Annotated in this window: 41 protein-coding genes and 3 tRNA genes; 14 read left to right on the forward strand and 30 right to left on the reverse strand. The window is 67.2% G+C overall.

The annotated features are described in order from the left end of the window. The 4 genes from DFR39_RS20410 to DFR39_RS17215 all read right to left on the reverse strand — a co-directional run. Positions 1 to 114: GTP-binding protein (locus DFR39_RS20410; protein ID WP_204317187.1), on the reverse strand; the 114-nt coding region annotated here is incomplete at its 3' end. Positions 115 to 158: 44 nt separating this feature from the next. Beyond that, a tRNA-Thr gene (locus DFR39_RS17205) sits at positions 159 to 233 on the reverse strand. A 69-nt stretch (positions 234 to 302) separates the two neighbouring features. Continuing rightward, positions 303 to 376, reverse strand: a tRNA-Gly gene (locus tag DFR39_RS17210). Positions 377 to 431: 55 nt separating this feature from the next. Next, positions 432 to 517 (reverse strand) — tRNA-Tyr (locus DFR39_RS17215). Positions 518 to 967: 450 nt separating this feature from the next. On the opposite strand from DFR39_RS17215, the gene DFR39_RS17220 reads away from it, so the two are divergent. Continuing rightward, complete coding sequence (locus tag DFR39_RS17220) at positions 968 to 3613, forward strand: TonB-dependent receptor (protein ID WP_133605077.1); 2646 nt, start codon at positions 968 to 970, stop codon at positions 3611 to 3613. A 139-nt stretch (positions 3614 to 3752) separates the two neighbouring features. Further along, the gene (locus DFR39_RS17225; RefSeq protein WP_133605078.1) at positions 3753 to 5285 is read left to right on the forward strand and encodes a tryptophan halogenase family protein; all 1533 of its coding nucleotides are present in this window, start codon (positions 3753 to 3755) and stop codon (positions 5283 to 5285) included. Positions 5286 to 5321: 36 nt separating this feature from the next. On the opposite strand, the gene DFR39_RS17230 is transcribed toward DFR39_RS17225, so the two are convergent. From DFR39_RS17230 to trpE, 14 genes are all read right to left on the reverse strand, one after another. Next, positions 5322 to 6395: an acyltransferase family protein gene (locus DFR39_RS17230; protein ID WP_133605079.1), complete on the reverse strand. Its 1074-nt coding sequence runs from the start codon at positions 6393 to 6395 to the stop codon at positions 5322 to 5324. A 54-nt stretch (positions 6396 to 6449) separates the two neighbouring features. Further along, entirely contained in the window at positions 6450 to 7352 is a 903-nt protein-coding gene (locus tag DFR39_RS17235) for a glycoside hydrolase family 16 protein (protein ID WP_162849570.1), read from the reverse strand. Between the two features lie 81 nt (positions 7353 to 7433). Continuing rightward, the gene (locus tag DFR39_RS17240) at positions 7434 to 8759 is read right to left on the reverse strand and encodes an MFS transporter (protein ID WP_133605081.1); all 1326 of its coding nucleotides are present in this window, start codon (positions 8757 to 8759) and stop codon (positions 7434 to 7436) included. A 39-nt stretch (positions 8760 to 8798) separates the two neighbouring features. After that, the gene (nagZ, locus tag DFR39_RS17245; protein ID WP_246030879.1) at positions 8799 to 10298 is read right to left on the reverse strand and encodes a beta-N-acetylhexosaminidase; all 1500 of its coding nucleotides are present in this window, start codon (positions 10296 to 10298) and stop codon (positions 8799 to 8801) included. 11 nt (positions 10299 to 10309) lie between these two features. Further along, positions 10310 to 11320, reverse strand: a complete 1011-nt coding sequence (locus tag DFR39_RS17250) for an SIS domain-containing protein (RefSeq protein WP_133605119.1) — start codon at positions 11318 to 11320, stop codon at positions 10310 to 10312. A 16-nt stretch (positions 11321 to 11336) separates the two neighbouring features. Further along, complete coding sequence (nagA, locus tag DFR39_RS17255; RefSeq protein ID WP_133605082.1) at positions 11337 to 12470, reverse strand: N-acetylglucosamine-6-phosphate deacetylase; 1134 nt, start codon at positions 12468 to 12470, stop codon at positions 11337 to 11339. 21 nt (positions 12471 to 12491) lie between these two features. Continuing rightward, positions 12492 to 13250 (reverse strand): GntR family transcriptional regulator, encoded by a 759-nt coding sequence (locus tag DFR39_RS17260; protein WP_133605083.1) that lies wholly within the window; start codon positions 13248 to 13250, stop codon positions 12492 to 12494. Further along, positions 13250 to 14182, reverse strand: coding sequence for a glucosamine kinase nucleotide-binding domain-containing protein (locus DFR39_RS17265; protein WP_133605084.1), 933 nt, complete (start codon positions 14180 to 14182; stop codon positions 13250 to 13252). Before DFR39_RS17265 ends, DFR39_RS17260 begins: the two co-directional genes overlap by 1 nt. Positions 14183 to 14323: 141 nt before the next feature. Next, the gene (locus DFR39_RS17270; RefSeq protein ID WP_133605085.1) at positions 14324 to 15007 is read right to left on the reverse strand and encodes a uracil-DNA glycosylase; all 684 of its coding nucleotides are present in this window, start codon (positions 15005 to 15007) and stop codon (positions 14324 to 14326) included. Next, positions 15004 to 15795, reverse strand: a complete 792-nt coding sequence (trpC, locus tag DFR39_RS17275) for an indole-3-glycerol phosphate synthase TrpC (protein ID WP_133605086.1) — start codon at positions 15793 to 15795, stop codon at positions 15004 to 15006. The genes DFR39_RS17270 and trpC overlap by 4 nt, the downstream gene beginning before the upstream one ends. A 4-nt stretch (positions 15796 to 15799) precedes the next feature. Then, positions 15800 to 16837, reverse strand: coding sequence for an anthranilate phosphoribosyltransferase (gene trpD, locus DFR39_RS17280; RefSeq protein WP_133605087.1), 1038 nt, complete (start codon positions 16835 to 16837; stop codon positions 15800 to 15802). A gap of 1 nt (position 16838) precedes the next feature. After that, on the reverse strand, positions 16839 to 17876 hold the full coding sequence (ltaE, locus tag DFR39_RS17285; protein WP_133605088.1) for a low-specificity L-threonine aldolase: 1038 nt from the start codon (positions 17874 to 17876) through the stop codon (positions 16839 to 16841). After that, positions 17873 to 18457, reverse strand: coding sequence for an anthranilate synthase component II (locus DFR39_RS17290; protein WP_133605089.1), 585 nt, complete (start codon positions 18455 to 18457; stop codon positions 17873 to 17875). Before DFR39_RS17290 ends, ltaE begins: the two co-directional genes overlap by 4 nt. Beyond that, the gene (gene trpE / locus DFR39_RS17295) at positions 18458 to 19942 is read right to left on the reverse strand and encodes an anthranilate synthase component I (RefSeq protein ID WP_133605090.1); all 1485 of its coding nucleotides are present in this window, start codon (positions 19940 to 19942) and stop codon (positions 18458 to 18460) included. It abuts the gene before it with no gap. Between the two features lie 430 nt (positions 19943 to 20372). Between trpE and DFR39_RS17300 the strand changes: the two genes are divergently transcribed. Beyond that, positions 20373 to 20987 carry a chalcone isomerase family protein gene (locus tag DFR39_RS17300; protein ID WP_133605091.1) on the forward strand — a complete coding sequence of 205 codons (615 nt, stop codon included), beginning with the start codon at positions 20373 to 20375 and terminating at the stop codon, positions 20985 to 20987. Here the strand turns inward: DFR39_RS17300 and gph are convergent. Continuing rightward, on the reverse strand, positions 20966 to 21646 hold the full coding sequence (gene gph / locus DFR39_RS17305) for a phosphoglycolate phosphatase (RefSeq protein ID WP_133605092.1): 681 nt from the start codon (positions 21644 to 21646) through the stop codon (positions 20966 to 20968). The genes DFR39_RS17300 and gph overlap by 22 nt on opposite strands. Before the next feature lie 358 nt (positions 21647 to 22004). On the opposite strand from gph, the gene DFR39_RS17310 reads away from it, so the two are divergent. Next, positions 22005 to 25409 (forward strand): hypothetical protein, encoded by a 3405-nt coding sequence (locus DFR39_RS17310; RefSeq protein ID WP_133605093.1) that lies wholly within the window; start codon positions 22005 to 22007, stop codon positions 25407 to 25409. A gap of 211 nt (positions 25410 to 25620) precedes the next feature. On the opposite strand, the gene DFR39_RS17315 is transcribed toward DFR39_RS17310, so the two are convergent. Beyond that, positions 25621 to 26955 carry a 3-oxoacyl-ACP reductase gene (locus DFR39_RS17315; protein ID WP_133605094.1) on the reverse strand — a complete coding sequence of 445 codons (1335 nt, stop codon included), beginning with the start codon at positions 26953 to 26955 and terminating at the stop codon, positions 25621 to 25623. A 110-nt stretch (positions 26956 to 27065) separates the two neighbouring features. Between DFR39_RS17315 and DFR39_RS17320 the strand changes: the two genes are divergently transcribed. Continuing rightward, the gene (locus DFR39_RS17320; RefSeq protein ID WP_133605095.1) at positions 27066 to 28163 is read left to right on the forward strand and encodes a carbohydrate kinase; all 1098 of its coding nucleotides are present in this window, start codon (positions 27066 to 27068) and stop codon (positions 28161 to 28163) included. 10 nt (positions 28164 to 28173) lie between these two features. Next, positions 28174 to 29079, forward strand: coding sequence for a pseudouridine-5'-phosphate glycosidase (locus DFR39_RS17325; protein WP_133605096.1), 906 nt, complete (start codon positions 28174 to 28176; stop codon positions 29077 to 29079). Between the two features lie 12 nt (positions 29080 to 29091). Here the strand turns inward: DFR39_RS17325 and DFR39_RS20415 are convergent, their stop codons facing one another. The 5 genes from DFR39_RS20415 to DFR39_RS17350 all read right to left on the reverse strand — a co-directional run bounded on the left by DFR39_RS20415 (position 29092) and on the right by DFR39_RS17350 (position 33398). Next, entirely contained in the window at positions 29092 to 30543 is a 1452-nt protein-coding gene (locus tag DFR39_RS20415) for a diguanylate cyclase domain-containing protein (RefSeq protein ID WP_133605097.1), read from the reverse strand. Positions 30544 to 30594: 51 nt separating this feature from the next. Continuing rightward, on the reverse strand, positions 30595 to 31080 hold the full coding sequence (locus DFR39_RS17335) for a low molecular weight protein-tyrosine-phosphatase (protein WP_133605098.1): 486 nt from the start codon (positions 31078 to 31080) through the stop codon (positions 30595 to 30597). Positions 31081 to 31170: 90 nt separating this feature from the next. Further along, positions 31171 to 31854: a ribulose-phosphate 3-epimerase gene (rpe, locus tag DFR39_RS17340; protein ID WP_133605099.1), complete on the reverse strand. Its 684-nt coding sequence runs from the start codon at positions 31852 to 31854 to the stop codon at positions 31171 to 31173. A gap of 79 nt (positions 31855 to 31933) precedes the next feature. After that, positions 31934 to 32704, reverse strand: a complete 771-nt coding sequence (locus DFR39_RS17345; protein WP_133605100.1) for a substrate-binding periplasmic protein — start codon at positions 32702 to 32704, stop codon at positions 31934 to 31936. Positions 32705 to 32756: 52 nt separating this feature from the next. Continuing rightward, complete coding sequence (locus tag DFR39_RS17350; RefSeq protein WP_133605101.1) at positions 32757 to 33398, reverse strand: DNA-3-methyladenine glycosylase I; 642 nt, start codon at positions 33396 to 33398, stop codon at positions 32757 to 32759. Between the two features lie 92 nt (positions 33399 to 33490). Between DFR39_RS17350 and apaG the strand changes: the two genes are divergently transcribed. From apaG to DFR39_RS17370, 4 genes are all read left to right on the forward strand, one after another. After that, the gene (gene apaG, locus DFR39_RS17355; protein WP_133605102.1) at positions 33491 to 33865 is read left to right on the forward strand and encodes a Co2+/Mg2+ efflux protein ApaG; all 375 of its coding nucleotides are present in this window, start codon (positions 33491 to 33493) and stop codon (positions 33863 to 33865) included. After that, a complete protein-coding gene (locus DFR39_RS17360; protein ID WP_133605103.1) occupies positions 33865 to 35928 on the forward strand; it encodes a site-specific recombinase in 2064 nt (687 codons plus the stop codon). Before apaG ends, DFR39_RS17360 begins: the two co-directional genes overlap by 1 nt. A 119-nt stretch (positions 35929 to 36047) precedes the next feature. After that, positions 36048 to 37232 carry a murein transglycosylase A gene (gene mltA / locus DFR39_RS17365; RefSeq protein ID WP_246030880.1) on the forward strand — a complete coding sequence of 395 codons (1185 nt, stop codon included), beginning with the start codon at positions 36048 to 36050 and terminating at the stop codon, positions 37230 to 37232. Between the two features lies 1 nt (position 37233). Beyond that, positions 37234 to 37494, forward strand: coding sequence for a hypothetical protein (locus tag DFR39_RS17370; protein WP_133605105.1), 261 nt, complete (start codon positions 37234 to 37236; stop codon positions 37492 to 37494). A 44-nt stretch (positions 37495 to 37538) separates the two neighbouring features. Here the strand turns inward: DFR39_RS17370 and DFR39_RS19910 are convergent, their stop codons facing one another. Next, on the reverse strand, positions 37539 to 37679 hold the full coding sequence (locus DFR39_RS19910) for a hypothetical protein (RefSeq protein ID WP_162849571.1): 141 nt from the start codon (positions 37677 to 37679) through the stop codon (positions 37539 to 37541). A 94-nt stretch (positions 37680 to 37773) separates the two neighbouring features. Here DFR39_RS19910 and DFR39_RS17375 point away from each other — a divergent pair, with 94 nt between their 5' ends. Beyond that, a complete protein-coding gene (locus tag DFR39_RS17375; RefSeq protein ID WP_133605106.1) occupies positions 37774 to 38016 on the forward strand; it encodes a SlyX family protein in 243 nt (80 codons plus the stop codon). A gap of 38 nt (positions 38017 to 38054) precedes the next feature. Here DFR39_RS17375 and DFR39_RS17380 read toward each other — a convergent pair whose 3' ends face one another. From DFR39_RS17380 to DFR39_RS17395, 4 genes are all read right to left on the reverse strand, one after another. Next, the gene (locus DFR39_RS17380; RefSeq protein WP_133605107.1) at positions 38055 to 39275 is read right to left on the reverse strand and encodes an RNA polymerase sigma factor; all 1221 of its coding nucleotides are present in this window, start codon (positions 39273 to 39275) and stop codon (positions 38055 to 38057) included. Between the two features lie 14 nt (positions 39276 to 39289). After that, positions 39290 to 39652: a YciI family protein gene (locus DFR39_RS17385; protein WP_133605108.1), complete on the reverse strand. Its 363-nt coding sequence runs from the start codon at positions 39650 to 39652 to the stop codon at positions 39290 to 39292. Between the two features lie 315 nt (positions 39653 to 39967). Next, positions 39968 to 40360: a type II toxin-antitoxin system VapC family toxin gene (locus DFR39_RS17390; RefSeq protein WP_133605109.1), complete on the reverse strand. Its 393-nt coding sequence runs from the start codon at positions 40358 to 40360 to the stop codon at positions 39968 to 39970. Continuing rightward, the gene (locus DFR39_RS17395; protein WP_133605110.1) at positions 40357 to 40602 is read right to left on the reverse strand and encodes a FitA-like ribbon-helix-helix domain-containing protein; all 246 of its coding nucleotides are present in this window, start codon (positions 40600 to 40602) and stop codon (positions 40357 to 40359) included. Before DFR39_RS17395 ends, DFR39_RS17390 begins: the two co-directional genes overlap by 4 nt. A gap of 34 nt (positions 40603 to 40636) precedes the next feature. Here DFR39_RS17395 and DFR39_RS17400 point away from each other — a divergent pair, with 34 nt between their 5' ends. The 3 genes from DFR39_RS17400 to DFR39_RS17410 all read left to right on the forward strand — a co-directional run bounded on the left by DFR39_RS17400 (position 40637) and on the right by DFR39_RS17410 (position 41936). Beyond that, on the forward strand, positions 40637 to 40882 hold the full coding sequence (locus DFR39_RS17400; RefSeq protein WP_133605111.1) for a transposase: 246 nt from the start codon (positions 40637 to 40639) through the stop codon (positions 40880 to 40882). 217 nt (positions 40883 to 41099) lie between these two features. Further along, positions 41100 to 41591, forward strand: coding sequence for a GNAT family N-acetyltransferase (locus tag DFR39_RS17405; RefSeq protein WP_162849572.1), 492 nt, complete (start codon positions 41100 to 41102; stop codon positions 41589 to 41591). Between the two features lie 102 nt (positions 41592 to 41693). Then, positions 41694 to 41936, forward strand: a complete 243-nt coding sequence (locus tag DFR39_RS17410) for a hypothetical protein (protein ID WP_133605113.1) — start codon at positions 41694 to 41696, stop codon at positions 41934 to 41936. Positions 41937 to 43082: the final 1146 nt, after the last annotated feature.

Consider the following 43082-nt stretch of genomic DNA (forward strand, 5'->3'; position numbering starts at 1 on the left):
CTTCGACAGCACGGTCGCGATAGCAGCCGTCAGCGTGGTCTTGCCGTGGTCAACGTGACCAATCGTGCCCACGTTCACGTGCGGCTTGGTACGTTCGAACTTGCCTTTTGCCATCTTGCGCTCCTGGAGGCGAACAGATCAGAAGAGAAGGAAATTGGTGGTGCCCATGACGCGGATCGAACGCGTGACCTCTCCCTTACCAAGGGAGTGCTCTACCACTGAGCCACATGGGCATCGACACAGGTTTGATGACAAGCATCAGCAAACCAGTGCCGACAACGACGACACAACTTCCAAGCCTCTGGAGCGGGAGACGGGAATCGAACCCGCGTCATTAGCTTGGAAGGCTAAGGTTCTACCATTGAACTACTCCCGCCCGGGAGCATGGCCTGGACCCTGCCGCTACGAACAAGATCGCATGCTGTTTGCCTTGGTGGAGGAGGCTGGATTCGAACCAGCGTACGCGTTAGCGGGCAGATTTACAGTCTGCTGCCTTTAACCACTCGGCCACCCCTCCGAGGCAAGCCCTAGACTATAGCACAGCAATTTTTCCGTGCAAACGATTTTTCCAAGTTTTTTGCAAAGACCCGCCCCAAGGCCGATGCACACAAGCTAAAGACACCGCAGCACAAGCCCGGCCGACATCGAATACATCCCAGGCGAACACCACCTGCCACCCCAAGACCACTCATGAATACCAGTTGACTACCAAGCTTGCCAACATCACAGCCCGAACACCCCGAAACGCCCGTCTGATGCGGGTCGCGCGCCCGCCACAGCAGGGAAAACACGGCCCCAAAACTGGTAGCAAAGTGGCACTAGCCGCCGTTATAGTGGCATGGCATTGGTTGCATCAAGGTGCATCTTGGGGGCACCAGGCGCATGCCGCTTCCTGATAGGCATGAGCCCCGGTTCCACTTCGTAACAGGCCCTATACGAATCAACAGGCCATATCGAGGAGCAGTTCATGAAGGTCACAAAGACCCCTATCGCGGCCGCCGTGTCGCTGACCCTGCTGAGCGCAGCGTTCGGCGTGCAAGCGCAAGAAGCAAAGAAGGAAGCCGCCCAGCTGGATCAGGTAGTGATCACCGGCATCCGCGCTTCGCTGGAAACGGCGACCAACATCAAGCGCAATGCCAGCGCCGTTGTTGATGCCGTGTCGGCCGAAGATGTGGGCAAGCTGCCCGACTCCGATGTGGGCCAAGCGCTCGGCCGCATTCCCGGCATCTCCGTGGGCCGCGCCTTCGGCCAAGGCGCTGCGGTTTCGATCCGTGGCACCGACCCGCAAATGACCTACACCACGCTGAACGGCCAGACCATTGCGTCGACCGGCTGGTACGACCAGCTCTCGCTGGATCGCTCCTTCAACTACTCGCTCCTGCCTCCCGAATTGATCGGAGGCATGGAGGTCTACAAGTCCTCGCAGGCCAATTTGACCGAAGGCGGCATTGGCGGCACCGTGATTGTCAAGACCCGCAAGCCGCTTGACATGGACACAAGCGCCATCGTCAGTGCCAAGCTTGGCAAGGGCACGGTCAGCACGGATCTGAACAAGACCGTGTCCGGCCTGTTCAACTACAAGGATCCGAGCAAGCGCTTCGGCGTCATGATCGCAGGCGCCCTGGAGGATGGTGACTATCTTCGCCGCGGAACCGAGAGCTTCGTGGGTTGGGGCTCCTCGCTGCAGAACGTTACGTTCCTGCAAAAGCGCGAACGCAAGGCCCTGAATGTCGCCCTGCAGGCTCGCCCCACGGCTAGTCTCGACTTCAACCTGAACTATCTGAAGCTCGATCTCGCCGCAGACAACGGCAACACCAACCACTACATCTTCCAGGCCGGCGGCTCCGATATCTGCACGCAGAAGAACGTGGATGGCACTTGCATCTTCAGCACAGCAACCAAAGACAAAACCAACCCCGCCTTCGTGGAGACCTGGGCACGTTCGGCTTCTATGGCCTCTGAAAGTCTGAACCTGAACGGCTCGTTCAAGGGTGAGGGTTTCAAGGTCGACGGCACGGTCGGCACCACCAAGGCTACCGGCGGCACCAAGGCCACGACCAACTTCGGCTACTTCGGCGGCAAGCTGCCGGTGTGGACCGGCAGTGTGGATCAGACCGGCAAGCAAGTCGTCGTGTCGCCGAGCTCGGCTCAGGATGTGGATGTTTCCATGTTCCCGAGCAAAGTTGCCCCCTCCGGCGCATGGGCAACCAGCCGTAGCCCGAATACCGACAAAGAGACCTACGCTCAAGTGGATCTGAGCAAGGATCTGAATTGGGGCGCGCTCAGTGCGTTCAAGGCCGGTGCACGCACGACAACGCACACCTTCCAGAAGCGGCAAGAGCGCTCGGTCATGGACAAGACGGGGACCGCTGCCAAGTTTGACGACGTGCTCAAGGAAGTCGACACCGCGGGCCTGTACAGCGGTACTCACCCGCAAGGTTCGCTCGGCTGGAACATGCCCAAGCCGAACATTGATGCCATGTTTGCTGGTACCTACCAGAGCGTCGTGGCTTGGATTGAGCAGCGTCCTGGCCGAGCCGACCTGGAAGAGAAGAACAACAGCCTCTACGGCATGTTTGAGTTTGACCAGGACAAGCTGCGCGGCAACTTCGGCCTGCGCTACGTCCACACCAAGGTGAGCAGCTCGGCCTACAAGTTCGACGCCACCCGGGTGACGCAAGCCGAGATCTTTGCCAAGAAGGACGTGGCACAGAATGATGGCTGGAGCCGCACCCTGTCGACGGACAAGGCCAGCTATAGCGACTGGCTGCCCAGCTTTAACGCAGCCTACGAACTGGACCGCAACAGCATCGTTCGCTTTGCTGCCGCCAAGGCCATCACACGTCCGAACTTCGACAACATGTTCTATGGCAGCCAAGGTGGTTTTGGCGATAACGATCCGACCAACCAGAGCATCACCTTTGGCGATCCGGGCCTCAAGCCGATGAAGTCGAACCAATTCGACCTCAGCTATGAGTTCTACTACGGTCGTGGCAACATGGTGTCGATCGGCGCCTTCTACAAGAGCATCAGCAACTTCGTGTCCACGAAGACTCTTGTCAACCAGAAGATTGGCGTGGCTGATCCGGTGGGCGGCGACAACTGGACCGTCAATCGCTACATCAACGCTGGCGGCGGCAAGATCAAGGGCATCGAAGCCCAGATCAACCACAACTTCGGCGGCGGCTTCGGTACGGTGGCCAACTACACCTACTCCGACGCCACGGCACCTGCTGCCAGCTTCCAAGACGAGCTGAATGTGTTCACCGGATCTTCGAAGCACAACGTCAACTTGGTGGGCTATTACGAGACGGATAGCTACTCCGGTCGTCTGGCCTACAACTGGCGCTCGAAGTACATGGTTCGCGAAACCGGCTGGTACGGAAACCGCATGCACGACCCCATTGGCTCCCTGGACCTGAGCTTGGGTTGGAACGTCACCAAAGACATCAAGCTGGGCTTTGAAGCCATCAATCTGCTGAAGTCCGATGACATCCAGTATGGTGCCGCCGGCAGCAAGACCACGGTCAAGCCCGAGCTGAAGAACGGCTATCCGGCCTGGTCTTACAAGGGTGAGATCACCTACCGCTTTGGCGTCACTGCCAAGTTCTAAATGCCCCGTTAGCATCTGGACAGAAGCCCGGCCACGGCCGGGCTTTTTTTCGTCCGAGCAGGGGCGGCCTCAGTGCGGCCGAGGGTTCAGCGCCGTGGGAGCCGCCCCGCCAACCCAGCAATCGACTGGAGCGCCTCCTATGAAAATCAAACGCATCGCCATCGTCGGCGGCGGAACCGCCGGCTGGCTGGCCGCCAACCATCTTGGCCGGGAGCTGCATGGCGACCGCGAAGTTGAAATCACGGTCATCGAATCCGACGAGGTACCCATCATTGGCGTCGGCGAGGGCACGGTGCCCTCCATCAAAACCTCGCTGCGCAAATTCGGCATCTCGGAGCTGGACCTGCTGCTGTCGTGCGAGACGACGCTGAAGACCGGCATCAAGTTCTCTGGCTGGCTGGACGCGCAACGTCACGGTGCCGGACATCACTACTACCACCCGTTCAGCACCCCATTCCCCGAGGGTCTCGATCTGACGCCAAGTTGGCTGCTACAGGGCCGCCGACCGGACTATCAGGATGTGTCGATCGCGGCGCGGCTGTCCGAAGCCGGGCTTTGCCCCAAGCGCATCGAGTCCCCGCCCTACGAGGGCGAAGTCGACTACGCCTACCACGTCAACGCCTATCAGTTCGCCCGCCTGCTGGCGCGCAATGCGCAGGCCCGCTTCGGGATCAGGCACGTGGTCGGGACCATCATCGGGGCGGACCGCGACGAGACGGGGAAGGTCAGCGCTCTGCGGATGAAGACGGGCGAGCGACTCGGCTTCGACTTCTACGTCGATTGCAGCGGCTTCGCTTCAATCCTGACGCAACAGACGTTGCGCGTGCCTTTCGTGGACAAGTCGCACCAGGTGCTAACCGACACCGCCCTGGTGCAGCAGGTGCCGTTCGAGGCCACGGCAGCGATCCCCCCGTACACACTGGCTCAAGCGCACCGCGCCGGCTGGATATGGGACATCCCGGTGCTGCAGCGCCGCGGCACGGGCTTTGTCTACTCAAGCCGCCACATGTCGGAAGACGAGGCGGTCAGAACCTTCGCCGCCTATCTCGGTCGCTCCGAGGCGGACTTCCAGCCGCGCAAAATCCGTATGCAGATCGGTTTCCGCCAGCAATTCTGGGTCAGCAACTGCGTCGCCTTGGGCTTAGCTCAGGGCTTTGTCGAGCCCCTGGAAGCCACGTCGATTCTGCTGACGGACTTCACGGCCGACCTGCTGGCCAAGAACTTCCCGCGCGAACATGGCGACGAAGCCCGGCTCCAGCCGCATTTCAACCGCCTAGCGCAGAATGCCTGGGAGCGGGTCATCGACTTCGTGCAGATGCACTATCACCTGTCAGACCGCGACGACTCGGCCTTCTGGCGCGACTGCCGCTACGGCACTCATCTGTCGGACCTGCTGCAGGAGCGCCTGGACACGTGGCGCCTGCGACCTCCGATTGCCTCGGACTTCGCCAGCCGCTTCGAGATGTTCAATGTGGAGAACTTCCTCTACGTGCTGTATGGCATGAAGTTCCCGACTCGGGGCTTCCCGGTATCGCCCAAGGAACTCGACAGCAGCGCCGCCCAGTTCGTCGGACTACAGGCGTGCACCGACCAGCTTGCCTCGGAACTGCTGCCGCACGGCCACTGGTTGCGGGAACTGCATGCGGCCCTGGCCGCACAAGGCACGCCATGACTCGGCAAGGCGGCCGGGCATTGCCGGCCGCCATCATCAGACCTTGATATAGATCCGTCGCCTATCCAGCTCGCGCACCACCAGCGCCCAGACCAGCACAAAGCACAGCGCGAAAGCCAGGGAGGCCGCGAAGGGATCGACGGCGCGAGCAAGCCAGCCCAGGCCCAGCGTGTAGATCGGCTTGGCCCAGCCCATGCCCTCCAGCACAACGGCCATCACCCAGGCCCCGGCATAGGCCGCGATGGCATTCACGCCAAAGCTGCGGCCCAGAGCCGGCCAGCCGTGACGGTCCACCAGCTGGTGGGCGGCCAGCAGCGCCAGGGCGGCCCAGCCACCGGTCCACAGCACGAAGCTGCTGGTCCAGAGCTGCTTGTTCCAGGGCAGCAAGCCCTGCGCCGCGTAGCCCAATGCAAGGGCTGCCAGGCCCAGCAGGCACAGGCGCCCGGTGTGGCCGCGGCGCAGCCATTCACCGGCACGCAGCCCCAGCAGGCAGCTGGCCCAGGCACCCAGGGTGCTGAGCAGGCCCTCGGGTTCGTGCGCCAGGCCTCGCGCCGCATCCCACTGATAGGCCAGGGGCCCGAGCAAGACGCTGTCCCAGCGGGCGGCCAGGTTGCCGGCCTGGCTCAGATCGCCGCCGGCCAGGAGCAGCCCGCCGTAGCCGACCAGCAAGAGGCTCAGCAAGGCCCATTGCAGGCTGGCGCGCAGATACAGGGCCACCAGACCCGTGAGCGCAAAGCAGATGCCTATGCGCTGCAGCACGCCCATCAGCCGGAAGTGCGGCTTGTCCATCAGCCACCAGGCCAGGGCATGCAGCACCAGGCCCAGCAGCAGTATGCGCAGGGCGCGCTCAAGCACGGTACGGGCCATCGGCGCCTTGGGCGCACCGGCCTCGATACGCCCGCCCATGCTCAGGGCGATGGAGACGCCGACGATGAAAAGAAAGAAGGGAAAGATCAGGTCGGTCGGCGTGCAGCCGTGCCAGGCCGCATGCTGCAGCGGGGCATAGACATGGCCCCAATCGCCGGGGTTGTTGACCAGCAGCATGGCGGCCACCGACAGGCCGCGCAGCGCATCGACCGAGCCCAGACGCTGATTCTTCGGATCACTCATACAACTTGCTCAAGCACGCAGACCCGCGGCACCGCGAGGCCGGCGGGTCAGGGTTCAAAAATCGCAGCGGCTCTCCAGCGCGGGCTGGGCGGCCGGCACCTGATCCAGGCGCGCGGTACCGGCACGGCGCAGGGCTGCCACCTCGGCCATTACCTGCTCGGGCGAGAGCCGGGCATTGCGCGCATGGAAGACCCAATCCACGTCCTGCTCCCAGACGCGGGCCTCGGCGCTTGCAGGCAAGAGACCGCCGGGCGAGAACCAGAGATTGAAATTGATGGACATGGGCGACACCGGATAGTTGCGCCCCCCATGCTCGGCCACCTGCCGCCCATTGACGAAGAGGCGAGTACGGCCATCCAGGATCTGCATCATCAGCACCTGCCAGCCATCCAGGGAGCCGAACTCCTCGTGCGCCTGGTTGTAGGCCTTCCAGGGCTGCAGCTGCACCGTCTGCCAGCTGATGCCGTACAGCCGCGTCTTCTCGCTGCCCCAGCCGCCATTGGGCAGGTACTCCCAGTCCAGCTCGCTGAACTCGGGGTCGAAGTCGAAACGCAAGGGGCTGACCACATAGAAGGTCTGGATCACCGGGTCGCCGTCCACACCCTGGCGAGGTGCATCCCGGAAACGCAGCCGGGCCGCATAAGTGCCCTCCAGATACTTGCGCTGATGGCAGAGCTGCACCTGCTCGGTGCCGGCGGCGCGGCCATCGGTGCGCGCCTGCAGCCGCAGCAGGCGATTGCCGCGCAGCGACTCATCGTCCAGCAGGCTCAGGCCCTCGGGCGACCAGCGTGCGCCTTCTATGCCGGGGTGCCCAGCCTGGCTGCGCGGCGTCCAGCCGCCCTCGCGCTGCAGCTGCTGCGTCGTGGCGTAGGAAAAGTCGTCAAAAAAAACCTGCCCGGCTTGCGCCGCGGCAGGTTGGCAAAACAGCATGGCAATCGCGCCGGTCAGCGCCGCCATAGCCCCTCTCAAAATCATCGGCTCACTCCTCAATGCCGGCACCCATCTGCTGGCGCACGGCGGACGGACTTGGCTGGGCGCTCAGCGGCCGGCTGCGGCTTGGGCCCCAGCACCTTCTTGCTGGGCCGTCGCCGCGGGGCTCTGTGCCTCGCCGCTCGCGGGAATACGCACAAACAGCAGCAGCAGCAGGGCCGGCACGCCGCAGACGATGGTCCACAGGAAGAAGTCCTGGTAACCCATGGCCAGCTGGATGTCGCCGCTGATGGTCTTGCTGAAGATGAAACCCAGCTGCATCACGCCCGAGCCCAGGGCGTAGTGCGCCGTCTGGAACTTGCCCGGCGCCACCGCCTGCATGATGTAGAGAATCATGCCCACGAAGCCGAAGCCATAGCCAAACATCTCGATGCCCACGGCCAGGCCGATGTGGAACACATCCTCCGGCATGGTGGCCGCCAGGTAGTAGAAGGTCACATTGGGCACGGCCATGGCCACGATCAGCACCGGCATGGCGCGCTTTAGGCCCAGCCAGCTGGTGAAGTAGCCCCCCAAGATGCTGCCCACCAGAAAGGCTGCGGTACCCACGGTGCCGTAGACGCCGCCGATCTGCTCGGTACTCAGCCCCAGACCACCGCTCTCGCGCGCTTCCTTCAGGAACAGCGGGCCGATGGTCTGCACCTGACCTTCGGCGAAGCGGAACAGCACGATGAAGAGAATGGCCATCCAGATGCCGGGCTTTTGCAGAAAGTCTGCAATCACCTCGCGCAGGGTGCGCCAGATGCCGGACGCGGTCAGGTCCGCATGCTCGGTGTTCAGCGTGCCCGGCAGGGCCCAGGCGTTGTAGCTGGCCAGCAGGGCCAGCAGCACGGCCAGCAGGACAAAGATCACCGACCACGCATTCATCACGCCGACCGTGCGCTCCAGATAGCCGGCCAGCACCAGCAAGCCCCCCAGGGTGAGGAACTTCGAGGCATTGAAGAAGGCGCCCTGCCAGCCGGCATAGGCGGCCTGCTGCTTGGCGTCCAGGCTGGCCATATAGAGGCCGTCGCAGGCGATATCGTGCGTGGCCGAGGCATAGGCCAGCAGAAAGAGCACGGCAATGCTGGCCGCAAACCACATGGGCAGCTGCAGGGCCACGGCCATCAGGCCCAGGCCCACCGCGCCGGTGAACTGCATGGCCACCACGATCAGCTTCTTGCTGCGCGCCAGCTCCAGAAAGGGGCTCCACAGCGGCTTGAAGGCCCAGGCCAGGCCCAGGGCGCCGGTCCAGCGTGCGATCTGGTCATTGGCCACGCCCATGTTCTTGAACATGAGTCCGGCGATCAACATCACCACAAAGAACTGCAGGCCCTGCACAAAGTACAGGCTGGGCACCCAACGGATGGGCGAGCGCAGAGGCGTCTGGGTCATGGCAGGGCCTTGGTCTGGGGGCGGTAGCCGGGTGAGCAATCAGTTCAGGGTGACGGGCGGCTGCGCCGTGGCGTCCTGCCGTCCCTGCAGCCAGGCGCGCAGCGCGCTCATCGCGCCCTCGGCATAGCCCCAGGTCACGACGGCCGGCGCCTGCGGCAGATCCAGCACCTGGAAGGGGTTCCAGATGGCCAGATGCAGGTCCACCGCGGCCTGGGCCGCCGTGGCGCCGTAGCGCGCGCGCTGGTTGGACACCAGCACGTTCAGGCGGCCATCGCGCGGCAGATCGGCCGCGCCCAGGGCGCTGAGCTTGGGCAGGTGCAGGAACTCCACATCGCGGAAATGGGCGTCGAAGAGCGCCGCCACCTCCTCCACAGGCAGCCCCGCCTCGGACACGCCATCGCTGGCCACGCTGGCCTGGGTGATCACGCGCAGCGGACGCTCGCTGGTCGGAGGCGTGGCGCCACGCAGGGCGCACAGGGACTGGGCCCAGGCGCGATGCATCAGGGCGTCATCGGCCTCGCGCTGGCCGGCGGCGTAGTCGCGGCGGGCCAGGGGATAGGCGCGGGCCAGGGTCTCGATGCGCGCCGCGGCGGCCTGCACCTCGGCCAGGCTCAGCTGGCCGGCGACCAGGGCGGCGGCGATGGCGTCCAGCACCTCGGCCTGCTCGGCGCGGCTGCCCTGGGCCAGGGGCATGTCGGCGCCGGCCTGCAGGGCCAGCACCGAGGCGCGGGCATAGCCGTAGCGCTCGAACACGGCCTTCATCATCAGCGCGTCGGTGATGACCACGCCGCCAAAGCCCAGGTTCTGGCGCAGCACGCCGCCCAGAATGGTCTTGGACAGGGTGGCCGGATGCTCGGCATCCAGCTGCGGATAGACGATATGGGCGGTCATCACCGCCGGCGCGGCCTCGGCCCCCGAGGCCAGGGCGCGGAAGGGGCGCAGTTCCAGGGCCTCCAGCGCGGCCAGGGACTTGTCCACCGTGGGCAGGGCATGGTGCGAGTCCACATGGGTGTCGCCATGACCGGGGAAGTGCTTGACGCAGCAGGCCACCCCCTCGCGCAGCGAGCCGCGCATCCAGGCCCGGGCCAGGCGGATCACGCGCTCCGGGTCCTCGCCGAAGCTGCGCTCGCCAATCACCGGATTGGCCGGGTTGTTGTTCACGTCCAGCACGGGCGCGAAGTTCCAGTTGATGCCCAGATGGCGCAGGGAACGGGCCACGGCGGCACCCACCTCCTCGGCCAGGGCCTCGTCACCGACGGCACCCAGGGCCATGGCGGCCGGGGCCTGGGGCACGCTGGTGGCGCGGATCACCGAGCCGCCTTCCTGGTCGATGCCGATCAGGCCCAGCGGGCCCATGACCTCGCGCAGATCGGCGGTCAGCTGACGGATCTCATCCTCGCTGCCGAGGTTCTTGCGGAACAGGCAGACCGCGCGAATCTCATGCTCGCGCAAAAAGGCGGCGGTCTCGGCATCCAGAGTCTTGCCGGGAATGTCGACCATCACCAGATGGCCGGGGCGGAAGGCAGGGGTCGCGCTCATGCTCGTGGGAATCAATGCGTCTTGGTCACTTTGGCCAGATGGCGCGGCTGGTCGGGGTTGAGGCCGCGCGCACGCGCCAGGGCCTCGACCATGGGATAGAAGCTCTGCACCGCGGCGATGGGGTCCAGATCCTCATTGCCGGTGGTGGCCAGCTCCAGCTCGGCGCCGGGCGTGCCCTTGGGGGCGGCCAGCAGCACGCGGGCACCACGGCCGCGCATTTCCTCGGCCAGGGCGATCAGGCCGGCCTGGGCCGGGCCGCGCGGAGCGAAAACCAGCAGCGGGTAGCCCTCTTCCACCAGGGCCATGGGGCCATGCTTGACCTCGGCGCCCGAGAAGGCCTCGGCCTGGATGCCGCAGGTTTCCTTGAACTTGAGCGCGGCTTCCATCGCGATGGCCAGGCCGGTACCGCGGCCGATCACGAAGAGCTTGTCGGCGTCCTTGAGCGCTTCCACCGCTGTGTCCCAGCGCAGGGCGGCGGCCTGGGCCAGGGCCTCGGGCAGGGTCTGCAGGGCGGCGGACAGGTCTTCATCATCCTGCCAGGCGGCCACCACGCGGGCACCGGCCACCAGCTGGGCGATATAGCTCTTGGTGGCCGCCACGCTCTGCTCGGGGCCGGCATGCAGGGAGAACACATGCTGGGCGGCCTGGGCCAGGGGCGAGCCCGAGGCGTTGACAAAGGCCACGGTGCGCGCGCCCTGGCTGCTGAAGTACTGGGTGGGCGCCACCAGATCGGGGCTCTGGCCCGACTGCGAGAAGGCCAGCGAGACCAAACCCTTGCTCTCGATCTTGCTCTGGTAGAGCGTGATCAGGGACATGGGCAGGGAGGTGACCAGGCGGCCCAGGCGGGCCATCACCAGATAGGCCATGTAGTGGGCGGCGTGGTCCGAGCTGCCGCGGGCAATGGTCAGCAGGCTGCTGGGCGGCTGGCTGCGCAGCGCCTCGCCCAAGGCTGCGTAAGCGCCTTGATCGGCGGCCAGTTGACGTGCCACGCAGGCGGGAGCGCTCAGCGCCTCCTCCAGCATGCGAGAACCATTCAGATTAGCCGAGCTCAATTTCTTCTCCTTCAACCACCACGCGCTGCAACTGCAGGTCCCGGTCCATCACCACCAAATCCGCCCAGGCGCCCGGGGTCAGACGCCCCCGGTCTTCCAGGCCCATGTAATCCGCCGCGTAGGTCGAGACGCGGCGCGATGCCTCTTCGATTTCCAGGCCCAGGCCCACCAGATTGCGCAGGGCCTGATCCAGGGTCAGGGTGCTGCCGGCCAGGGTGCCGTCGGGCAGACGCACGCCGCCCAAGCACTTCTGGACCTTGTGGCGGCCCAGGCTGTACTCGCCATCGGGCATGCCGGCCGCCGCGGTGGAATCACTCACGCAGAACAGGCAGGGAATGGCGCGCAGCGCCACCTTGATCGCGCCGGGGTGCACATGCAGCAGGTCCGGAATGATCTCGGCGTAGCGCGCATGGGCCAGGGCCGCGCCCACCATGCCGGGCTCGCGGTGGTGCAGGCCGCTCATCGCATTGAAGAGATGGGTGAAGCCGCCGGCGCCATGGGCCAGGGCGGCCACGCCGTCCTCGTAAGTGCCCAGGGTGTGACCGATCTGCACCTGGAAGCCGGCCTCGCGCAGCTGGGTGATGAGCTCCAGATAGCCCGGCAGCTCGGGCGCCAGGGTGATCAGGCGGATGGGCGCCAGCGCATGCAGGGCCAGGATCTCCTCGATGCTGGCGGCCTTGGCAAAGTCGGGCTGGGCGCCCAGCTTGCCCGGGTTGATGTAGGGGCCTTCCAGATGCACGCCCAGCACGCGGGCGCCCTGGGGATCACGCCGTTGGCACAGCGGCCCCACGGCCTCGAGCGCAGCCCGGATCTCGTCCATGGGCGCGGTCATGGTGGTGGCCAGCAAGGCCGTCGTGCCATGCCGGGCATGGAGGCGGGAGATGGCGGCAGCCGCGTCGCTGCCCTCCATGGTGTCGCGCCCGCCGCCGCCGTGCACATGCACGTCGATGAAGCCGGGCAGCACCAGGGGCAGAGTCTGGCGAGCATGTCGGACCTCGGGCTCGGTGACGCTCTCGCCCTCGATGCGGACGATCCGTCCCTCCCGCTGCTCCAGCACGCCGCGCACAAAACCCTGCGGCGTGAGGATGTAGCCCTCGATCTGATCAACAGCCAAACTCATTCCCGTCCCGTTTCCGGCCCTCTAGCCATCCCGTCGCATCTCGGCGACGAAGTCGTAGTAATCGCTGCGGCAGTAGGAATGGGTCAGCTCCACGGCCTGACCCGACTCCAGAAAGCCCACCCGCGTGATGAAGAGCACCGCCTGGCCCACCGGCACCTCCAGCAGGGCCGCCAGCTTGGGCTCGGCATTGATGGCGCGGATGTGCTGCAGCGCGCGCACCGGGGCACCGCCATGGCGGGTCAGATGGGCGTACAGCGAGGCATCCACGGCCTGGGGATCGGGCAGCACCGTCTCGGGCAGCACACTCACCTCGTAGGCCATGACCACCGAATCGGCCAGGCGCAGGCGCTCCAGGCGCGCCACGCGCGCGCCCGTGGCCAGGCCCAGGCTCAGCTGCTCATCCGGTGCCGCCTGGGCAAAGCCGCGGGTCAGCCATTTGGAGCTGGGCTTGAAGCCGCGCTGGTGCAGTTCTTCAGAGAAGCTGGTCAGACGCGAGAGCGGCTGCTCCAGCTTGGGCGCGATGTAGTTGCCGGAACCGCGCTTGCGGATGATCAGACCCTGCTCGACCAGACGGTCGATGGCCTTGCGCGCCGTCACGCGCGAGAGATCCAGCGATTCGGACAACACCCGCTCCGAGGGCAAGGCCTCGTCAGGGTGGTAGTGGCCATCGCGTATGGCCTGGGCCAGCTTGTGCGCCAGCTGCATATACAGCGGCGATGCGGCCTCGGGGTCGGCCTTGAATTGGAAAGGAAGCTTGGTGGCAGTGGCAGAAGCAGTCATCAGAGTCCCATCTCGGTGAGTGCGCGGCCTATCATCAGCAGCGCGCCGTCCGCCGAGTCGCCTTGCGGCTCGACGCAGCGGGCACGAATGGTGCCTGAGAAATACGCCGCCACGCGGCGCGCGATGCTGCCGCACAGCGCCACGGGCAGTCGCCCCGAGGGATCCAGTGCCAGCGCCAGACGCTCCAGCTCCGCCACCGTCTCTTCCACAAAGGCGCGCGCTACCGGATCCTGGGCCGCCTGATCGAAGACCAGGGGCGCCAGGCTGGCGTAGGCATGCTGCCCCGCCGCGGCACACCAATCGGCCAGCGCATCACGCTGCCCACCGGTCGCGGCCCAGACCGCATGCGCCAGGGCACCTGCCGGCACACGGCCATCCATGGCCTGCTGGGCGTGGCGCATGGCCTTGATGCCCAGCCAGGCGCCACTGCCCTCGTCGCCCGTGATCCAGCCCCAGCCGCTGATCAGCACGCGCGAACCATCCTCGCGCAGGGCCTCGCCCACGGCACCGGTGCCCGAGGCCACCACAGCCCCCGGCCGGCCGCCATGGGCACCCAGCACGGTGGTGTAGCCGTCGTTCTCCAGCAGCACCCGGGCATAACCCGGCTGCAGGCGCAGAAAGCTCTCGGCCTGCTCCGCAATGGTGGCGCCCGAGAGCCCCAGCCCGATGGCGCATTCCGCCAGGTCCAAAACGCCCAGACCCGCCTGCCCCGCGGCGGCCATCACGGCCTGCTGCACATGGCGCCAGGCCTGCTCTACCCCTTGGCCCAGGGCCGAGGGGCCCGCCTCACCCTGGCCCAGCACCCGCCCCTGCCGGTAGGCCAGACGCACGCGGGTGCCGGTACCCCCACCGTCCACGCCAATCAGAAAGCGTACGGGTTTGGTGGCAGACTGTGAGGGCGCGCTCGCGGCGCGTGCGAAGGCCGTGTTCATATTTAATACCAGTCTAGTACCAGAGACAACTGGGCGTCAATTGGTATTCACCACTCACACGGCGGAATGGCGTGGGGCGGCGGATTTATCGGGTTAATACCAATAAAACACCAGCCCGAGTATCACGGCGCTTCGGGGTTTTTACCGATCTTCCAGACTCCAATCCACAGGCCGCCCGCGCAAGGCCAGCCAGGCCGCCGCGCGCGAGAAGTGCCCGCAGCCAATAAACGGCGTGGGCGGCCGGGTGGCCGAGAGTGGCGAGGGGTGGTTGGCCTGCAGCACCAGATGGCGGCGCGCCACATCGGCGCCCGCAATCAGCTGGGCCTTGGCCTGGGCATGGGCACCCCAGAGCAGAAAAGCCTTGGGCGCGGCATCGGCCGCGGCGCGCAGGGTCAGGGCGTCGCTGAGCGCCTCCCAGCCCTTCTTGGCGTGGCTGGCCGGGGCGCCGTCCTCCACCGTGAGGCAGGTATTGAGCAGCAGCACGCCGCGGCGCGCCCAGGCGCCCAGATGGCCATGGGCCGGCGGCGGCAGGCCCAGGTCGCGCTGCAGCTCCTTGAAGATATTGCGCAGGCTGGGCGGCAGCTTCTTGAGCGTGGGCGGCACCGAAAAGGCCAGGCCCTCGGCCTGACCGGGCCCGTGATAGGGGTCCTGCCCCAGGATCACGACGCGCACCTGATCCAGGGGCGTGAGCGTGAGCGCCCTGAAGGGCTCGGGCGGATAGATCAGCGCACCGGCGGCGCGGCGCTGGGCCAGAAAGGCCTCCAGGCCCTGGCCCGCGGGCGAGGCCTGCCAGGCCTCGACCACCTCCTGCCAGCCCGCGCTCACGAGGCAAACAGGGCCGAGAGGGCCTGACCCGGATCCGGCGCGCGCATAAAGGCCTCACCCACCAGGAAGGCGTGCACCTGGGCGGCGCGCAGGGTCTGCACATCGGCCGGGGCCAGGATGCCGCTCTCGGTCACCAGCAGGCGGTCCGCCGGCACGTCCTTGAGCAGGCCCAGGGTGGTGTCCAGCGTGACCTCGAACGTGCGCAGATTGCGGTTGTTGATGCCCACCAGGGGCGTCTTCAGGCGCAGGGCGCGCGCCAGCTCCGCGCCGTCATGCACCTCGACCAGCACGTCCAGGCCCAGGCTTTGCGCCACAGCCTCCAGATCGGCCATCCGCGCGTCGTCCAGGCAGGCGGCGATCAGCAGGATGCAGTCGGCCCCCATGGCCCGCGCCTCGAAGACCTGGTACTCGTCGACCATGAAGTCCTTGCGCAGCACCGGCAGGGCCACGGCCGCGCGGGCCTGGCGCAGGTAGTCGGCCGCGCCCTGGAAGAACTGCTCGTCGGTCAGCACCGAGAGGCAGGCCGCGCCGTGACGCTCATAGCTCTGCGCGATTTCGGCCGGGCGGAAGTCGGCACGGATCACGCCCTTGCTGGGGCTGGCCTTCTTGATCTCGGCGATCACGCCGCTGTGGCCCGCGGCGATCTTGGCGCGCAGCGCGCGCTCGAAGCCGCGCGTCACGCGGTCGGCCTCGGCCTGCTCGCGAACGGCCGCCAGGGGCAGGCGCGCGCGCGCGGCCGCCACTTCCTCATGCTTGACCGCAACGATGCGCTTCAGGATGTCGGCCATGGTCTCAAGCCTCCTGGCCCAGGGCCTGGGTGGTGGTCACAAACTGATCCAGCTTGGCGCGGGCCGCGCCGCTGGCAATGGCCTCGCGCGCCTTGGCAATGCCGGCGGCGATGGAGTCCACCACATTGGCGGCATAGAGCGTGGCGCCGGCATTGAGCAGCACGATGTCGCGCGCCGGGCCTTCCTCATTGGCCAGGGCGCCCAGCAGCATGCGGCGGCTGTCCTCGGGGCCGCTGACCTTGAGGCTGCGGTTGCTGGCCATGGCCAGGCCGAAGTCCTCCGGATGGATCTCGTACTCGCGCACCTCGCCGTTCTTCAGCTCGCCCACCAGGGTGCCCGCGCCCAGCGAGATCTCGTCCATGCCGTCCTTGCCATAGACCACCACGGCATGCTCGGCGCCCAGGCGCTGCATCACGCGCACCTGGATGCCCACCAGATCGGGGTGGAACACACCCATCAGGATGTTCTTGGCATCCGCCGGATTGGTCAGCGGGCCCAGGATGTTGAAGATGGTGCGCACGCCCAGCTCCTTGCGCACCGGGGCGATGTTCTTCATGGCCGGGTGGTGGTTGGGCGCGAACATGAAGCCGATGCCGGCGCGCTGCACGCTCTGCGCCACCTGGGCGGGGCTGAGCATGATGTTGGCGCCCAGGGCCTCCAGCACATCGGCACTGCCGGTCTTGCTGGAGACGCTGCGGTTGCCATGCTTGGCCACCTGGGCCCCGGCCGCGGCGGCCACGAACATGGAGCAGGTGCTGATATTGAAGGTGTGGGCGCCGTCGCCGCCCGTGCCCACCACATCCACCAGATGCGGGCCCGGCTGCAGCGGCACCTTGACCGAGAACTCGCGCATGACCTGGGCCGCGGCGGTGATCTCGCCAATGGTCTCCTTCTTGACGCGCAGGCCGGTGAGCAGGGCCGCGGCGATCACGGGCGACATCTCGCCGCCCATGATGCGGCGCATCAGGGCCAGCATCTCGTCGTGGAAGATCTCGCGGTGCTCGATGACGCGGGTCAGGGCTTCGTGGTCGGTGATCGGCATCTCAGGCTCCGAGGAAGTAGTCACGGACGGCGGCAATCGCGCGCTCGACGCCAACGGCGTCCACATCCAGATGGATAACGAAGCGCAAGCGGTACAGGCCGGTGGCCAGCACGCCGCGCGCTTTCAGGTGTTCGATCAGGCCGGCGGCGCGCTCGGGCGCCACATCGGCAAAGACGATATTGGTCTGCGGCGCCTCCACGCTCAGACCGGGCAGGCCTTGCAGGCCCTCGGCCAGGCGGCGCGCCAGGGCGTGGTCGTCCGCCAGGCGCCGCACATGGTGATGCAGCGCATGCTGGGCGGCCGCGGCCAGCAGACCGGCCTGGCGCAGGCCGCCGCCGCTCATCTTGCGCCAGCGGTGCGCGCGCTGGATAAACTCGCGGCTGCCGCAGAGCACCGAACCCACGGGCGCGCCCAGGCCCTTGGAGAAGCAGACCGAGACGCTGTCGAAATGGCTGCAGATGCGGCGCGCCGCCGCGTAGGGCTCGGCGGCGTCAATCGCCACCGCGGCATTGAAGAGTCGCGCGCCGTCCAAATGCCGGGCCAGACCGCGGCGCTGGGCCAGCGCAGACGCGGCGGCCAGATAGTCCATAGGCAGCACCTTGCCGCCTATGGTGTTCTCCAGGGCGAGCAGCCGGGTGCGGGCGAAGTGCGCGTCATCGGGCTTGATCTGGGCTTCCACCTCGTCCAGCGGCAGCGAGCCGTCCGGCGCATGGGCAATGGGCTGGGGCTGGATGGAGCCCAGCACCGCGGCACCGCCGCCTTCCCAGCGGTAGGTGTGGGCGTACTGGCCCACGATGTATTCCTCGCCGCGCTGGCAGTGGCTCATCAGCGCGCAGAGATTGCTCTGCGTGCCGGTAGGCATGAAGAGCGCGGCCTCGAAGCCCAGCATCTCGGCCAGCTCGGCCTGCAGCGCATTGACGCTGGGATCGTCACCAAACACATCGTCGCCCAAGGGCGCGGCCGACATGGCCTCGCGCATGGCGGCGGTGGGCTGGGTGACGGTGTCGCTGCGCAGATCAACCCGTGGCGGCTGGCTCATGGGGCAAGCTCCAGAAAGTTGCGGAGCATGGCGTGGCCATGTTCGGACAGGATGGATTCCGGGTGGAACTGCACGCCCTCCAGCGGCGTGGCCGTGCCGGCCAGCTCGCGGTGGCGCACGCCCATGATCTCGCCGTCCTCGCTGCGGGCGCTGATCTCCAGCACGGCCGGCATGGTGGCCTCCTCGATCACCAGGGAGTGGTAGCGGATCACGCTGAATTCGCGCGGCAGACCGGTGAACACGCCCTTCTGGTCGGTGCTGATGGTGCTGGCCTTGCCATGCATCTGGGTCTGGGCCCGGATGATGCGGCCGCCCAGGGCGGCGCCTATGCTCTGGTGGCCCAGGCACACGCCCAGGATGGGCAGCTTGCCCTGGAAGGCACGGATGGCTTCCACGCACACCCCCGCCTCGGCCGGCGTGCAGGGGCCGGGCGAGAACACCAGGTGCTCGGGCTTGAGGGCGCCGATCTCCTCCACCGTGATCTCGTCATTGCGCACGACCTTGACGTCCGCGCCGAGTTCGCCGAAGTACTGCACCAGGTTGAAGGTGAAGCTGTCGTAGTTGTCGATCATCAGCAGCATTTAGAAACCCTCCTCAACGAGTTCGGCGGCACGAATCAGCGCGCGCGCCTTCGCTTCGGTCTCCTTCCATTCCAGCTCGGGCACCGAATCGGCCACGATGCCGGCCGCGGCCGAGACATAGAGCGTCTGGTCCTGCACGATGCCGGTGCGGATGGCGATGGCCAGGTCCATATCGCCGGCAAAGCTCAGGTAGCCGCAGGCGCCGCCATAGATGCCGCGTTTGACGGGCTCCAGCTCGTCAATGATCTGCATGGCCCGGATCTTGGGCGCGCCGCTGAGGGTGCCGGCCGGGAAGGTGGCGCGCAGCACATCCATATTGCTCTGGCCCTGCTTCAAGGTGCCCTCGACATTGCTGACGATGTGCATCACATGCGAGTAACGCTCCACCGCGAAGGCATCAGTCAGCTTGACCGAGCCGGTCTCGGCGATGCGGCCCACATCGTTGCGGGCCAGATCGATCAGCATCAGATGCTCGGCGCGCTCCTTGGGGTCGGCCTTGAGCTCAGCCTCCAGCGCCTGGTCCAGCTCGGGCGTGGCGCCGCGCGGGCGGGTGCCGGCCAGGGGGCGGATGGTGATGCGTTCTTCATCGGCAATGCGCTCGTGGCGCACCAGGATCTCGGGCGAGGCGCCCACGATCTGGAAGTCCCCCATGTCATAGAAATACATATAGGGGCTGGGGTTCAGCGAGCGCAGCGCGCGGTACAGGCTCAGCGGCGACTCGGTATAGCGCTTGGCCAGACGCTGGCCGAAGACGATCTGCATGCAATCGCCGGCGGCGATGTAGTCCTTGGCCTTGAGCACCGCGGCCTCGAAGTCCTCGCGCTTGAAATCGCGCTGCACCGGATGCGACTGGCCGCGCTTGACCTGGGGCGCGCTGACCGAATAGGCCAGCTTGTCGCGCAGCTCGGTCAGGCGCTTCTTGCCGCGGAAATAGGCCTCGGGCTGGGTGGGATCGGCATAGACGATGAGGTACAGGCGCCCCGAGAGGTTGTCGATGACCGCCAGCTCCTCGCACTGCAGCAGCATCACGTCCGGCGTGGCTAGGCCGCCGCTCTTATGCGTCTGGGCCAGCTTGGGCTCGATATAGCGCACCGCGTCATAGCCGAAGTAGCCGGCCAGGCCGCCGCAAAAGCGCGGCATGCCCGGGCGCAGGGCCACCTTGAAGCGTTGCTGGTAGGCCTCGATGAAGTCCAGCGGATTGCCCTCGTGGGTCTCCACCACCGCGCCGTCGCGCAGCACCTCGGTCTTGAAGCCCTCGCTCCTGAGCACGGTGCGGGCCGGCAGGCCGATGAAGGAGTAACGCCCGAAGCGCTCGCCCCCCACCACCGATTCCAGCAGAAAGCTGTGGCGGCCCTGGCCGGCACCGGCGCAGAGCTTGAGATAGAGGGAGAGCGGGGTTTCAAGATCCGCAAAAGCCTCGCTGATCAGCGGGATGCGGTTGTAGCCCTGGGCGGCCAGGCTCTGGAATTCCAGTTCGGTGATCACGTCGTCAAACCTCGAATACGGGGGCGCTACGCCGGCTCGCAGAGGAGCCGCCGGGAAAACAGGCGCGCGCCGGTTCAATCAGGTCGCTTGACTGCGGCCGGCTCCCTGCGGGGAGCGATCGATCGGGTTTCGATTGTGAGGCCCGCGCATGACACGTCGTGCGGTCAGCGGGGCGGCAAGCAACAGTCAGGCGGCTTCAGCGGGCGAAGTCGTTCGAGCGACGCCAGGGCCAGGCTCCCCGGTCGTTCGACCCCTTGATGTGCTTGCGCGTGATGAACATGATGCGGCCGAGTGTAGCAGCGCCCACCCGCTGATCGACTCGGTAAAGCTCCGGTGTCCAACTGTGACACTTGCCACAGACGAGTGCGCGCGCTTCGCACCATACTCCGGCCTGCCCGCCGCCAGAGCGGGATGGACGGAGACAAGCAAGATGAGATCAAGCCTCGCAGCCCTGCTGCTCGCCGCCGTGGTGAGCGCCCCGGCCTGGGCCCAGTCGGTCGATGTGGCCGGCGTCAAGTACGAGCCCCAGGCCGAGGTCGGCGGACAGAAGCTACAGCTCAACGGCGCCGGCATACGTTTCAAGGCGGTGTTCAAGGTCTACACCGCCGGCCTCTACCTCACGAGCAAGGCCGGCACGCCCGAGGCGGTGCTGGCCAACCCTGGCCCCAAGCGCCTGCACATCCAGATGCTGCGCGATATCGACGGGGCCGAGCTGGGCAAGCTCTTCACCAAGGGCATGGAGGACAACTCCACCCGCGAGGAGTTCGGCCGCTCGATCTCGGGCGTGCTGCGCATCGCCGAGATCTTTGCCAGCAAGAGAAAGCTGGCCAGCGGCGAGAACTTCAGCGTGGACTGGCTGCCGGGCACCGGCGCCGTGGTCTCCATCAATGGCAGCCGCGTGGCCGGCGAGCCCATCAAGGAGCCCGAGTTCTTCAATGTGCTGCTCAAGATCTGGCTGGGCAAGTCACCCGCCGATGCCCAGCTCAAGGACGCCTTGCTGGGCCAGCAGCGCGGCGGCAGCCGTCAGGCCGGATCGGGCAACTGAATCTGGTCCAGCCGGTCCAGATGCTGCAGGGCCGGCACCGCATCGATGGGCTCGCCATGGTTGTAGCCATGGCGTAGCAGCAGCACCGGGCAGCCCGCGGCGTGGGCGGCCTGGGCGTCGTTGCTGCTGTCCCCGATCATCCAGCTGGCCGCGGGCGGCGTGCCCAGGGCCTCGCAGGTCTTGAGCAGGGGCAGCGGGTCGGGCTTCTTGCGCTCGAAGTCATCTCCCCCGAAGACCTTGTCGAAATAGCCCGCCAGGCCCTTGCGCGCCAGCAGCTCGCGGGCGAAGGCGGCCGGCTTGTTGGTCAGGCAGGCCATGGGCAGGCCGCGCGCGCGCAGGCGTTCCAGGCCCTCCAGGGTGCCGGGAAACAGATCGGAATACTGGCCGTTGAGCCGCTCGTAGTGATGCTGGTAGCGGGCCCAGGCCTGCTCGTAGAGCGTGGGCGCGCCGCCCACCGCGGCCAGGGTGCTGCGGATCAGGTGCTCGCTGCCGCGACCCACCGTGTGGGCCACGAAGTCGCGCTGCACCGCCGGCAGGGCCAGCTCGGCCAGCACCTCGTTGAGCACGGCCACAAAATCGCCCAGGGTGTCGACCAGGGTGCCGTCCAGATCGACCAGAAAGGCCTGGGGCGGGAGTTGGTGTGACTTAATGAAGTTCAAAAGTCAAAAAGAAGTTCAAGAAGCTAGCCCTCATCGTCGCACACCACCGCAAATAGAGTTCAAAAAGTAGCGCGCCTGGAATGTCGCAGAGACGCAGAAGTCCGACTCACCGCCATGTAAATGCCCGGGTCTTGACCGCCGCAACTGCCATGGTTCTCCTCCGCCAGATGCTCTTGCAATTGGTGCCGGCCTTTGTGCGCCTCCTTACCTCGAGCGGCGGCAGAGGGCGCACTGCTCTGCGGAGGTTTACAGCGTCCGAACGACCGGATAATCGCGCCACACAAGCGGCCCCTTCGGCAGCATCGGGGGCAGGCCCAAGAACTACACGCGTGGCTGCAGCAGAGGCCACCAGCCTATCATGCTCGCATCCCTTGTCTCGCTCCTCCCCGGCTCGACCACCTTCGCCGCTCGGCGTGCCCAGAAGGACATGCTCCGCGGCAACCGTGTGCGTCAAGAACACAAGCCCACGCTGCTCAACCGCCAGCTGTTCTGGGCTGCACGTCATCCCATCCTGTTCGTCCTCGAGGTCGCGACCTTGTGCGCCCTGTTCGTGGCCTATGCGTGGCCATGCATCAAAGGCCTGATGCTGGCGTGTGCGGAGCAACTGCCAGTCCTAACCAAGTTGACGGTGGTCGCATCGGACTGGGAGGCGGGCGACGTCGATGTCGGCGCCTTCATCGGCGTGGTGCTGGGAGTGCAGGGCACGCTCGTGGCGTTGGTCTATCCGCTGGTCTTCTCGTTCGTCTCGGTATTCCTTCAACGCCGCGCGAAATCCGAAGTCGCCCTCCGCATCTACACGCTCAGCAGCGGCGTCGTGCCCGCCGGCGCGAGCTCTCTCGCGCTGCTCTCGCTATTGACCGTCGCGTACTTCGGTACGCCCATCTTGAAGGGCTCGTGGGCGGACTTGTTTGAGCCGTTCTTGGTGCTGACCGGCTCATGGTTCCTGCTCAACATCGTCATGAGCGCGCTATTCCTCGCTCGCACGTTGAAGTACCTACAGGCTGACGAGCAGCGCGCGTTTGTCTGGAAGGCCGCCATCGGCGTCATCTACTTCGAAGAGATGCGCGAGAGCCTGCGCCAGGGAATCGCTGGCCAACGGCTCATGCTTCCCGCCCGCGACGGCTCGACGCCACGCTACGGCTCGCCGTCGGTACGACCCGTGCGCGGTGGACCGAAGTCCGTGAGTTGCGTCACGCGCAACGTCACCGACGGAGCCGCGCTCGCAGAGGTCTTCCTTCCCACGCTGGAGTTTGTCGCGCGCTCCTGGTTGCGCCGTACGGCAAAGAAGGGCGTCGAACGAGCGACCCTGGACATCGGCGTGACGTTTGGCCGCACCGAAGGCGTTCAGTATTTGGCGGCGGTCTCGGACGGGCCTCCGCTTCTCTGGTGGGAGCGAGCCCTCGTCTCGACGTCGTTCTTCTACACCGGGCGCCCCAGCCGGCTGGTCTCGGCGACCACGTCAGGGCTCCTGTCCGAGATGGCGTCAACGGCCGTGACTTTGGCCGACCAGGGGCAATTCGCCGATGCCGCGGAGATGGTGCTCGAACTCAGCATGCTGGTCGCTGACCTGCTCAAGTCGGGGCAGTTCACCAGCGTGGAGGGCGATGACAACACCGCGCTGCTGAGCGAAGCGCGCTACGTCTGGTGGGGAAAGACGTTCCTTTCAGGATGGACGCAAACCTTCTCGGACATCTCGTCGAAGGCGCTGGAGGTAGCACCCAAGTCGACCGAGATGTTCCGCGCAACGGCCTACGTCGCCCCGCGGCTCCTCGCTGCGACGAAGGCCGCGAACTTGAATGTTGCGAACGGGTGCATGGGAGTCTTCACACATCTCGACTTCCAGCTCTCAGACTGGTGGCGTAGGAACGCCGTCAAGCGGAACGAAGCGCCCGAAGCGTTGCCGCAACTGTCTGCGGTGAACCAGACCCTATACGACGAGCTATTGGCCATCATGGTCGGCGTTTGGAGCGACGTCACGCATAGCTCCGACCTGCCAATGGCCGCCCCCGACGCCGATGTCTGGAACGCTGCCGTGGGGAACGGGCAGCTTCTGCGCCTCCATCTGGATACGGTCGCAGCGCAACTCTGCAAAGCGGTTGAGCGAGGAGACCTCACGGCATCCAGGCGTTACTGCGACCTTTTCCTCAAGTGGGGCGGCTTCAACCTGAAATCCCATTCGACAGACATGATGTCCTACCTCCCGGGCTTCTCCAGGGTCGGCATGAGTTTGCTCAACCTTTCATGGGAAGACGCGCGCTTCGAGCTCGCAACGGACGACTCACCCGCCGATGTGGGGACAGGGACACGTGCCGTGACCCTGGCAGTGCGTCGCTACTACGAAGCCATGCGGTTGCAGCTCATCCTCATCTTGCTGGAGACGGTGCCCGCAGACGATGAGGCGTGGTCGCCTGCAACGCAGCTCGGAGTGGACATGGCGGTCGCGCTTCTTCAAGGCGAAGAGCTTCATCGAGGTGCGAACGTGGAGGTCGACACCATCCACGCGTCCGACGATGTTCTGGAGCGCCTTATCCATGCTGCCTTCATAGACCGCTCGACTTCAGGATTTCTGGAAAGCTTCTCCAGCAGCTTGCATCGCGACAAGACGTCGCCCGACGTTGCAGGTTGGGGCTTCGCGGGCTCGATGCCAAGGCTCGACATCGCCGGATACAAGGCCGGCTGGACCCGCTTGCTGGGGATGTTCGCAGACAGCGCTCAGGTCAATCCGACATGGATGGTGCGTAAGTCAAACGACCTTCTTGCGAGGGCATGGCGTGACCTGCAGACGCTGTCCGATGCCGACATCCTCTTGAGCGGCCTGGCCGCAGAACTCACGCTCGACTCTCTCCTGGCCAATCCGTCGCAGCGGCGGCTAATTGACCGGCTGCGCGAGCGTATGGGCAAGGACCAGTTGGGCGATGCACAGGTGCTCGCAGCGTCTTCCACATGTGCCCACCTTGCGTCCACAGCCCGTTGGCATCGCCATTGGACTATCCGATGCACGGAACTGACACAGGCCCTGAAGGACGCCTTCGTGCGCGGCGTCATCCAGGGTGCGCTCCATCCAAAGTCACCGTCACCCTTCGGCTCGGTGCGAGAAGGCCTGGTCCTGTCTGCGGCGAAAACCTACACGTTCGAACTTCTACGGGAAAGCTTTGCGGAAGGCGCCGAGAACGCTGAATCGCACGGTCGAAATTTCGGGAACGAGGTGCGCGCAAGGCTTGAGGAACATGCCATTCACGATGTCGTCGAACAGCTTGGAGCGACGGCAGTCGAGGAGCCCACCTGGCCGGAGGACTATTCGGACACCAGGCCAGTTGGAGTCTTTGTTGACCGTGTGGGAGCTGCCGTCCAACGCTCTCGAGCTGCGGGCGTGGAGCCTGCCGTTTTGGCCGGCAACGGTCGGGGCGGCAAGAGCCTGCGACCCGAGATGCTTCGCGGTTTTGCCGGCCGCGAGCCCGCCCAGACAGCGCACCAGCTCGAGCGAGAGGAGGTGGGTGGCGTTGAGAAACTCTTCATCCACGGCGCCCCCATTCTTTCGCGAAGGACGCCTGACCATGCGTGCTACGTTGTGCCTCTGGCTTGCGTTGAATCGCTCGTCGTGGCGCCAGGCACTCTTGAGGCCGCAACTCGCGACGCTGAGTGGACGGCGCCCGATGAGCGCGAGCTGCAGGTGCATGTTGTTCTGTCGTTATATGCCGAGTACCCTCTAGGCGAAGGTGCTAGCACCACACCCCATCGGCCGGTCGGCCCGGTGACAGTCTGAAGTTAGGTTGGCAAAGGCCTCGCACTACGTGGATGACCAGCGGGGTAAATGCGCACGGCTGAAAACGCGTAGCCGCCTGTCCCACACAGATTGGTAGATTCATTGCACCCCGCTGAGTATCCGCCCAGCAAAGTCATCTTGGAGCGTTGCGTTTCAGAAATGCGATCGTCAGCTGCTTCATGCTTGCTCGGATTGAAGCGATGGAAAACGGTCAGGCACCCAGCAGGGACTGGCCGCAGACCCGCAGGGTCTGGCCGCTGAAGGCCGCGGCCTCGGGCCGGGCCAGAAAGGCGATGGCCTCGGCCACATCCTCGGGCTGGCCGCCCTGCTTCAAGGCATTGAGCCGGCGGCCGGCCTCGCGCAGCATCCAGGGCATGCGCCGCGTCATGGCGGTCTCGATGAAGCCCGGCGCCACCGCGAAAGCCCCGCCACCACCACGCCGCGCCAGCGCCAGGCCGCGCGCCTGCACATGGCCGATCAGGCCGGCCTTGCTGGCCGCGTAATTCGTCTGCCCCGCATTGCCGGCAATGCCGCTGATGGAGGCCAGGCAGATCTCACGCGCGCCGGGCCGCAGGGCCGCGGCGGCGTCCAGGGCGGCATCGATGGCCAGCACCGCGCCCAGGTTCACGGCCAGCACGCTGTCCCACTCGGCCGCGCTCATGCGGGCCAGGCTGCGGTCACGGGTGATGCCGGCGTTGTGCACCAGCAGGCTGGCGCCGCCGCGCGCCGCCACCACCTGGGCCAGCTGGGCCACGCCCGCGGGGCTGGTAATGTCCAGGCCCAGGGCCTCGCCGCCTACCGCGGCCGCCAGGGCCTGCAGGGGCGCGGCCGCGGCCGGCACATCCACGCAGAGCAGGCGCACGCCCTCAGCCGCCAGGCGGCGCACCGTGGCCGCGCCAATGCCGCCGGCCGCGCCGGTGACCACGGCCAGGGCGCCCTGCAAGCTCTCGCCCGCGCCCGCCACGGCGCTGGGCAGGTTCAGCACCTGGCCGCTCACATAAGCGCCGCCATCACCCAGGAAGAAGTCCAGCGCGGCCTCCAGCGCCGCCGTGTCGGCCCCGGCGTCCAGGGCCAGCAGATTGGCGCTGGCGCCGCGCCGGCCCAGCTCCTTGCCCAGGGCGCGCACAAAGCCGCGCAGGGCCGCCGCCACGGCCGCAGCCTCGGGCCCGGCCGCCGCATCCAGCGGCGGCGCCAGCAACAGCACCCGGCCGCCCCGCGCCAGGCCGCTCACGGCCGGCTGGGCCAGGGCGCGCAGGGCCAGCAGCTCGTCAAGACGGCTGGCGGCGCTCAGGTCCAGCAGCAGGGCCTGGGCAGACTCATCCCCGCCGGACAGCACCAATCCGCAAGCCTCGGCCCAGGCCTGCAGTCGCGGCGCCAGGGCGCTGGGCGCGGCGGCCAGCAGGCGCAGGCGGCGCCCCGCCAGCTCCTGGCGCTGCCAGGCCACGGTCGCGCGGCGCCGCAGCGGCTGGGGCTGGGGCAGACCCAGGGCGCGCAGCAGGGGCGCGCTCCAGCGCTGCTGGGCAAGGCTGAGCAATCGGTCGGTCAAGGCGGCTCCCGGGCTTGGGCATCAGGGCCGCCGATTGTAGGAAGGCAGGACCCCATGCCCGATCGCGGACAATTGTTTTAATAAAAGACAATTGTCTGTACACTGGCGACATGGACAGCAAGAAAGAGCAGCTGCTCGCCCTGATACGGGCCAATCCCTTTGTGGGCCAGCAGGAGCTGGGCGAACGCCTGGGCCTGTCGCGCTCGGCCGTGGCCGGCCATGTGGCCAGCCTGGTTCGCGAGGGCCGGCTGCTGGGCCGCGCTTACATGCTGCCGCCCACCCAGGCCCCCATCGTCTGCATCGGCGGCTGCAATCTGGACCGCAAGCTGCAGAGTCTGGGGCCGGTGCAGATGGGCGAGTCCAACCCGGCGCGCCAGCGCGAGACGCCCGGCGGCGTGGCCCGCAATGTGGCCGAGAACCTGGCCCGCCTGGGCCTGCCGGTGCGCCTGCTCAGCGCCGTGGGCGAGGACGCCGCCGGCCAGACCCTGCTGGACGGGCTGCAGCGCCTGGGCGTGGATGTGGGCGGCTGCCTGCGCCTGCCCGGCCAGGCCACCGGCAGCTACACCGCCGTGCTGGACCCGCAGGGCGCCATGGTGCTGGGCCTGGCCGAGATGTCGGTGGTCGATGCCCTGGATGCCGGCTTTCTGCGCCAGAGCGCACCGCTGCGCGCCGGTGCCGCCCTCACCCTCTTCGATCTGAACCTGGGCGCCGAGAGCGTGGCCCTGCTGCTGACCGAGGCCCGTGCCCTGGGCCGGCCGCTGCTGGCCGTCGCCGTCTCCGCGCCCAAGATGGCCCGCCTGCCCGCCGATCTGCAGGGCCTGCAGACCCTCTTGCTCAATGCCGGCGAGCTGGCCGCCCTGGTGGGCACGCCGGTGGAGAGCGAGGCCGATTTCCAGCATGCCTGGCAGCGCCTGCAGGCGCGCGGCCTGCGTCAGCTGGTGGTCACACGCGGCGCGGCCGGCCTGCTCTACAGCGAGGGCCCGGCCCTGCACGCCCTGGCCGCCGCGCCGGTGGACGCGGTGCGCGACGTGACCGGCGCGGGCGATGCCTTTGCCGCCGGCGTGGCCGCCGTGCTGCAGCGCGACCCCCAGGCCCTGGGCGAGGCCTGCCGACTGGGCCAGCGGCTGTCCGCCCTGACCCTGCAGACCGATGCCACCGTTCACCCCGCGCTGAGCCCCGAGTGGCTCGCCGCCCCCACCCATTCCTGAGGAACCCGCCATGCAAGACTTCATCGCTTACTCGCCCGAGGTGGCCGCCGCCCGCGCCGCCGGCCGCCCCATCGTGGCCCTGGAATCCACCATCATTTCGCACGGCATGCCCTATCCGCAGAATGTGCAGACCGCGCGCGAGGTGGAGGACATCATCCGCGCCGGCGGCGCCGTGCCCGCCACCATCGCCCTGCTGGACGGCAAGATCCGCGTGGGCCTGACGCCCGAGGAGCTGGAGCTGCTGGGCCGCTCGCCCAAGGCCCTGAAGATCAGCCGCCGCGACCTGCCCTATGCCCTGGCGGCCCGCAAGATCGGCGCCACCACGGTGGCGGCCACCATGATCTGCGCCGAGCTGGCCGGCATCCGCGTCTTCGTGACCGGCGGCATCGGCGGCGTGCACCGCGGCGCCGAGACCAGCTTCGACATCTCGGCCGATCTGCAGGAGCTGGCCCGCAGCTCGGTGGCCGTGGTCTGCGCCGGGGCCAAGAGCATTCTGGACATCGGCCTGACCCTGGAATACCTGGAAACCCATGGCGTGCCGGTGCTGGCCATCGGTCAGGACAACTTCGCCGCCTTCTACACGCCGGACTCCGGTTTCAAGGCCGACTTCCGCATCGACGAGCCCGCCGAGCAGGCGCGCTTTCTGAAGACCAAGTGGGCGCTGGGCCTAGCCGGCGGCGTGGTGATCTCCAACCCGGTGCCGGCCGCGGCCGCCATGCCGCGCGCCGAGATCGATGCCATCACCGAGCAGGCCCTGGGTGAAGCCGCGGCCCAGGGCATCACGGGCAAGGCCGTCACGCCCTATCTGCTGGCCCGCATCAAGGCCCTCACCGAGGGCCGCAGCCTGGCCACCAATATCGCCCTGGTCAAGCACAACGCCCAGGCCGGCGCCCGCCTGGCCCTGGCCCTGGGCTGAGGGCCGCGCCACTCAGGGCGCGGCGGGCGGGCCGGGTTCGCGCCCCAGGGGCTCGCCGTTGGCGCGCTTGTACTGCGCCTTGCGCGCATACATCTCCAGGTCGGCCTGGCGCAGCAGGCCGGCGGCGTCGCGCGCCGTCTCGGGATACAGGGCCAGGCCCATGGCGGCGCTGACCTGGACCGCCAGCTGCGCGCCCGGCAGGTAGACGGGCTGGGCCACCAGGGCCTCCAGCTTGGCCCGCACCAGTTCGGCCGCCTCGCGCCCGGCCACATCCACCAGCACGGCCACGAACTCGTCCCCGCCCACACGGCCCACGGTGTCCGAATCCCGCAGGGCACCGGCCAGGCGCTGCGCCACCACCTTGAGCACCACATCGCCCGCCTCATGGCCATAGCGGTCATTGACGGGCTTGAAACCGTTGAGATCAATGAAGATCAGCGCCAGCTGCTCCTGCTGGCGCTCGGCCCGGGCCAGGGCACGGTCCAGCCGGTCATGCAGCAGGCGCAGCGAGGGCAGTCCGGTGAGCGCATCGTGGTTGGCCAGGTGCTGAACAGCCTCCTCGGCCCGCTTGCGGCGCTGCACCTCCTCGCGCAGCTCGGCCAGGCTGCGCTCCACCGAGGCCGTCATCTCGTCGATCACGGCGGACAGCTCGCCGAATTCATCCGCGCTGTCCAGCCGGGTGCGGCTGTCCAGCCGCCCGGCGCGCACCGCGGCGCCCCATTGCCGCAACACGACCAGGGGCCGGCGCACCGAGCTGTCAAAGCGCCAGGTGGCCCACAGGGCATGCAGCACCAGCAGCAGGGCCACCACCCCCGCCACCCAGGCCGAGCGGCGCACCTGAAGATGGGACTCGCGCTGCGCGTGCACCAGGCGCTCCTGCAATTGCTGCTGCAGGCGCTGCAAGGGGGCGACCAGGGCCGCGCGTTCGCGCAGATAGGCCTCGCCAAACACGGCCGGCCGCCGCCCCAGGCCGGCCGTCCAGGCCTCGCCGGCCAGATTCATGGCCTGGCGTTCCATGCCGACCAAGCCCATCAGCCGACGCAGCAGCGCCTCGTACTCGGCCAGTTCCTGCTCGCTGGCCCCCGCCGCACGCAAGCGTGCCAGCAAGGAATGGGCCTCACCGACGACGGGCGTGGCCACCGGCGCCCCGGCCTCGCGCAGATTCCAGTAGCCCGGGCCATAGCCCGCCGGACGCTCGCGGCGCCCCTCCAGGATGTCCAGCAGCTCCTCGTAGTAGCGCAGATAACGCACATCGCCGCTGTAGACATACAGCCGCGCCATGCGGCCCAGCGCATCGGCAGTGAAGGGCAGTTCCGCCGCCAGGGTGTGCAGTCGCAAACCCTCCATCTGACGCTGCTCCCGGAGCTGGCAGGCTTGCACCAAGGTGTAGAGCGCCACGACCAGCAGGGACACCAGCGCCAGCAGGGTCGCCAAATGAAGCGCCAGCTTGCTGCGGATCTGCATGCGCGCAGCTTAAGGCCTGGCACCCGATTGCGTCATCGGGAGGCCCCCGATTCAGGCTGGCTGCAACAGTCCGCGCTCCAGGGCCTGGCGCAGTCCGGCCGCCCCCTGCTCCACCAGGTCCAGCACATTCTCGAAGCCCTGCTCGCTACCGTAGTAGGGATCCGGCAGTTCCTCGCCGCGGCGCCCGGGCACAAAGTCCATGAAGAGCTGCAGGCGCTCGTGCAGATGGGCGGGCGCGCGCTCGCGCAGCCACTGCAGATGCTCCAGCTCCATGACCAGCACCAGATCGAACAGCTCCAGCCGCTCCAGCACCACGGGACGGGAGCGCCAGCGCCGCCCCAGCTCATAGCCGCGCTTGCCCAGGGCCCGCAGGGCACGGGCATCGACGGGCTCGCCGCGCGGACCGGCATGCAGACCGGCCGATTCGACCTGGGCGAACAGCCCCTGGGCCTTGATCACGGCCTCCGCCATGGGCGAGCGGCAGATATTGGCGGTGCAGACCAGGAGCAGTGCCGGGCTTGGAGGGCGGGTATTCATGTCGGCCACATCATAGGCAAACAGGCCCCCTCGCGCGGGCCGGCGCCTGTCCCAGAAAAAGGGGCCTCACGGTGGCCCCGGACCTCAAACTCAGCGTGCCAGCTCGGCCCGCATGGCATCGATCACCGCCTTGTAGTCGGGCTTGCCGAAGATGGCGGAGCCGGCCACAAAGGTGTCGGCGCCCGCATCGGCGATCTCGCGAATATTGTCGACCTTGACCCCGCCATCGATCTCCAGGCGGATGTCGCGGCCGCTCTTGTCGATGATCTTGCGCGCCGCCTCCAGCTTGCGCAGGGCGCTGGGAATGAAGCTCTGACCACCGAAGCCGGGGTTCACGCTCATGATCAGCACCAGATCCACCTTGTCGATCACCCATTCCAGCACCTCCAGGGAACTGGCCGGATTGAACACCAGGCCGGCCTGCTTGCCCTCGGCCTTGATCAGCTGCAGGGTGCGGTCCACATGGGCGCTCGCCTCGGGGTGGAAGCTCACCAGATCGGCGCCCGCGCGGCAGAAGGCCTGGGCCAGGGCGTCCACGGGCTGGACCATCAGATGCACATCGATGGGCGCGGGCGTGCCATCCGGCTTGACGGCATGCTTGCGCAGCGCCTCGCAGACCATGGGTCCGAAGGTCAGATTGGGCACGTAATGGTTGTCCATCACGTCAAAGTGGATCCAGTCGGCCCCGGCGGCCAGCACATGGCGGACCTCCTCGCCCAGGCGGGCGAAGTCGGCGGACAGAATGCTGGGGGCGATGCGATAGGTGGTGCTCATGGCGCGCGCCAACTCGATGGAGCTGGTGGGTGAGGTGGGAGAACCCGAATTCTATTGAGTCGCCCCCGCGGCGCGCCGTTCAGGGCCGGCGATAGCGCTCGGCCAGCTCACGCAGCGTGCCATTGCGCTCCAGGGTGGCGAGGGCGGTTTCAAGGCGCTGACGGGTGGCCCCGGGCAGGCGGCGGCTGAGCGCGACATGGTGACGGTCCTCGGACAGCGTGGCCTCGCCCAGGCGCAGCCGCCCCTCAAATTCGGGCAGGCGCAGCAGGGGTGCCAGGGTCATGTCTTGCCCATACACCACATCTCCGCGCCCGGCCAGCAGCATGCGCAGGGCCACGATGTCATTGGCCGGCGCATCGCTGTATCGCACGCCCTGGCGGTCGAGCTGCCGTACCAGGGCCGAGCCCTGCGCCACCAGCACCGGCAGGCCTTGGCTGCGCTGCGCCAGCTGCGGATAGCTCTCGATCTGGCGTTCATCCTCCCGGCGCTGCACCAGCACATGGCGCACCCGGTAAATGGGCACCGCCAGGAAATCGAAACGGGTACGGCGCTCGGGGGTGTCCAGCAGACACAGAAAGACATCGATCTCGTCGTGCTCCAGCATGCGCTCGATGCGCCGCAGCGAGGCCTCCCGCTCCAGGCCCGCAAACTGCAGTCGAGGGTCGAACTGCGTCAGGGCCTGGGCGGCCTCGCGGCACAGGCCCGGGCGGGCCTCGCCGGGGGCCGCGTACTTCACCGGCGCGCCCGCCTGCGCAATGCTGCGCAGGGGCTGGGCCTGCCCCTGGGCCAGAACCAGGCCGGCGACGATCATTGCAAGCAGCCGGGGCATCGTGGGGCGAGGCGGGGGCATGGTTCAAGCATAGCGTCGGCAGGGGCCGCCACAGCAAGGGTGGACCCCAGGCTCAAGCGCCCGCCACGGCCGATCGCGGCGGCCGAAAACCCTGACGCTGGCGACTCACCTCGGCGCGAATCACGCAGCCCGCGGCATGGTCATTGATCAGGCCCATGGACTGCAGAAAGGCGTGCATGGTGGTGGGCCCCACGAACTTCCAGCCGCGCCGCTTCAAGTCCTTGGACAAGGACTGGGAGGCCGGCGACTCGGTCTGGTCACGGTGCGCGGCCTCGGCCGCGGGCGGCGGCTCGAAGGACCAGATATAGGCCGCCAGCGAGCCCTGCTCCTCGCGCAGGCGCTGGGCACAGCGGGCGTTGTGGATCACGGCCTCGATCTTGCCGCGGTGCCGCACGATGCCCGCATCCTGCAAGAGACGCTGCACATCGGACGGGCCGAAGGCGGCCACGGCGTCGATCTCGAACTGGGCGAAGCCGGCCCGAAAGGCCTCACGCTTGGCCAGGATGGTGCGCCAGGACAGGCCGGACTGGAAACCCTCCAGGCTCAGCTTCTCGAACAGGCGCCGGTCATCGGCCACCGGAAAGCCCCACTCCGTGTCGTGATAGTGCAGATAGGGCGGCCAGTCCGCCCCGGCAGCGCACCAGCGGCAGCGCGGGCGCCCGTCATGGGGCAGGAACAGCTGGGGCTCGGACATGATGGGCTTCCTCTCCTGGGGGCGGCCCCGCAGTCTTCGGGGGCATGGTGGCCGCGGCGGCCAGCATAACGGGCCTGACCCTAGAATGCCGCATGGCTCAAGCGCAATTCCGTTGCAGCGCCGTGGTGCAAGCCCTGCCGGAGCAGACCGATCCGGAACGTGGACTGTTTGCCTACAGCTACAAGATCACCATCGAGAACACCGGCGATGTCGCCGCCCAGCTGATCGCCCGGCACTGGACCATCACGGACGCCCGTGGCCAGGTCCAGCAGGTGCAGGGCCTGGCCGTCGTGGGCCACCAGCCCTATCTGCAGCCCGGTGAGAGCTTCCAGTACAGCTCCTGGGCCCAGATCGCCACGCCCCAGGGCAGCATGAGCGGCCGCTTCCTCTGCGTCACCGAGCAGGCCGAGGTCTTCTACGCCCCGGTGCCCGAGTTCGCGCTGGCCGAGCCGGGTCTGCTGCACTGATGCGCGCAGCGGCCCGAGACCGCAGCGGCGGCGGCTGGGACCTCACCGCCCTGCTCAACGCCGCCGATCCGCGCGCCGAACTGGCCGCCCGCAATCTCTGGCTGGTGCGCCTGCTGGAGTGGCTGCGCCACCCGGCCGCCCGCGAGGGTGACGAGACGAGCGCCGAGGGCGCCCGTCCCCTGCCCCTGCTGCGCCTGACGCATCTGCTCAATATGCTGGAGCGCAACCCCGAGGCCGCGGCGCGCTTTGCCGCGGTGCTGGGTTCGGTCTGGCAGGACATGCGAGCCGAGGGCCTGTTCGCGGATGTGGGCTTTGCGCCCCGCATGGCACTGTGGAGCGAGGCCCTGCACCGTCTGCGCCTGCGCCTGCTGCCCGACACCGTGGACACGCGCGAGCTCGGGGAGCTCTTCGACCTGCTCTTCCCCGACCCGCAGGACGCCGCCTGGCTGAACGCCATGGACGAGGCCCTGCTGGCGCGCCTGGGCACCCTCTTCGACCAGGCCCTGCCCGGCACCGGCATCTGGCGCCGGCCCATGCTCAGCGGCCTGACCATGCTGACCGGCGCCGTGCATGCCGCCGGGCTCTCGGGCCCGCTGCGACTGCGCATGGAAGAGGGCTTGCTAGGCGATCCGCAACCCTTTGCCCAGCTGCCCGGCGCCACCGAGCGTTTCGGAGAGGCCCTGCTGGCCGACGATCCCGGGGCCCTGGCTCCCGCCCTGCGCTATCTGCGCGCCCTGCTGGACCACTGCCGGCTCGCAGCCGAAAGCGTGCCGCGCCATCTGGAGGAGTTCGGCGTCTCGGTGGACATCATGTTCGAGGTGGAGCAGCTGCTGGAGCGGCTGCGCCGCATCGAGATGCTGCTGGACTGCCTGGTGTCCGAGCAGCCCCAGCGTGAGCTGCTGCGCCTGACCAGCAGCCTGGTGGATGTGGTCCAGGCCCGGCGCAGCCTGCGCACCCTGTTTGCGCGCCACTACTCGCTGCTGGCACGCAAGGTGGCCGAGCGCAGCGCCGAAACCGGTGAGCACTACATCACCCGCAATGCCGCCGAGTACCGGGACATGCTGCGCCGCGCCGCGGGCGGCGGTCTGGTGATCGCGGGCACCACCTTCATCAAGTTCGCGGTCACGGCCCTGTCCCTGGGCGCCTTCTGGGCCGGCTTCTGGGCCGGCGCCAACTACGCCCTGAGCTTTGTGCTCATCCAGCTGCTGCACTGGACCGTGGCCACCAAGCAGCCCGCCATGACGGCGCCGGCCATGGCCGCCAAGCTGGACCATGTGGCCGACGAGCCCGGCCGCGAGGAATTCGTGGACGAGGTGGCCCATCTGCTGCGCTCGCAGATGGCGGGCATCGTGGGCAATCTGGCCGTGGTGGCCCCCGTGGTGCTGGCGGTGCAGCTGCTGTGCGCCCTGCTGTTTGGCCAGACCCTGGTGGGCCCGCAGCAGGCCGAGTACGTGCTGCACTCCATGACCCTGCTGGGCCCCACCCTGCTGTTCGCCGCCTTCACCGGCGTGCTGCTCTTTGCCTCCAGCCTGATCGCGGGCTGGGTGGAGAACTGGTTCGTGTTTCACCGCCTGGATGCCGCCATCGCCTGGAACCCCCGCATCGTGGCGCGCCTCGGGGCACAGCGGGCCCAGCGCTGGGCCCAGTGGTGGCGCGGCAATATCTCGGGCCTGGCGGCCAATGTATCCCTGGGCCTGATGCTGGGTCTGGTGCCCGCCCTGCTGGGCTTTTTCGCCCTGCCCCTGGAGGTGCGCCATGTCACCCTGTCCACCGGTCAGATCGCGGCCGCCGCGGGTGCCCTGGGCTGGGAGGTGCTGCGCCGGCCGGAGTTCTGGTGGTGCGTGGCCGCCATCCCCTTCACCGGCCTGCTCAATCTCTCGGTGAGCTTTCTGCTGGCCTTCAAGGTGGCCCTGCAGTCGCGCGGCCTCAAAGTGGCCGAGCGCGACCAGCTGCGCGCCGCCATCTGGCGCCGCCTGCGCGAGAACCCGCGCAGCTTCTTCCTGCCACCGCGGGACAGCGACGTGGCCGGCAGCGCGCCACCACCCGCCGCGCCTAAGGCCTAGGGTCCTGGTCCTCGTCCCGGGGGCGTTCGCCCCCCTTGCGACCCGAGAACATCGTCCACCAGACAATGAAAATCAGCAGGGCCAAGGCGCCCAGCGCCTCCAGCAACAGTAATCCCATGATGTCTTTGCGCTCCTTGTTTGGCCTGCTGGCGGCCGCGATTCTAGGAGGCCTGCTGGCCGCCTGCAGCAGCACCGTGCCCCTGCCGCCCGACAGCCGGCCCGCCCCCTCGCCCGGCCAGCCCGTGCTCAGTCCCGCGCCGCCAGCCGCCCAGGGCACCGGCCTGCCCCGCCAGGTGCTGCAGCGCGAGCGCTCGCGCTGGGTGGCGGCGGACTGGAGCGAGCTGCCCGGCTGGGGCGAGGACCGCGCCGCCGAGCTCTGGCCCGCCCTGCTGCGTGGCTGCCAGCGCCCGGCCCCGGGCTGGGAGCAGCTCTGCGCCCGCGCCCGCCAGCAGCCGCCGGCCGACGATCTGGAGGCCCATCTCTGGCTCATCAAGCATCTGCAGCCCTACCGCGTGGAGAGCCATGAGGGCGAGGCCCAGGGCCTGCTCACCGGCTATTTCGAGCCCCTGCTGGACGCCCAGCGCCGCCCCGGCGGCGGCTACCGCGTGCCCCTGCACGCCGCCCCGCCCGATCTGAACCGGCGCCGCCCCTACTTCAGCCGCCAGCAGATCGAGACCGAGCAGCGCGAGCGCCTGCGCGCCCAGGAGCTGCTCTATATCGAAGACCCGCTGGACGCCCTGGTGCTGCACATCCAGGGCTCGGGCCGGGTGCGGGTGCGCGAGGGCGAGGGCGGCGCGCCCGTGCTCAGGCGCCTGGCCTTTGCCGGCCACAACGACCACCCCTACCAGTCCATCGGCCGGCTGCTGATCGAGCGCGGCGAGCTGCGTCCCGGCGAGGCCTCCTGGCCCCAGATCAAGGACTGGGCGCGCCGCAACCCCGGCCGCCTGCAGGAGCTGCTGTGGCAGAACCCGCGCTATGTCTTCTTCCGCGAGGAGGCCCTGCCCGACCCCGAGCAAGGCCCGCGCGGCGCCCAGGGCGTGCCGCTCACGCCCGGCCGCTCCATCGCGGTGGACCGGGCCAGCGTGCCCTATGGCACGCCGCTGTGGCTGGATGGCGGCACACTCAGCAATGGCCAGGGCGGCACGACGCCCCTGCGCCGCCTGGTCATGGCCCAGGACACGGGCAGCGCCATCGTGGGCCCGGTGCGGGCCGATTTCTTCTGGGGCTGGGGCGCCGAGGCCGAGACCCAGGCCGGCCGCATGAAGGCCCCGCTACGCCTCTGGGCACTCTGGCCAAGGACTTGATTTGAAACGCTACCACTCCTATCTAGGCCGCGACATCTTCGTCACCGGCGGCAGCGCCCGCGAACTGGCGCCCGGCAGCTTTGGCATCTGCGCCATCGGCGGCGGGGCCGAGGGCTGGAGCGTGGTGCATATCGGCCCCGACGGTGATGCCGCCGACCTGGGCGGCGAGTACTACTTCGGCACGCCCGAGGAGGCGCTGGACTTCGTCCAGCAGCTCATCGAGCTGATGCCGGCGCCAAACGCCGCCGAGGACCAGGCCTAGCTGCCCCAGAGCCGCCCCATCTCACCGCCTGCCGGCACGCTTGTTCAGCCCACCAGGCGAAAGATGCCGTAGAGCGAGAGCGCGCCCGTGGCCACCAGCAGGGCGGTCTTCATGGCGCGGTTGGCCACCAGGGCGCCGAGCAGGCTGCAGATCAGGATGGCGCCGAAGATGTAGATCAGTTTCATGGTGGCCGCGATGCTAGGGGCACCCGCGCCCCGCGCCGGCAAAGCACCGTGCAGTTCTTCACGCCGGCACGCGCTTCTGCGGTCCAATACCGGCATGACGAAGAAGAACGACACCCCGGCCCTGGAGCTGCTGGAGCAGCGCATCACCGAGCTGGAGATCAAGGCCAGCTTTGCCGAAGACCTGGTGGACCATCTCAACGAGATCGTGGCCCGCCAGCAGCAGCACATCGAGCTGCTGGCCCGGCAGCTGCAGGAACTGAAGCAGCAGCAGGGCTCGGGCGATGGCGGCGGGGCCACGGTGCGCAGCCTGCGCGAGGAGCTGCCGCCGCATTACTGAGATGCTGCGATTTGCGAGGCGGGGCGGGGCGTTGACACTCAGCGCAGGCGAGCCGCCCGCGCGGCAAGAAAGCGCTTATCGCATTCATGGCTCGCCAGGGCGATGGCCTGCTCGTACGCCCGCCAGGCCGCATCGGTCTGGCCCGCCATGGCAAGCACGGCAGCGCGCGCGGCATGCAGGGGTTGGAAGTCGGCCAACGTCTCTTGCAGTGCGTTCAGCGTGGCCAGCGCCGCCGCCAGCAATCCGTTCTCAGCCATCGCAACGGCGTGGTTGACGCGCACCACAGGCGTCGGCTCCAGCGGGAGCAGCGCCGTGTACAGACAAAGTATCTGCGGCCAGTCCGGCCCGGGCTCGGCCATCTGGCACGCGCTGATCGCCGCCTTGATCTGGAACGGCCCGGCCCGCTTGCGCCGCAGTGCCGCCTCCAGCCTGTGCCGCCCCTCGGCTTCCGCTTCGCGATGCCACAGTCGGCGGTCCTGTTCGGCGGGCGGTACCGTCGCGCCGCAGGCACTGACCCGCGCCGCCCGGCGGGCCTCGGTCAGCAGCATCAGGGCGAGTGCACCTTCAATCTCGGGCTGCGCGGGGCACAAAGCATCCAGCAAGCGCGCCAGAAACAGCGCCTCACCGCAAAGATCGCGCGCTTCGTCGGCTGCGGCGTTGTAGCCAGTGGTGAAGATCAGGTAGACAGTGGTCAGCACCGCCTGCAGCCGCGCCTCCCAATGCTCAGGCGCCGGAACGGCGTAGGCGATGCCTGCGCGGGCTATCTTGGTCTTGGCCCGGCTGAGCCGCTGGCCCATAGTGGCTTCCTGATCCAGGAACAGGCGGGCGATCTCGCCGGTGGACAGGCCGCACACGGTTCGCAGCGTCAGCGCCACCCGCGATTTGAGTTCCAGCGCGGGGTGGCAGCAGGTGAAGATCAGGCGCAAGCGCTCGTCGGGAATGGACTCAGGCTCCTCATGACCGAGCAAGTCCTGGAGCTGCTGCACCGCCGCCTCGCGCTCGCCGTCGCGGCCCTCGGTACGCAGCTGGTCTAGTGCCTTGCGAAAGGCCACGCGGATCAGCCAGCCCTGGGGCGACTCGGGCAGGCCATCGCGCGCCCAGTGACTCATCGCTGACAAGCTGGCTTCTTGCAGCGCATCTTCCGCGCGCTGGACAGAACCCAGCCGGTGCGTCAACGCGGCCATCATCCGCCCCCGGTCTTGGCGCAGCACGGTCTCCAGCGCCTGGACGAGCGCGATGGCCTGGGCGGGAGCGCTCATTCGCTCACCAGCGATCAGGCGTCGGCCGGGTCGTAGTCCAGCAAGGGCCGCACCTCAACGGTGCCAAATGCGGCCACCGGAATCTGGGCTGCATAGCGCAGGGCGGTGTCGAGGTCGGGCACATCGAGCACGTAGTAGCCGCCCAGGTGCTCGCGGGTTTCGGCAAACGGGCCGTCCATGGTCTCAACCTTGCCACCGCGCACCCTGATGGAGGTGGCGGTGTCGACGCCCTGCAGGCCTTCGCCGCCGCGCAGAACGCCCTCGGCCTGGGCCTTGGCACTGAAGGCAGCGAAGTCGGCCATCATGGCCTGGAACTCTGGCGTGCCGTAAACGGGCTCGGCCTCCGGTGTGCTGTAGAGCAAGAACATGTATTGCATGGTGAAGTCTCCAAGGATGCTGGGAACGAAGAAAGGGGGGGGGGCCGCCAGCAGCACGCCCCCGCACCCAAGACGCCACCGACGCTCCCGATTTCGACATCGACGCGCACTATTCCAAAAATTTTTTTGGGCTCCTCCTCGCCTCGCCGTCCAGTGGATGGCTTCAACTGCACAAGACCAGGAGCGTCGGGATGCACCGCCAGCACGAGGCGGAGCATCTGGGCCCCATACCCAACGCCGACAGGATGCGCCAGCGCTGCGCCTTGGAAAGTGGGCCGCAATTCGGTTGTAAGCCGCAGCCGCTTTTGTCGAAACTCAGGCCACAAGAGAAATAGCGCGCTTCGGAAAGGCCTTGAGAACCTTCTTGTCCATGGTCACCAATTTGGCATCCAGACGCTCAGCCAGCGCGACAAACTCACAGTCATAGGCTGAACACTCGCTGTCACGCACCAATGCCATAACGTCGCGCGAATGCACCTCGAACTCGAATCCCTCAAGCAAGGATTCAGCCTCAGCCTGAAGGCTGCAGGCTTGCTCGAAGCTCAGCATATTGCGTCGCACATAGCCCGCCAGAATGTTCCGAAATTCGCTGCGCCACAGCGGTGGTGCAGCCCACTCTGGCTCTCGCTCCAAGAGCGCTTCCGCCGCGACAGTGAACTCGCCCGGCAAATACAGGTACGCCAGGATATTGGTGTCAACAACGATCACTTGCGCCCCGCCCGCTTTGCGGCATCAATGTCCTTGGCCGTGAATTGCATTGGCGGCAAGCCAGCCCGCAGTTCCCGAGCGCGTGCCAGCCGTTCACTCGGCGCCACGCGGCCAGGCATCAACACAGACTCGAGGCACACAATGGCCTCGCTGTTCAAGCTACGACGGTGCAGTTCCGCAGCGGCCTTCAGCCGCTCATACACCGCGTCGGGAATGTTCTTCAGGGTCAGGGAGGTAGGCATGAGAAGCCCTCAATGCAACCAAAACGGTTGCATTATGGAACTCCGATGCGCCATGAGCAAGCCAATGTGGCCCGACCGGGACGCATCCACCAGCCCCAGAGGGCGCAGCCTGTACAGCCGGCGCATCGCCACCGTGGAGCCGGTGTTCGTCAACTTGCGGCACAACAAGCGGCTGAGCCGCTTCACGCTCAGGGGCCTGAGCAAGGTGGGCACGCAGTGGCAACTGTTCTGCCTGGTGCACAACATCGAGAAACTGGCGCACAGCGGCTGGAGGCTGTGAGGACCAAGGCCAGGGCCGTGATATCCCCCATCAGCAGGCCTTGGTCGCGCTCACGGGCGACCGCAGTTGGCGCCACAATCACCCGCAATGAAGGCCCTGCTGTACCAGCGACCGTTCCGCCCGCTGACGTTCGTGACGCGTCGGCAACGGGTTATTGGACAGCCTCGTTATGCGTCTTAACCTCATTCCGCCATCACCCGCCCTCGAGACCAGCTTCATGGCCATGGTCGCCGAGTTCCTTGAAGCCGGTGAACGCGAGTACGTTTACGAAGACGTTCTCTTTGGCGAGGGCTTTGCCCAGTATCTCGACTGGCTCGCCAAGGGCGAGCGTGGCGAGCTTGAGGGCCTTGTTCCTTGGTCGGCGTACTGGGCAGTCGATCCTGCTTCTGGTGAGTTGGTGGGAATGAGTTCCCTACGCCACCAGCTCTCGCCCTGGATGGCGCAGTTTGGTGGCCACATTGGCTACCGTGTTCGTCCTAGGATGCGACGTCTCGGCATTGGCACCAACCTGCTTCAACTCACCCTACAGCAGGCGAATGCAAGAGGCATTACAAAGGCCCTTGTCGTTTGCACTCCGGAGAACACGGGTTCGCAAGGTGTCCTTCGCAAGAGTGGCGCCGTCTTCGAAAGCGAAGTCTCCACTGAAGGCCACCGCCTTCTGCGCTACTGGGTTGCTACCAGTGCACCCCTCATCCGCACCGACGCATAACCCCTCCGTCAAGGGGATGTCCACAAGCGGGCTTCGCCCACTTGCGGCCGCCCCTTACGTCGAACGTTGAGCAGCAGCCAAATGCACGTCCAAGATCCCGAGATGCTGCCCAACCTGCGCCTCTCCTGCTTCTCGGCCGTGGGCGACGGCATGCATGTGGAAGTTTCGCGGCCGGATGGTATGCCTTCACCCGACCCGCTGATGACGTTCCGGGAAGACGAAGAGTTGGGCATGCAGGTGGTCCTGCATGGATCTGACCACGACGTCGTGCTCTCGTTGGCGGAGCTGAAGCGCGCCATCGCATTCGCCGCAAGCGAAGTACATCGAGAATCGTTCTATGAATGAGGCAAGGCTATTGCTCAACCCTTTGCTGCAGCGGACGTTAAAGCTCATGGAGTCGCTGCGATGACCGGTGCGGAATTTGCAATAGTCCTCGCGTGGGTGTGGCTCCCACCTATGGGGCTAGCAATCGCTGTGCTCGTCGGACTACACCGAAGGAATGCCGGGCGCCCCGTGGGTCGAACCGTTGGCGCGGTCTTGGTCCTGGTTGTCACTTCTGCCTGTATTGCTCTCGGACTTGTTGTAGCGGGTCCGCCCGGTCTGGGGCGGTACATCGGCATTCGAGATACTCCGGTCATGTGGGCGCCCTTCGCCTTCATTGCTGTCGGCCTCGCGCTACCGGTCGCTATTTGGTGGGCCTCGCGGGGTCTGAAGTCATGAGCTTTAACCTGTCATTCGAGCGGCCCGCCTTCGGCGTCCGCTCACCTTCACGTTGGGCATCGCAAACATGACCGCCTTCGTCCGCAACCTTGCTCTCGGACTCTCCGCGCTTTGTGTTGCCGCTGGCATCTTCGCTGAGCCTCTCCTGGCCCTACTTGAGATCCGAATTACGTCGCCCACGGAACTTCGTTGGTGGCTAATCGTAGGAATGCCTCTTGTTCTTTGTTTGTCCTACGTAAGGCTGAGTCGGCAGCCCGCCCAAACTGCGCTTGTCGCTGCCGTCCAGTCAATTGGGCTTCTTGCGCTCTTTTTGTCGCCCATTTGGTGGGTTCTGCGACACGCCCAGTAGGCTGGTGCCGCGATGCCCAACCAGTCGATCAACAGGACCCCAAGGGCAACTGTTCTGCCTAGTGCACAACATCGAGAAACTGGCGCACAGCGGCTGGAGGCCGTGAGGGCCAAGGCCAGGGCCGTGATATCCCCCATCAGCAGGCCTCGGTAGCGCTCACGGGCGGCCGCAGTTGGCGCCACAATCATCCGCAATGAAAACCCTGCTGTATCAGCGCCTGTTCCGCCCGCTAACGTCCGTGACGCGTCGGCAATGGGTTATTGGACAGCCTCGTTATGCGTACTAGGTCCCCCTCGCTGCTCCGAGCAGTACTCTTGGCAACGGTCATGCACATTGCGCCGGGAATCGCGCACGCGAGTGACTTCCCTGGCGACTACATTGCTAAGGCCCTTGCCGAGGCCGTCCGCGGCAAGTCCGTCAAC

It is taken from the genome of Roseateles asaccharophilus (assembly GCF_004362405.1).
GTDB lineage: Bacteria > Pseudomonadota > Gammaproteobacteria > Burkholderiales > Burkholderiaceae_C > Kinneretia > Kinneretia asaccharophila.

Excerpts from the sequence above, each read along its gene's own strand:
- DFR39_RS17220 (WP_133605077.1), top strand. The coding sequence starts at position 968 with ATGAAGGTCACAAAGACCCCTATCGCGGCCGCCGTGTCGCTGACCCTG.
- DFR39_RS17225 (WP_133605078.1), top strand. The coding sequence starts at position 3,753 with ATGAAAATCAAACGCATCGCCATCGTCGGCGGCGGAACCGCCGGCTGG.
- DFR39_RS17230 (WP_133605079.1), bottom strand. The coding sequence starts at position 6,395 with ATGAGTGATCCGAAGAATCAGCGTCTGGGCTCGGTCGATGCGCTGCGC.
- DFR39_RS17235 (WP_162849570.1), bottom strand. The coding sequence starts at position 7,352 with ATGGCGGCGCTGACCGGCGCGATTGCCATGCTGTTTTGCCAACCTGCC.
- DFR39_RS17240 (WP_133605081.1), bottom strand. The coding sequence starts at position 8,759 with ATGACCCAGACGCCTCTGCGCTCGCCCATCCGTTGGGTGCCCAGCCTG.
- nagZ (WP_246030879.1), bottom strand. The coding sequence starts at position 10,298 with ATGAGCGCGACCCCTGCCTTCCGCCCCGGCCATCTGGTGATGGTCGAC.
- DFR39_RS17250 (WP_133605119.1), bottom strand. The coding sequence starts at position 11,320 with ATGCTGGAGGAGGCGCTGAGCGCTCCCGCCTGCGTGGCACGTCAACTG.
- nagA (WP_133605082.1), bottom strand. The coding sequence starts at position 12,470 with ATGAGTTTGGCTGTTGATCAGATCGAGGGCTACATCCTCACGCCGCAG.
- DFR39_RS17260 (WP_133605083.1), bottom strand. The coding sequence starts at position 13,250 with ATGACTGCTTCTGCCACTGCCACCAAGCTTCCTTTCCAATTCAAGGCC.
- DFR39_RS17265 (WP_133605084.1), bottom strand. The coding sequence starts at position 14,182 with ATGAACACGGCCTTCGCACGCGCCGCGAGCGCGCCCTCACAGTCTGCC.
- trpC (WP_133605086.1), bottom strand. The coding sequence starts at position 15,795 with ATGGCCGACATCCTGAAGCGCATCGTTGCGGTCAAGCATGAGGAAGTG.
- trpD (WP_133605087.1), bottom strand. The coding sequence starts at position 16,837 with ATGCCGATCACCGACCACGAAGCCCTGACCCGCGTCATCGAGCACCGC.
- ltaE (WP_133605088.1), bottom strand. The coding sequence starts at position 17,876 with ATGAGCCAGCCGCCACGGGTTGATCTGCGCAGCGACACCGTCACCCAG.
- DFR39_RS17290 (WP_133605089.1), bottom strand. The coding sequence starts at position 18,457 with ATGCTGCTGATGATCGACAACTACGACAGCTTCACCTTCAACCTGGTG.
- DFR39_RS17300 (WP_133605091.1), top strand. The coding sequence starts at position 20,373 with ATGAGATCAAGCCTCGCAGCCCTGCTGCTCGCCGCCGTGGTGAGCGCC.
- DFR39_RS17310 (WP_133605093.1), top strand. The coding sequence starts at position 22,005 with ATGCTCGCATCCCTTGTCTCGCTCCTCCCCGGCTCGACCACCTTCGCC.
- DFR39_RS17320 (WP_133605095.1), top strand. The coding sequence starts at position 27,066 with ATGGACAGCAAGAAAGAGCAGCTGCTCGCCCTGATACGGGCCAATCCC.
- DFR39_RS17325 (WP_133605096.1), top strand. The coding sequence starts at position 28,174 with ATGCAAGACTTCATCGCTTACTCGCCCGAGGTGGCCGCCGCCCGCGCC.
- DFR39_RS20415 (WP_133605097.1), bottom strand. The coding sequence starts at position 30,543 with ATGCAGATCCGCAGCAAGCTGGCGCTTCATTTGGCGACCCTGCTGGCG.
- DFR39_RS17335 (WP_133605098.1), bottom strand. The coding sequence starts at position 31,080 with ATGAATACCCGCCCTCCAAGCCCGGCACTGCTCCTGGTCTGCACCGCC.
- rpe (WP_133605099.1), bottom strand. The coding sequence starts at position 31,854 with ATGAGCACCACCTATCGCATCGCCCCCAGCATTCTGTCCGCCGACTTC.
- DFR39_RS17345 (WP_133605100.1), bottom strand. The coding sequence starts at position 32,704 with ATGCCCCCGCCTCGCCCCACGATGCCCCGGCTGCTTGCAATGATCGTC.
- DFR39_RS17350 (WP_133605101.1), bottom strand. The coding sequence starts at position 33,398 with ATGTCCGAGCCCCAGCTGTTCCTGCCCCATGACGGGCGCCCGCGCTGC.
- apaG (WP_133605102.1), top strand. The coding sequence starts at position 33,491 with ATGGCTCAAGCGCAATTCCGTTGCAGCGCCGTGGTGCAAGCCCTGCCG.
- DFR39_RS17360 (WP_133605103.1), top strand. The coding sequence starts at position 33,865 with ATGCGCGCAGCGGCCCGAGACCGCAGCGGCGGCGGCTGGGACCTCACC.
- mltA (WP_246030880.1), top strand. The coding sequence starts at position 36,048 with ATGTCTTTGCGCTCCTTGTTTGGCCTGCTGGCGGCCGCGATTCTAGGA.
- DFR39_RS19910 (WP_162849571.1), bottom strand. The coding sequence starts at position 37,679 with ATGAAACTGATCTACATCTTCGGCGCCATCCTGATCTGCAGCCTGCTC.
- DFR39_RS17375 (WP_133605106.1), top strand. The coding sequence starts at position 37,774 with ATGACGAAGAAGAACGACACCCCGGCCCTGGAGCTGCTGGAGCAGCGC.
- DFR39_RS17380 (WP_133605107.1), bottom strand. The coding sequence starts at position 39,275 with ATGAGCGCTCCCGCCCAGGCCATCGCGCTCGTCCAGGCGCTGGAGACC.
- DFR39_RS17385 (WP_133605108.1), bottom strand. The coding sequence starts at position 39,652 with ATGCAATACATGTTCTTGCTCTACAGCACACCGGAGGCCGAGCCCGTT.
- DFR39_RS17395 (WP_133605110.1), bottom strand. The coding sequence starts at position 40,602 with ATGCCTACCTCCCTGACCCTGAAGAACATTCCCGACGCGGTGTATGAG.
- DFR39_RS17400 (WP_133605111.1), top strand. The coding sequence starts at position 40,637 with ATGGAACTCCGATGCGCCATGAGCAAGCCAATGTGGCCCGACCGGGAC.
- DFR39_RS17405 (WP_162849572.1), top strand. The coding sequence starts at position 41,100 with ATGGCCATGGTCGCCGAGTTCCTTGAAGCCGGTGAACGCGAGTACGTT.
- DFR39_RS17410 (WP_133605113.1), top strand. The coding sequence starts at position 41,694 with ATGCTGCCCAACCTGCGCCTCTCCTGCTTCTCGGCCGTGGGCGACGGC.